The organism is Rhodococcus ruber (genome assembly GCF_027270735.1).
Taxonomy (GTDB): Bacteria; Actinomycetota; Actinomycetes; order Mycobacteriales; family Mycobacteriaceae; genus Rhodococcoides; species Rhodococcoides rubrum_A.
This window is the reverse complement of the sequence record NZ_JAPWIJ010000011.1, coordinates 1-52,314: the sequence shown is the minus strand read 5'-3', so window position 1 is coordinate 52,314 and position 52,314 is coordinate 1. Positions and strand designations below refer to the sequence as shown.

The following is a 52,314-nucleotide window of genomic DNA, read 5'->3' as shown; positions in this document are numbered from 1 at the left end:
TGCGGGAGTGGAGCCTGCGGAACGACCCTGGGGTGCGGGAGTGGAGCCTGCGGAACGACCCTGGGGTGCGGGAGTGGAGCCTGCGGAATGACCGGGTTGGGCGGGAGTGGAGTTGGCTGTCATGGGTGCAGCGTCGGCGATGGCGTGGGTGGTCTTCGATGCTCGACCTGGGGAAATCGAATGCCCTGTGGACAGGTGCCTGCCTGTGGATGAGTGCAACTGCTGCTCCACTCGGTGGCCTCGGTCGGGGGATCCCAGCGAAAGTGGTGTCGAGTGGAGCGACCCATGCCATGCTCACATCGTGGGATGAGGCTACTGTGATGTCGATCACATCAGACGGCAGTTCTGACTCGATTCAGACGCCGTCGCCAAACCGTACAAGCGTCCTGTATGAGTTTTTGTTCATTGCGTTCATCAACTGGGGATTCGTCGCTACCGGCGAGTAACACGGCCGTCCGATCGGCGAGGTTTGCGGCGGTCGAAAATTTGCAAACTTAGCAAGGGTGCCGGGAAAGCTAGCCAAGATTGGCACTAACAACTGGTAGACGCATGTTTTCGGTTGTGCCATTGTTTTGGAGTACACCAGAAGGGCCTGGCAACGATGTGAAGATTCGTCTCGAGGCAGGCCGAGAAGCAGAAGAGACTGGAGCTGAAGATGTCGACCACCGGCACCCCGAAGACCACCGCCGAGATCCAGCAGGATTGGGACACCAACCCCCGCTGGAAGGGCGTCACCCGTAACTTCACCGCACAGCAGGTCTCCGACCTCCAGGGCACCGTCGTGGAAGAAGCGACACTCGCTCGTCGCGGCAGCGAAATCCTGTGGGACCTCGTGAACAACGAGGACTACATCAACTCGCTCGGTGCCCTCACCGGCAACCAGGCCGTGCAGCAGATTCGCGCCGGCCTCCAGGCGATCTACCTCTCCGGCTGGCAGGTCGCCGGCGACGCGAACCTCTCGGGCCACACCTACCCGGACCAGAGCCTCTACCCGGCCAACTCGGTGCCGTCGGTCGTTCGTCGTATCAACAACGCGCTCCTGCGTGCCGACGAGATCGCCAAGATCGAGGGCGACACGTCCGTCAAGAACTGGCTCGCTCCCGTCGTGGCCGACGCCGAAGCCGGTTTCGGTGGCGCACTGAACGCCTACGAGCTGCAGAAGGCCATGATCGTGGCCGGCGCCGCAGGTGTCCACTGGGAAGACCAGCTCGCATCGGAGAAGAAGTGCGGCCACCTCGGTGGCAAGGTGCTCATCCCCACCCAGCAGCACATCCGCACCCTGACCTCCGCCCGTCTGGCCTCGGACGTCGCCGACGTCCCCTCGGTCATCATCGCCCGCACCGACGCCGAGGCAGCCACGCTGATCACCTCCGACGTCGACGAGCGTGACCGCGAGTTCCTCGACGGAACCCGCACCGCAGAAGGCTTCTTCGGCGTCAAGAACGGCATCGAGCCCTGCATCGCTCGCGCCAAGGCCTACGCGCCGTACGCAGACCTCATCTGGATGGAGACCGGCGTCCCGGACCTCGAGGTCGCCAAGAAGTTCTCCGAGTCGGTTCGCAGCGAGTTCCCGGACCAGCTCCTCGCCTACAACTGCTCGCCTTCGTTCAACTGGAAGGCGCACCTGGACGACGCGACCATCGCGAAGTTCCAGAAGGAACTCGGAGCAATGGGCTTCAAGTTCCAGTTCATCACCCTCGCAGGCTTCCACTCGCTCAACTACGGCATGTTCGACCTGGCACACGGCTACGCCCGCGAAGGCATGACCGCGTTCGTCGATTTGCAGGAGCGCGAGTTCAAGGCTGCCGAAGAGCGCGGCTTCACCGCCATCAAGCACCAGCGTGAGGTTGGCGCAGGCTACTTCGACCGCATCGCCACCACCGTCGATCCCAACACTTCGACGGCTGCACTGAAGGGCTCCACCGAAGAAGGCCAGTTCCATTAACCGCCTCTCCTGACCTTCAGCGCACCAGTCGGGCGGTCCCAGCGTTTCGTTGCGGGCCGCCTGACTCGTCTCTGGGCACGTTTGCTGGTACCCCAGCAGAGTTACCCTCATCTCGCCTTATGCTGTTGTGCCGCAATGCAAATGAACAGGAGTGCTGTATGACGGTCGAGAGGGTGGGGATCGTCGGAGCAGGGCAGATGGGCGCAGGAATCGCGGAGGTCTGCGCCCGCGCACACGTCGACGTGTTGGTATACGAGCAGACTCGCGAACTGGCAACGGCCGGTCGCAGCCGCATCCTGCAATCGCTGGACCGCGGTGTCAGCAGCGGCAAGATCACCGAACGTGAACGTGAGCAAGCAGCATGCAGCATGCGTTTCACCTCCGATCTCGCAGACTTCGCCGACCGGCAACTGGTCGTCGAAGCAGTGCTCGAGGACGAGAAGATCAAGGCCGACATTTTCGCCGAGCTCGACGCCGTCGTGATCGACCCCGGTGCCGTATTGGCCTCGAACACCTCCTCGATTCCCATCACGACGCTCGGATCCGCCACCACGGCCCCGGACCGAATCGTCGGACTGCATTTCTTCAACCCGGTTCCGGTACTGCCGCTCGTCGAGCTCGTCACCACCGACGCGACCTCCGAAGCCGTTGCCGACCGCGCCGAGAGTTTCGCGGGTGACATTCTCGGCAAGCAGGTGGTGCGCTCCGCAGACCGCTCGGGCTTCGTCGTCAACGCGCTGCTCGTGCCGTATCTGCTCTCGGCCATTCGGATGGTCGAATCCGGATTCGCCACCAAGGAAGACGTCGACAAGGCAACCGTGCTGGGACTCGCACACCCGATGGGGCCGCTTGCGCTCGCCGATTTGATCGGCCTCGACACTGTGAAAGCCATTGCAGATTCGATGCACTCCGAGTTCGCGGAGCCGTTGTTCGCCGCCCCACCGCTGCTGTTGCGCATGGTCGAGGCCGGGCAGGTGGGAAAGAAGACCGGAGTCGGGTTCTATCGCTACGAGAACGGCCGGGTCGCAAAGTAACCGCTGTCTCGTAGCGCTATTGTCGTTTTGCCAGTTCAACCACGTCGATCGCAGGGAGCGCGTCAGTGAGCAAGTCCAAGAAGTCGAACGGTCTGGTCACCAAGGCATTCGGAATCGGATTGGCCGCCACCGGTGCCGCCCACTTCGTGGTCCCCGAGGCCTTCGAGGGAATCACCAAGCTCCCGTTCCCCAAGGACACGCGAACCTGGATCAGCCGCAACGGTGCCACCGAATTGGCAGTCGGCGTGGCGATCGCGTACCCCAAGACACGCAAGATCGGACTGGTCGGTCTGGTGGCGTACGTTGGGTGGCTGGGCGTCAACATCGCCAAGAACGGCTGACGTTACTGTTGCGAACGACTCGTTTAGACCAGGAATAGCCTGGTCGAAGCGGTAGCTGTGTTGCGCTTACACAGATGCGTAGGTAGCAATGTAGTCATGACTTCAGCTACCGCTTACCAGGCCACCGCTCCGGACGCCCCGCTCGAGAAGGCGACGATCGAGCGACGCGCAGTCGGACCGAACGACATCCTCATCGACGTCAAGTTCGCGGGCATCTGTCACTCCGACATCCACACCGCTCGAAACGAATGGGGTGGCACCACTTATCCCGTCGTTCCCGGACACGAGATCGCCGGCATCGTGGCCGAGGTCGGCTCCGAGGTGACCACCCGCAAGGTGGGCGACCGCGTCGGCGTCGGCTGTTTCGTGGACTCCTGCGGCGAGTGCGAGGCGTGCAAGGACGGCGACGAGCAGTACTGCACCAAGGGCGTCGTTCAGACCTACAACTCGAAGACCTACGAGGGCGAGTTCACCAACGGTGGCTACTCCACCCAGATCGTCGTCACGGAGAAGTTCGTGCTCGGCATCCCCGAGGGCGTCGAACTCGATGTCGCCGCACCCCTGCTGTGCGCGGGCATCACGCTGTACTCGCCGCTCAAGCACTGGGGAGCGGGCCCGGACAAGAAGGTTGCCATCATCGGTATGGGCGGCCTGGGCCACGTCGGCGTCAAGATCGCTCACGCCATGGGCGCACACGTCACCGTGCTGAGCCAGACGGACGCCAAGGAAGCCGACGGCAAGGCCTACGGTGCCGACGAGTACTACGCCACCAAGGACACCACCGCGCTCAAGGATCTGCAGGGCAAATTCGACCTGATCCTCAACACCGTGTCCGCGAACCTGCCCATGGGCAAGTACCTGGGACTGCTGGCGCGCAACGGCACCCTCGTCGAGCTGGGCGTTCCCGAAAAGCCCCTCGAGGTGCCGGCCTTCAACCTGCTGGCCAACCGTCGCTCGTTCGCCGGTTCCATGGTCGGCGGCATCGCCGAGACCCAGGAAATGCTGGACTTCTGCGCCGAGCACCACATCGGCGCCGAGATCGAGCTCATTCCGGCCGAGAAGATCAACGAGGCCTACGACCGCGTCGTCAAGTCCGACGTGCGCTACCGCTTCGTGATCGACGCAGCGACGTTCTGATCTGCGTCACGCTCCACCCAGCATGAGAAGAAGGGCCCGCGACCATACGTCGCGGGCCCTTCTCTCGCTCAGCTCTCGGCGAGACGCTTCTTCTCGTACTCGACATCGAAATCGGGTGCGGGCCAGTCGAGATCGAGCTGCTCGAGTGCGTCGATCAAGATCTCGGTGACAGCCAAGCGGCTGTACCACTTACGGTCGGCCGGCACGACGTACCAGGGTGCGTGATCTGTATCCGTGCGATCGAGAACCCGCTGATATGCCGTCCGGTACTGCGGTAGGAAACCGCGCTCGGTGACGTCACCGGGGTTGTACTTCCAATGCTTGTCCGGCCGATCGAGCCGTTCTTGCAGCCGTTTCTTCTGCTCGTCCGCCGAGACGAACAACGCGACCTTGACCACGATGGTCCCCTCGTCGGTCAACTCCTTCTCGAAAGCATTGATCTCGTCGAACCGCTTCTCCCACACCTGTCGTGGCACCAGATCGTGGACCGCGACGACGAGTACGTCCTCGTAGTGGGAGCGATCGAACACCCCGATTCGGCCGGCCCGCGGGAGTGCCTTTCGGATGCGCCACAGGTAATGGTGTTGCTTCTCCTCCTGCGTCGGAACTCCGAACGACGCCAGGTCGACTCCTTGCGGATCGACCATTCCGATGACGTGCTTGACCATTCCGCCCTTGCCCGCGGTATCCATGCCCTGCAGCACCAGCAGAACCGATCGACTGTCGCCGGTGCGCCCGTGCGCGTAGAGCTTCTCCTGCAGCGCGGCCAGTACCGCGCCGCGTTCTTCGAGGACGTCGTTGCCGTGCGACTTCTTCCCGTCGAAGCCCGGTGTGGCCGTGAAATCGATGTCCTCCACGCGAGGAGAGGCACTGGCGCGCAGCACATCGACGGGAGATTGCGTCCACAATTTCGACTTGTCGGCCATGACCGATGAGACTACTTCTCTACGATGGAACGCATGGCCCCTACGATCGCAAAAGCCGAATCCGCAACGCGTGAGCAACTGCTCGAGTTCGTCTCTCCGCGGCATCACCACACGTTGATCACCCGCAAACGCGACGACGGTCTGCAGGTCTCACCGGTGTCCGCCGGAGTGGACTCCGAGGGCCGCATCGTGATCGCCACGTACCCCGAGCGTGCGAAAGTGCTGAACATTCGCCGCAATTCGGCCGTCACGGTGCTGGTGCACAGTGACGATTGGAACGGCGATTACGTGCAGGTCGACGGCACGGCCGAGATCATCGATCTCCCCGACGCCGTCGAGCCTCTGGTGGAGTACTTCCGCAGCATCGCCGGCGAGCACTCGGATTGGGACGAGTACCGCGCGGCGATGGTGAAGCAGGGAAAGTCGTTGATACGCATCGTGATCGACACCTGGGGCCCGATCGCCGCGGGTGGATTTCCCCCGGGAAGAGTGTGACAAGCCCGCCGGGGAGAGCGTGACAAGCCCCGGGGGCTTGTGATCTAGCCCTTCAGTGGTGCGGCGAACAGTGGCACTGCGTTCTCGAGTGCGTATCGGGTGCCCGCGACCGAGGCGGCCGAGAATGCGTTGGACAGGTTGGTGTCGCCGAGTACGACGAGGCGTCCATCTCGTGCCGACGGTAGGGCCTGGATCGACGGGTTGTCGGTGATCACCTCGGGCCCGGAGCCGATGGGGAACATGACCGTCAGGTCGGCGTCGAGGGCAGCGAGGTTCTCCTCGGACAGATCGATGCTGAACTTGCCGGGTTCTGCGCGATCCTGGACTGCCGGGGCGTTGGTCAGGCCCAGCGCTTCGAGGAAGTCGACGCGGGTGTCGCCGCGCACGTACGCACCGGCTTGTCCGCTGTAGAGCGTGCCGACGGCGACGGTCTTGTCGGCGAACTCCGGGTTGGCAGAGACGGTGTCGTCGAACATGGCCTCGGTGTCGTCGACGAGTTTCTTGCCCTCGTCGACTTTGCCGAGAGCCTGCGCGACGATGTCGGTTTGGCCGTCCCACGTGGTGCCGTAGGCGATGTCGGTTCCCGGTGGTGCCGCGACGGTGGGTGCGATGTCGGACAGCTGGTCGTACACGGTCCTGTCGTTGGTGCTGCGAGTCCACAGAATCAGGTCCGGGGCCAGAGCAGCGACCGATTCCATATCGACGTCGAAGGTGCCGACGATCGTGGGGTCGGTGTCGTACGTCTCGTCGACCCACGGGCCCAGTCCGTTTCCGCCGACGCCGAGCCAGTCACTGGCACCGACGGGCTGAACGCCCAGGGCCAGTGCTGTTTCGGCATCGGACCAACCGAGTGCCACCACGCGCTGGGGATTTGCCGGCACTTCCACGTCGCCGAACATGTCGGTGACGACGGTGCCACCTGCCTCGGGGGAATCGGCACCGTCACCAGCGTCGGAGCTGCATGCGGTCAGGGCTAGGGCGAAGGCGAGGGCTGCCGCAGGCAGAGCCGACGAACGAGAAATGCGCATAGGGCACGCTAACCTATCAAGCGGCGAAATGCTCCACGATCTTCGCGCAGAAGGCCGGCAGGTCGTCCGGGTTGCGGCTCGAGACCAGGTTGCCGTCCACGACCACTTCCTCGTCGACGACTGTGCCACCTGCGTTGCGGATGTCGGTGCGGATACTCGGGTAGGACGTCAACGTTCGCCCCTTCAGTACGTCGGCCTCGACGAGGGTCCAGGCACCGTGGCAGATCACGCCGACCGGTTTGCGTGCCTGCACGAACGCGCGGACGAACGCGACTGCCTCGGCGTCGACGCGGAGCTGATCGGGGTTGGTGGTTCCGCCGGGCAGGATCAGCGCATCGAAGTCGTCGGCCGAGACATCGGCGACGACGCGATCGACCGTGAAGGTGTCGGCGGCATGCACGTCGCTCTCCATCGCTTGGATGTCGCCGTGGTCCAGAGAAACCAATGTGACTGTGGCTCCGGCATTTTCGACGGCCTCACGAGGCTGCACCAGCTCGACTTGTTCGACGCCGTCGGTAGCGAGAATGGCGATGCGGCGTCCGGTCAAGGTATCGGTAGTCATACCTGTTCGAATGTCCGACCGGGCCGGATCTCAAACTGGCGAGCGTCAGGACTCGTTCGGCTCGTCGACCAGCGGGTGCGGTTGTGACTTGAATTTCGCGGGTGATCCGTCGGCCATCGCGACACCGTGGATTCCGCCCCACATCATCATGCAGAGGTAATCGATCAGGTCGTCTGCCGACATGGATTTGTTGGAAATCCACCAGTGCGTTGCCAACTGGACCGCGCCGACGATGGCAAAGGCCCAGGGCACCGATCCACCGGAGTCCATTTCGCGTTGACGTAGACGTTCACCGAGCACGGTCGAGAGCAACTCGGCAATCATGCGTTCGGACTCGGCGACGACATCGCGGTTGTTGCCGGCGTTGTTCGCCATGACGTAGAGGTACACCTCGGGATCGGTGGCCACCGTCTCTACGTACGCGGTCACCACAACGCGGGTGAGCTCGTACTCGTCGAGTTCGTGCGAGATGGCGGAGTAGATCCGCGGGGCGAGCGTCGTCTCGACGTACCGCGACATGGTGGCGCTGGTCAGGTCGTTCTTATCGGTGAAGTACCGGTAGAGCACCGTCTTCGAGATGCCGATCTCCGACGCGATCTCGTCCATTCCGATCTCTCGGCCGCGCAACCTGATCGCGGCCAACGTGCCGTCGACGAGTTCCTCGCGCCGAGCGATCTTGTGCTCGCGCCACCGACGTTTGCGTCCGTCCGGCTTCTCGGCTTTCGGCTTTTCCTCGCTCGGCCCGGACTCGTCCAGCTTTGCCTCCGTCGTATTTCTCGCCACAACTCCACCCTATGCGCCTTCTCCGACACCATTGCAGGCTGTGTCCGGTTGATCCGACACATTTCTGGGCACAATGTCGGTTGTGCAGCTCATGAACTTCGACGACGACACCAAGCGCCGCGACCTCCGCAAGATGAAAACGGTCGCGACGGGCTTCCTCGTCTTCGCATCGATCGTCTACCTGTTCTGCCGCTGGCAGGAGTCGACGGGTGCGGGCGCGTGGGTGGGGTACGTACGCGCGGCGTCGGAGGCGGGAATGGTGGGCGCGCTCGCGGACTGGTTCGCGGTGACCGCATTGTTCAAGCATCCGCTGGGCATCCCGATTCCCCACACGGCACTGATCAAGAAGAAGAAGGACCAGCTGGGCGCAAGCCTGAGCTCGTTCGTCGGCAGCAATTTCCTTGCGCCCGAGGTGGTGTCGGAGAAGGTTGCGTCGGCGCAGGTTCCGTTGCGGTTGGGTACCTGGCTCGCCCAGCCCGACAATGCCGAGCGCGTTGCGGCCGAGGCGGCGACCGTGCTGCACGGTGTGGTCGACGTGCTCAACGACGAGGACATCACCGCGGTGATCGACAGCACCATCGTGCGCCGACTCGCCGATCCGCAGTGGGGTCCGCCGATCGGCCGCATCCTCGACGAATTGCTCCGTGAGAACCGTCAGCTGCCGCTGATCGACATGCTTGCCGAGCGGGCTCATCAGTGGGCTCTGGGCAGCCAGGAAATGATCGATCGTGTCGTGGCCCGAGATTCCCCGAACTGGTCGCCGAAGTTCGTCGACACCTTGCTGGGCGAGAAGGTCTACAAGGAGCTCGTCGAGTTCACGTGGAAGATCAGGTCCAACCCCGAACACGATGTTCGGCTGGCGGCCAACAAGTTCTTGATCGACTACGCCAACGATCTGCAACACGATCCCACCACCATCGAGAAGGCCGAGAAGCTCAAGGCGCAGATCATGGGCCGCGAGGAGATCACCGGGCTCGCTGCGGCGACGTGGAAGGTCGCCAAGCGTCTGATCACCGAGTCGGTGGACGACCCGACCAGTACGTTGCGCACCAAGATCAAGGAGAACACCGTCAACTTCGGAATTCGTCTACGTGACGACGACGAATTGCGGGGGAAGGCCGACGGTTGGCTGCTCGGCGGAGCACGGTACATCGCTGCGAACTACGCGGACGAGATCACCACGATCATCGGCGACACCGTTGCGCGGTGGGATGCAGAGGAAGCGAGCAAGAAGATCGAACTGCAGGTCGGACGCGATCTCCAGTTCATTCGAATCAATGGAACCGTCGTCGGATCCATCGCCGGACTGGCCATCTACACGATCTCGGATCTGATCTTCGGGCACTAGTGCTAGCAGAGTGCTTGCAATAGTTAGCACCCTTCGGTACCGTCCAGTAGGACACCGAAACCAGGAGGCCGAGATGGCCGAGAACGAGGGGGATCTGGTCGCGAAGGCGACCGAGGCGACGCAGGTCGTCGCCGAGGCGGGGGATCTTGTGGCTGCAGTCGTGACGACTGCGGCGCAGGACATCGGGAGCTACATCCGGTCACAGCGGGAAGCCGCGCAGGTATCCATGCGGCAACTCGCCAGTCGGGCCGGAGTGAGCAACCCCTACCTGAGCCAGATCGAACGCGGACTGCGCAACCCGTCCGCAGAAGTACTAGCGCAGATAGCCAAGGGTCTGCGCGTCTCCTCGGAGGTGCTGTACGTCCGGGCCGGGATCTTGGAAGCGCGTCCCCACGGTCCGGTGCGCGAAGCTCTGCTCGGCGATGAGCACATCACCGAACGGCAGAAGCAAGTGCTGATCGAGATCTACGACTCGTTCTGTCGTGAGAACGAGTCGACGCAAGAGCCCGAACCCGACGAACAGGAGACACCCGATGTCTGATTCCAAGAACTTCGAGAACGTCAAGACCCCCATCTTCGCAGCCGTCGGTGCAGGCGACGCTGTCGTCCAGGCCGTAGCGGACGTCGTCGCCCAGGTGCGCTCGCGTGCCGAGAGCCGCACCAGCGAGGTGAACGCTCGCCTCGCCGACATCTCCGAAGAGGTCACCGAGGGCGTGGAGAACCTGCGCGAGCGCCTCGCTGCCCTGCCTGCGGAACTCCCCGACGAGATCGCCGAACTGCGAGAGCGCTTCACCCCGGAAGAGCTGCGCAAGGTCGCCGAGGCGTACCTCAAGGTTGCCTCCGACCTGTACACCTCTCTCGCCGAGCGCGGCGAAGAGGCCGTCGAGCGCATCCGCCGCACGCCCGCCGTCGAAGAGGGTCTCGAGCGTGCCAACTCTGCAGCCAACGACGTCGTGGACCTCACCGAGCAGGCTCTCGGAACCGTCGCTTCGCAGACTCGCGCAGTCGGCGAGCGCGCTGCAGCTCTGGCCGGCATCGCGTCGGACAAGGTTCGTGAGGGTGCAGAGGAGATCTCCGACGCAGCAGACGAGCTCGCCGAGAACATCGACGAAGCAGGCGACGAGGCCAAGGACAAGGCCGTCGAGGCATCCGACAAGGTGAGCGGCGTGGCGGGCACGGTCGAGGCCAAGACCCGCAGCAACGCGAACTCGCCCATCAAGAAGACCCCGGCACCGGCCAAGAAGACGGCACCGGCACCGGCTGCGAAGAAGGCCACCCCGGCTCCGGCCAAGAAGGCTCCGGCGAAGAAGACCACTCGCTAAAGCATTCGTAAAGAAAACGACCCCTGCGCCGCGCGGTGCAGGGGTCGTTTCTCGTACACTGGCGGGCGTGATTGCGAGCAGCTTCTCCCAGACGATCTTCCTGATCCTGCAAATCATTTCGATTGCCGGAGCGGCATACGCAATTTTCCACGTGCTGCGCCAACGGCCGGATGCCTTTCCCGCAGCCGGCAAACTTACCAAAAATGCCTGGTTGGGCATCCTGGCGGTGGGACTGCTGCTGACGCTGATCGGTCCGATGGTCATCATGTTCTGGATCATCGGCATCGTGGCGATCGCGGTGTACCTCGTCGACGTCCGACCCAAGATCGACAGCATTCAGCGCGGACCCCGCTGGTAGGCAGGCGCATCGACGCTCACGAGATCGTGGGCGTACCGTCTACCGCACCCGCCAGGGGGTCGAGGTAGAGGGGATTTTCTGTGGTTTCACGCAAGGTAGTCGAACGTGTGCTGTTCGGAATCGGCAGCGCGGCTGCGGCGGCATCGGTCGGTGCATTCGTCGTCCGGCGGCATCGCCTGCATTCGTTCACCAAGACGACGGACGTTCGGCCCGACGAGCTTCTGAAGCACCCCACGATCGAGCCGCACATCACCGAGGTGGTCACCGACGACGGAGCTCACCTGCACGTCCGTAGCTACGGTGATGCAGATGCAGAACCGATCGTCTTCAGCCATGGGTGGACGTGCTCGGCCGACTACTGGTTTCCGCAGATCAACGCCCTCGCCGGCCGCTACCGCGTCATCGCGTACGACCAGCGCGGCCACGGCCGCAGCGACGTCGGAACGCGGCCACTGAGCCCGGACGTGCTGGCCGACGACCTCGCTGCCGTGCTCGCCGCGACTGTCGTCGAAGACAACAAGGCCGTCCTGGTGGGGCACAGCATGGGCGGTATGTCGATCATGGCGTGGGCCGGAAACTACCCCGAACAGGTCGATCGACTCGTCAGTGCCGTGCTGCTCGCCAGCACCGCGACCGACTCTCTCGTCCGAGAGACCACCGTCATCCCGTTGCCCCAGCGTTTCCCGCGCGTTCCGGCACCGGTCGGTCGAGCCGTGCTGAGCTCGGCGCTGCCGTTGCGACCGTCGCCTGTGACGCGCCAAGCCATCAAGTACATCTCGATGGCTCCCGGAGCCACCGCAGCCGAGGTGGCGTTCTGCGAGAAGATCGTGCTCGAATGCGCCCCGCGCACTCGAGGCATCTGGGGCGCGGCCATCAGCGACCTCGACATCCGCGAGGCGCTGGCGAACATGTCCGTCCCCACCAGCGTCCTCGTCGGATCTGCCGACCGCCTGACCCCGCCGGTGCACGCCCGCAAACTCGCCCGCGCTCTGGACGATCACGACCATCTGAGCCGATTGATCGTGATCCCCGGCATCGGTCACATGAGCTCGGTGGAAGCAATCGACGAATTCAACACCGAGGTCGTTCGGCTCCGTTACTTGTGATCTAGCTGAACACCACGGTCTTGCGGCCGTGCACCAGCACGCGATCCTCCAGGTGCCATCGCAGACCACGGGAGAGCACCAGCTTCTCGATGTCGCGGCCCTGACGCACCATGTCGGTGACCTCGTCGGAATGGTCGACGCGGATGACGTCCTGCTCGATGATGGGACCCGCGTCGAGCTCGGCGGTGACGTAATGGCACGTCGCACCGATCAGTTTGACGCCCCGTGCGAAGGCCTGGTGGTAGGGCCGGGCACCGACGAACGACGGCAGGAAGCTGTGGTGAATGTTGATCGCCCGGCCCGCCCAGTGTGCGCACAGCGATTCCGGCAGCACCTGCATGAAGCGCGCCAGCACCACTGCGTGGGGGTCGTAGGAATCGACCAGTGAGCGCACTTTCTCGAAGGCAGGCCCGCGCTCGGCCGGATCCTTCGCGAACTCGACGTGATGGAAAGGTGTGCCGTGCGCGGCGGCGATCGGTTCGAGCGACTCGTGGTTGCCGATCACCGCGGAGATCTGTGCAGGCAGTTCGCCGCCCGCCGCCCGTCCGAGCAGATCGTGCAGGCAGTGTGCTTCCTTGCTGACGAGTAGTACGACACGCTTGGGTTGGCCCGAATCATGCAGTGCCCATTCGGTTTCCGGGCCCAGCTCGGCGGCCACCTCGGCGAATCGTGCACGCAGATCCTCGATGCTCATGTCGACCGACGACGCCCGCACGGCCTGCCGGGTGAAAAACCAACCGGTGTCGGGATCGGCGTGATATGCGGCCTCGACGATCCACCCACCGACGTCGGCGAGGAAGGTCGAGATGCGGGCGACGATGCCCGTCTTGTCGGGGCAACCGAGAGACAGAACGTAGCGGCGGTCCTCGGATACGGAAGAACTCATGCCGACGATTCTCTCAGGGCATGCGCACTCCGGTTGCCACCAGTGTCCCGAGATCGATCGAATCGATCCCGCGCTCGGTCAGTAGAGCCGAGAACTCGGCCCGGATCTGGGTGCGAGTTCCGTCGTCGAACGGAGTCAGTGCACCGCGCAGTGCACTGCCCAGCACGAAATCCCAGACGAACGACTGGGTCGCCGGTACATGATTGGACAGCTCGACGACCCGGACGTCGGACGTACCGGCGGCGGTGAGCCAGGCACCGAGTAGATCCGCTGTCTCCATCCTGCGGATCGGGTGATCGTCGACTTCGGCCGTCGGGTCGGGTGCAGGGCCCGCGCTCGCCGGCCAGTGTCTACCGATCACGTCGAAGAACGCGCCCGAGTACTCCCTGACCGAGCCCTTGCGCCACACCGTCACTCCGACGCGCCCGCCAGGGCGAACCAACGAGACGAGTCGCGCAAAATCCTGCTCTGGATCGGGAAGAAAGAAGATGCCGTACGAGCAGGCCAGGGCGTCGTATCCGGCGGCGGGAACGGTCGACGGCGGTTGCCACTCGGTGGCGTCGGCGACGACGAAGTCGATGTTGCGCAGTGCCCGATCGGTGGCCTTCACCCGGCCCACTTCCAAGAGATCGTCGGCGAGGTCGATGGCATGCACGATGCCGTCGGGTCCGACGGCGGCCGCCGCAGGAATTGCCGATGCTCCGGTGCCCGAGCACACGTCCAGAACGGCGTCGCCGGAGGCCAGCTCGAGTGCGAAGGCGAGCGACTGCCCGGCAGGTCCCCAGACCTGCGGCGTCACCGCGTCGAACTCCCTGCTGGTGGCATTGAAGGTGGCGGCGAGCGACTCTGCGGTCATGACCGAAAATCGTAGACCGACAGGGCTGCGATCGGCAGAGCTGTGAAAAGCTGGACCGTATGACACTCACCCGCGCCGCCCTCGCAGGAATGGTCGACCACACGCTGCTCAAGCCGGAAGCCACTGCCGCCGACGTGACCGCTCTGATCGAGGAGGGCCGTGAGCTCGGAGTGCTCGCGGTGTGCGTCTCGCCGTCGATGCTGCCGATCCGCGCCGAGGGAATGCTCACCGCCGTCGTCGCCGGATTCCCGTCGGGTAAGCATCATTCGTTGATCAAGGGATCCGAGGCGCGCCTCGCGGTGCAGCAGGGTGCCGACGAGGTCGACATGGTGATCGATGTCGGAGCCGCCATTGCGGGCGACTACAACGCCGTTCTGGCCGACATCGTCACCGTCCGTGAAGGCATCGGCAATGCCGTACTCAAGGTGATCATCGAATCGGCAGCGCTGTCCGACGAAGCGATCGTCGAAGTGTGCCGTGCAGCAGAGACTGCAGGTGCGAACTTCGTCAAGACATCCACCGGTTTCCATCCGGCCGGCGGCGCGAGCGTCGAGGCCGTGCGATTGATGGCGGAGACCGTCGGCGGTCGACTGGGCGTCAAGGCCAGCGGCGGCATCCGTACGACGGAGGCCGCCCTGGCGATGATCGACGCGGGCGCAACACGATTGGGGCTGTCGGGTACCCGTGCGGTGCTCGACGGGTTGAACTAGAGCGACCGCGCACGTGGGTCAAGCGACGAGGGAGCAACCCTCGGGGGTCTGCTGATTCTGGTTCTGCTGGGTCGCGGGAATCGTGTACTGCCCGCCCTCGAGACTGAGCTCGATGCCGGAGTCGGTGACGGTCAACGACGTCGGAGTCATGTCCAACGGGTAGGCCTGCAGGCTGTCGGTCAGCACTCCGACGACGGAGTCGACCAGGTCGGTGGGGATACCGAGACCGAGGATCGACGCGTCGACGGTCTGAAAGTCGACCCTGCCGTCGGCGACCTGCGGCTTGACGGTCAGCTTCGCGAGCGCGCCGACGGCGAATTCGAGGGTGCCGGCCGATGCATCCGAGGTGACGCCCGAGACGATCGCGCCGATGCCCTGACTCTGCAGGGTGCGGGTGATGCCGTCGGTTGACCACGAGATGTCGGCACTCGAGCTGCCGATGGTGCCGCCGGAATCGGCGGACTGGGTGAGGTTCAGATCCCGTGCCTCGGCGTGCACGACCATGCCCTCGGCCGGCCCGAATCGCGCGTCGTCGCTGTCGACGGTGACCGACGAGACCTTCTTGTCCACCAAGGAGAGCAGGACCGGCTTGAGGCCGAGACCGACCTCCACCTGGCTGCCGAGCTCGGATTCGAGCTGGCCGGCGAGGCACGACTTGATCTGCTGACGCACGAACAACTCGCCACCGATGACGGCGACGAGGAGGACTACAACGACGGAGACTGCGATCAACGGCACGCTGCTGCGCTTGGCTGTGGAGGACATTCCCGGCAGTCTTCCCGATGTTTCTGAGCAAGCTCTGTGAAACTCGCCGAACAGATGTCTCCGGTACCAAAGTTTGTGATCTGTAACACATTTTGACGTACGCTTGCGGCATGGGTACGACAGGACCGAGTGTGCAGGAGCTGCACTCGCTCGCCACTCGTCAGGACGGCTACTTCACCGCCGAGCAGGCCGGGGAGCTCGGCTTCGATTCGGCGATGGTGCGCGTCAACCTGGCCACGAACACGTGGACTCGCGTCGAGCGCAACCTGTTCCGACTGGGCCAATGGCCGCACAGCGAGCTCGAGGTGTTCGCGATGTGGTGCGCCTGGTTCGGCGGCGAGGCAGTGATCTCGCACCAGAGCGCCGCCGAGTTGCACGGATTCGGTCACCTGCACCCGCAGTTCGTGCACCTGTGCGCGTTCGGGGACTTACGCCTGAGCGATACCCGACTTGCGGTTCATCGTCTGCGGCTCGAGCCTCGTGACGTCGAATCGGCCGGCACGTTCAACATCACCACGCCCGTACGGACGGTGCTCGATCTCGCTGCCGGCGGAATCTCGCAACTGACCCTCGACGAGGTGGTGTGCGACGCCGTGGCGATCGGTCGTGTCGACCCCCAGGCGTTGTACTCCGAGGCCGGCAACAGCACCGATCGAGTAGCCGAGCGGGTCGAACTGGCATTGTCTGCCGGCACGTGATCGCTAGCCCGCGTGCACGATCCGAGTGCGAGTGACGACAAAACCTGCGCGCTCGAAGGCAGAACGCATGGGGGCATTCACCGCATCGGTGGTTCCGACGATGCGGTATTGCCCGTCGTCGTGGTGCATCCGAACCATCTGTGACAGCAGATCGTCGACGTAGCCCTGACCGCGATGCTCGGGCAGCACTCCGAGATAGCTGATGGCCGCGTCGTAGGCATTTCTCGTCGGCACCACGAAGCCCACTGTCGGGCCGTCCGGTCGGCTCGCGATCTGCCAGGCCTCGCGCCGCCCCGGTAAGGAACCGTAGAAGGCGAGATCGTCTGCCGCGAGTGCGGCTACTCCGTGTTCGGCAACCATGGCGCGGGTATGGGAATCGAGACTCCCGGCTGCGACGGCCTGGAACACCGCGAGGAACTGCGCATCGGTGCCCGCCGTGAAGTGCAGACGTGTCGAGGCCGTGGGCACCGGATCGTCAGCGGTTCGGGCGAAGGAAACACGTTCGGTCGTGCGGGTGAAACCACCCCGGTGCGCGGCCGATTCGCGCCACTCCAATGCCGACGGCAACGAAGCGTCTCGCGAATTGCTCACCGCCACATCGACATTGAATTCGAGAGCGGCGGCCTGCTCGAAGGCAGCACGAGAGGTGCGGATCAGGGCGGCACCCACGTCGGCCGGTCGCTTCTCGGCAGGCAGGACCGACAAGCAGTCGAGGGTGACGGGGCTGCTTGCGCCCGGACGGCCCCACCACACAGCTCGCCCGACCGGACGACCCGCGCGTTCGGCAAGCCAGGTCCACTCGTATCGGTAATTGCCCGACGCCATTTCCTCGCGGAGACGAGCTCGATCGACCCAGTCGACCGGATCCGTGCTCGACCATTGCTCGAGCTTCGAAAGATCGTCGGGCACGCACGGTCGAATCGTAAGGGGTGGATCGATCATTGCGGCTGCGTTCCTGCTCGTGTCGAGTCGGCGTCTGGGCTCCCGGTTGAGCTACCCCTCTGCTGCCGACAGGGGGTCTGCTTCGTTTGCACCAGATCGGTTGGGCTGCTGCCCGTTTCATTCGAGTTAAGCCCAGCACTCGACGATCGCGTCATCCGGCGGCCCGTTCGAGAGCCTCGAGTTGCTGCTGTAGCTCGGTGTCGTCGATCTCGGTCTCGACCAACGGCAGCAGCGGTGCGCCCGGATTCGGATCGTCGAGATAGCGCGGCACGACGTAGGTGTGGATGTGGGGAACGCTGTTGCCGAAGGTGAGGTAGTTGATCTGGCACGGCTCGAACACGGCGGCGAGCAGCCGTGCGGACATGCGCAGGTCGCTCATGTACCCCGCCGCTTCTTCCTCGCTGAGATCTATCAGGTCGGATGCATGCCGACCTCGCCAGATGACCATCGATTGCCCCGGAAGGTGGGCACGTTTTCGCAGGTAGGCGTCGGCGAACTCACCGGAATAGAACCGAACCCCGCCCGCAGTTTCGGCCGGGCGGCCCTGTGTGCAAATGTGGCACCCGACGCCCGCTTTGCGTTCGAACCAGTCCGCCGGCCATGTTTGCGTCATTGTCCTTTGGTACCGCATACCTCGGCAACGAGCAATCGATCACCTCGGTGCAACTGTCGCCCAGGGCACGGTGAGCACGTTGTCTCGCATGCGGCGGCGGGGGAGAGTGATCGGAAGCCCCTGTTCGGCAAGTATTTTCAGAGCCGCGCGCCAGCGCAGGCGGGGGCCGAAAGGGGCCAGTGGTGCCGAGACCGACCACGCTCGATCGGCGCGCTGCAGCAGATCGTGGATCGGCTCGCCCTCGATGTTGCGGTGTATCAACACCTTCGGGAGTCGCTCCGCGATGTCCGATGGCATCTCGACATCGAACGGATCCCAGGCCAGAGTCAGAGACCGCGGGCCGTCGGCGTCGAGCAATACCCATGCGCAGCGTCGACCCAACTCGTCGCAGGTACCGTCCACCAGCAGGCCGCCGGGTGCCAGGCCCGACAGAATGCGTTGCCAGGCAGCCGGTACCGCGTCCTCGGGATATTGCCGCAGTACGTTGAACGCCCGCACCAGGTTCGGGCGCAGACCGGCCAACTCGAAACCGCCACGAGCGAACTCCACGCCGTCACTCCCCGGAACGACGCGGGCGGGGTCGATTTCCAGACCGGTGACTCGGAGATCGGGCCTGACGGTGCGCAGTCGACCGGCCAGCTCGAGCGTCGTGTTCGGCATCGCCCCATACCCCAGGTCGACGACGAGGGGATTCGGCGAGTCGAGCAGAACGCGTCGAACATCGAGGTTGTGCATCAGCCACCGGTCGCTACGACGCAACCGATTGATGCCGGTGGTGCCGCGAGTTATGACGCCTTCGGGGGCAGGAGTGGAGCCTGCGGAACGACCCTTATGACCTGGGCTCAGGGCTAGGCGTTCTTTTCGAGCCAGTCGGCGGTCACTTCGCCCTCACCGCGCCACAGGTCGATGAGGTTGACCAGCATGAGCTGCTCGAGCTTGCCGCCGATGAACGGCAGGAACACCTTGGCCTCGGAGGAGGTGCGCAGCGTCGAACCGCCGTTGGTGGGGAACAGCGACGTGGTGCCCTTGAGCGAGCCGGGTCCGGCCGGAATCGACGCGTCGTAGTGCCCCGCCGTGGTTTCCCCGTACGCGTCGAAATGCACGTTGCGGGTGATGACCATGTCTTTCTTCATCACCGTCTGCGCGATGTCGGGCAGTTCGGTGCGCGGGATGACGTGGTGCATCACGATGTCGATTCCGGCGTCGGACACCTCGAACGTCTTCAGCTCGTTCTCCGAGTACTTACGCATCTCCTCGATGCGCGCGTCCCAGTGATCGCGACTGGACAGCGCTGCATAGACCTGCTGCGTCGAGTGGGTGAACCGGGCGGAGTAGTTCATTCGGCGAGCCATAGTGCGCCAGGCTAGCTGTTCGCCTGTGCAGCGATCCAGTTACCGGTGAAGTCCTGCTCGTTGTCGATGAGCGAGAGCACCTGCTCGCTGATCATCGATTCGATCTTCCCGCCGAAGATGGGGACCTTGACCTCGGTGGTGCCGGCCAGTGCGACCGTTGTCGTCTCGCCCTTGGCATCGAGCGTGGTGGTGCCGGTGATGCGAGCCGGTGCCCCTTCGACAGTGGCTCCGAACGTGCCCGCGGCGTGGGTGCCGTCGAACGGTCCCCAGCTCTCGGTGCGTTCGATGATGAGGTCGCCCTTCTTGAAGGCGGTGACCGCGGACGGCAGCTCTTCTTCGGGGACCGACTGGGTCAGGACGACATCGATGGTGCCGTCGCCGACGGTGATGCTCTTGACACTGGCACCGGGTCCGCCGATCTGTTCGATGCGGTCCTTCCAGTACTGCTCGGATGTCAGTGCAGCGTGGACCTTGTCGGCGGAGGCGGGCACAGTCGAGCTGTGCTCAATGGGGCGAGGCATCCCCGGAGATTACCGGGTGACCCTCCACACACGTGCACGACCGGTAGCGTCAGAGTCCGTGCCTACTGCAATTTCGGAGCTCACCACCATTCGAGTGGGGGGCCCGGCCCGTGAATTCTGTGTCGCGACGACGGGTGACGAGTTGGTGTCCCTGGTGCGCGACGCGGATCGGGCCGGAACGGACGTGTTGGTCGTCGGCGGTGGATCCAACCTGGTCGTCGGTGACGACGGGTTCGACGGCCGGGTGATTCAGGTGACCGGCTCGCGGCTGGACATCGACGGCGAGACCGTGACCGTGGACGCGGGCGTCGAGTGGGATGCCGTCGTACAGGCGACGATCGATGCAGGTCTGTCCGGAATGGAAGCGCTGTCGGGCATTCCCGGAACTACCGGCGCGACGCCGATCCAGAACGTCGGGGCATACGGTGCGTCCACGTCGGAGTTGCTGCACAGTCTCACCGTCTACGACCGGCAGACCCAGGAGACGGCGGTGTGGACGCCGGAGCAGTGCGGTTTCGGTACACACCGGTCGTCGGTGTTCAAACGATCCTCGCGGTACGTGATTCTGGACGTGACGTTCGCGCTGAAGAAGACGACCGAGTCGCTACCGGTGCGCTACGCGGCGTTGTCGGAGCGTCTCGATGTCCAGATCGGCGACGTCGTACCGGTGCCGGACGTACGCAGCGCCGTACTGGCTCTGCGCGGCGAGCGGGGGATGGTGCTCGACGCGACCGATCACGACACGTGGAGTGTCGGATCGTTCTTTCTCAACCCGGTACTGCCGGAGCTGCCCGAGGCCGCTGCACACGCGCCGAGCTATCCCGACCCGGCAGGGACAAAGATCCCGGCTGCGTGGCTGATCCAGAATGCAGGCTTCCCGCGCGGCTACGGCACCGAATTCGGCCGCGGGACTGCGGCCCTGTCGTCCAAACACGTGCTCGCCATCACCAACAGGGGTGGTGCCACCGCGTCGGACATCATGGCGCTCGCCGCGCACGTCCGAGACGGTGTGCAGGAAAAGTTCGGTGTCACGCTGACGCCCGAATGTGACCTCGTCAACTGCGCGCTCGGTTAGAGCCGCCCGAAACGGCGCATACGATGGAGCTTTGAAAAGCCCGGCTCGTAGGAGGTAAATCAGTGCAGGTCACCAGCGTGGGACATGCGGGATTCCATATTCGGACCGACGCCGGGAGCATTCTGTGCGATCCGTGGGTGAACCCGTCGTTCTACGCATCGTGGTTCCCGTTCCCCGACAACTCGGGCCTGGACTGGGACGAGTTGGGTGATTGCGATTACCTGTACGTCTCGCACCTGCACAAGGACCACTTCGATCCACGCAACCTGGCCGAGCACGTCAACAAGGACGCGACGGTGCTGTTGCCGGACTATCCGGTGCTCGACCTCAAGCACGAGCTCGAGAAGCTTGGCTTCTACAAGTTCTACGAGACGACCGACTCGGTCAAGCACACGATCTCCGGCCCCAAGGGCGATCTGGACATCATGATCATCGCGCTGCGTGCACCCGCAGACGGTCCGATCGGCGACTCGGGCTTGGTCGTCTCCGACGGTAAGACCGTCGCGTTCAACATGAACGACGCGCGGCCGGTGGACCTGGACGTGATGACCGAGAACTTCGGCCCCGTGGACGTGCACATGCTGCAGTACTCGGGCGCTATCTGGTACCCGATGGTCTACGACATGGTCTCGCGGGCCAAGAAGAACTTCGGCATCCAGAAGCGTCAGCGGCAGATGGATCGAGCGCGCCAGTACATCGAGCAGGTGGGCTCCACCTGGGTGATTCCGTCGGCCGGCCCGCCGTGTTTCCTCGACGACGAGCTGCGTTTCCTCAACGACGTCTACGGCGACCCGGCCAACGTGTTCCCGGACCAGATGGTGTTTCTCGAGCAGATGCGCCTGCACGGGCACGACAAGGGCCTGCTGATGATGCCGGGCACCGCCGCAACGTTCGACGGTTCCGAGCTGCTCTCGCACGAGCACCCCATTCCCACCGCCGAGGCCGAAGCCATCTTCACCACGGGCAAGGCCGAGTACATCGAGGCCTACGCCAAGCGTCAGGCATCGGTCATCGCGGCCGAGAAAGCCGGCTGGGCTCCGGCCGAGGGCGAGCCGCTGCTCGAGCCGCTCCGGGGCCTGTTCGAGCCGATCATGGCGCAGACGGACCTGATCTGCGACGGCATCGGCTACCCCGTCGGGATCACGATGGGTGACGAGACCGTCGTGCTCGATTTTCCGAAAAGGATTGTGCGCGAACCGATCTCGAACGAGAAGTTTCGCTACAGCTTCACCATCCCGCCGGAGCTGGTACGCACCGCAGTGCGTGATCAGGAGCCCGATTGGGTGAACTCGATCTTCCTGTCCACCCGTTTCCGGGCCCGACGCGTCGGCGGTTACAACGAATTTCTGTACACGTTCTTCAAATGCCTCACCGACGAACGCATCGCCTACGCAGACGGCTGGTTCTCCGAGGCACACGACGACACCGCCACGATCACGATGGGCGGCTACGAAATTCAACGCCGCTGCCCACACCTGAAAGCGGACCTGACGAAATTCGGCATCGTCGAGGGCAAGAAGCTCACCTGCAACCTGCACGGGTGGGACTGGAACCTCGAAACCGGCCGCTGTATGACGTCGAAGGGTCACGAGCTGCGTACGCAGAAGCTGTGACTCGATTCGGGCCGATACCTGTGAGACTGACCCCAAAAATCGGGGTACCTCCACGACGCAGGTACGTTGGATAACGTGCATGAGCAGGTAGAACAGACAAAACGGACGCGAGCGGTGTGGTTGATCGCCGTGCTCGTCGCCTTGGTGGCGTTGGTGGCAGGTTGCACCGTCGGATCCGGCGATGGAGGTTCGGGAGCCGCAGCCCCCACCACCGAGGCCGCGCCCGTTGCGAAGGTCACCGCGAACCCGGCCGCCGGCGCCGTCGACATCAGCCCCGTCGCGCCCATCTCGGTCTCCGTGGCCGACGGAACGCTCGTCGAGGTTGCGCTGACGAACCCCGAGGGCAAGGTCGTCCAGGGTGCACTCTCACCCGACAAGACCTCGTACGCCGTCACCGAACCCCTGGGTTACGGCGTCGAGTACACGTGGTCCGGCTCGGCCGTCGGCAGCGACAACAAGACCGTGCCCGTCGACGGTGCCTTCACCACCGTCGAACCGGACAGCCGAACCTCGGTGAGCACCAACATCGGCGACGGCCAGGAAGTCGGCATCGCCGCGCCGATCATCCTGCAGTTCGACTCGGCGATCGAGGACAAGGCGGCCGTCGAGAAAGCGTTGACGGTGACCACCGACCCGCCGACTCCCGGCGCATGGGCCTGGTTCCCCGACGACAACGGCTCACGCGTCCACTGGCGTCCCACCAACTACTGGACGCCCGGTACGACGGTGTCCGTGGTCGCGAAGCTCTACGGCGTCGACTACGGCGACGGCGCATACGGAGCCGACGACGTCACCTTGAATTTCAGTATCGGACGCAGCCAGGTGGTTGTCGCCGACGCCACCAGCCACCGCATGCAGGTGGTCCGCGACGGCGCGACGATCATGGACATCCCCGTCAGCTACGGCGAGGGCAACGAGGACCGCAACGTCACCCGCAGCGGCATCCACGTCGTCACCGAGAAGCACGAGGATTTTCTGATGTCCAACCCGCCGTTCTACGAGAACGTGCGCGAACGCTGGGCCGTGCGCATCTCCAACAACGGTGAGTTCATCCACGCCAACCCGCTGACCACCGGCGTGCAGGGCGCGTCCAACGTCACCAACGGGTGTATCAACCTCTCCACCGAGGACGCGCAGCAGTATTTCGGTACAGCGATGTACGGCGATCCGGTAGAGGTCACCGGCACCCGCATCGACTTGTCCGCAGCAGACGGTGACCTGTACGACTGGGCGATCGACTGGCCGACCTGGGAGTCGATGTCGGCGCTACCTGCCGGCGGAGCGACCGCAACCACGACCCCTGCGAGCACGGCACCTGCGACGACGACGGCACCCGCACCCGCTGGGTAGAGCGCTCACATGCGGCGAAGCCGCTACTTACGGGAGAAGCGCCCCGGACCGGCCTGATCGCGCGGCTTGATGATGATCTGGTCGAGGTTGACGTGCGACGGGCGCGAGGCCACGAAGCCGATCACCTCGGCGATGTCGCTCGCCACCAGTGGCGTGATGCCCTGATAGACGGCGTCGGCCTTGGCGGCGTCACCGTCGAAGCGGACGAGCGAGAACTCGGTCTCGACGGCACCGGGTGCGACCTCGGTCAACCGCACCGGCTTACCCAGTAGTTCGCCGCGTAGCGTCCGATGCAGCACGGCCTGAGCGTGTTTGGCGGAGGTGTACCCCGAGCCGTTGTCGTACGCCTCGAACGCAGCAACCGAGGTGATCGTCACGATGAGGCCGTCGCCGGAGTCGATCAGCTTGGGCAGCAACGACTTCGTGACCCGCAGCGTGCCGAGGACGTTGGTCTCCCACATCCAGCGCCAGTCGTCGAGGTCGGCGTCGATCACCGGAGCCAGTCCCTTTGCGCCGCCTGCGTTGTTGACCAGAACGTCGACGCGGGGGATCACCGCGGCGAAGGCCGCTACCGAATCCTCGTCCGTGACATCGAGTTCGAGGGCCGTGCCGCCGATGTCCGACGCCAACTCCTCGAGCCGGTCGAGTCTGCGGGCACCGATGACCACGTGGAATCCGTCGGCGGCGAGTTGGCGGGCGGTGGCCGCGCCGATGCCGGAACTCGCTCCGGTGACGACGGCGATTCGGGTATCGGGTGCGATGTGTTCGGGCGAGGTCATGGGGAAATTCTAGTTCGGGAGAAACAGCGCTTCTGGACGGGCCCGATTGGACAATCGGGCGTCGAGTGCTAATTTTGGACTCATGTCCGCCAGTGAGACCACCGCGATGCGGGTCACCTATGTGACCGCGTCCCTCGGTTCTCGCTTGCCGCTTCCTCGGGAACTGTGTTGTCTCGGCCAAGGAACCTGTCTCTAGCCTTTTCGCGCTACGGGCAGTCGATTCGCGTGTCGTGGTCTTTCGTGACCACCGTGCTCGCCCCTTGACCTGCATCACTTCGCACCGTCGTCGCTGTTGATTCGCGACGAAGGTCTCCACTGCTGAGGATCCACGACGGATGTCCGTAACCACGCTGCACCACCACCATGCTCGCCCCGCTCTGCGCTCGCCCGGACGGATCGCCGCTCCCGCGTCGCGCGTCCAACTCGTCGCACCCGATCTGCGGATCGTCGACAGCCCCGTGGCGTCGGTGCTGCGAGTGGCCTGCGTCGAAGGCCCGATCTCGCGCGACAGCGCAGCTCGCACAACAGGATTGAGCATCGCCACTGTCAATCGTCAGGTATCGGCCCTGCTCGGTGTCGGGCTGTTGCGCGAGCGCGCAGACCTGACGGCATCGGGCGCAATCGGACGGCCCCGGGTGCCGTTCGAGGTCAACCACGAACCATTCTCGACGATCGGCATTCACATCGGTGCCGTCGTCACCGGCATCACCGTCAGCGACTTGCGGGGGCGCATCCTCGGGGCCGTCGAAATCCCCACGCCGGGTGGATCCTCCGAGGCGGCGCTGGCTTCCGTCACTCGCAGTGCGGGTGCTTTCGCCGGACGCTGGCATCGCCGCACGCCGCTGTGGGTCGGCGTGGCCATCGGCGGCCGTGTCGACACCGCGACCGGCACCGTCGACCACCCGCGACTGGGGTGGGAGAACGGCCGCGTCGCCGGCATCATCGGCGGCGGACTCGGCCTTCCCATCTCGGTCTCCGGGCACGTCGAGGCGATGGCAGCCTCGGAATTGTTGCTCGCACCTCGACTGTCGGACACTGCGGCTGCGCAGAGCTCGAGCGGAACCTCCCTCTACTTCTACGCTCGCGAGACCGCAGGCATGGCTCTGACGATCGACGGCCGTGTCCACACCCCGGCGAGCGGCCCAGGGTCCATCGCGCACCTGCCCACCGGATCATCGGCTCTGTGCGGATGCGGTAATCGAGGCTGCCTCGAGGCCTCCGTCAGTGACCGAGCGGTGGTCGCTGCTGCCGTCGACCGCAAAATCCTTGCGCCGCAACCGCGTCCGAGTATCGCCGCGGTGTACCAGGCGGCGCAGGGCGGTTCGGAGGCGGCCCGCGAACTGCTGGTCGAGCGCGCTCGGATATTGGGCCGAACGGTGGCGTTGCTGCGCGACATGTTCAATCCGGATCGCGTCGTACTCGGGGGCCAAGCGTTCACCGCGTACCCGGCCGGAATCCCGCACGTGGGCGAGGCTTTCACCGCGCATTCGACGCTGGCACGCCGGGATATTCGCGTCACCGGATTCGGTGACCGGGTGCAGGAATACGCCGCGACGGTGGTCTCTCTCAGCGCTCTGTACTCCGATCCGCTCGCCTCGATGCGCAGAGCTGCCGCGTAGGTTCACCTACTATGAGCACCCCTGCAGCAGGACCGGTTCGCCAGGCCGTCGGGATCGACGGAGCCAATATCGTCTACCGCGTCAGCGGTGACCCCGAGGCGAGGCCACTGGTTCTGCTGCACGGGTGGGCGCAGAGTTCGGCGTGCTGGGGCGAGGGACTGTCGGCGAACTTGGCCGAGCGTTACCGCGTTGTCGCCGTCGACCTGCGGGGTCACGGCTACTCCGACGCCCCTGCGACGGGGTACGACGACTCGAAGATCTGGGCGGGGGACGTCGAGGCGGTGCTCGCTGCAGAGGGCATCATCGCCGACGCGGTGCTCCTGGGCTGGTCCTACGGCGGTCTGGTCATCTGTGACTACCTCGCCGAACACGGATCCGGCGCGGTGGCGGGCATCGTGCTCGTCGGCGCGATCACCAGCATCGGTAGGGGAGAAGCGGGCGGACGCGTGGGGACCGCCATGCGGGCGGCGATCCCCGGTGCGATGGCCGAGGAGCCCCGCGTTGCCATCAGGGCGCTCGGTAGCTTCGGGCACGCGCTGACCGGGCCGACAGAAGGCAAGGGCACGGAGGCGCAGGCGTTGTTCGGGTTGACGCTGTCCACGAGGCCACGGGTTCGCGCCGCCCTGTTCGATCGAGCGGTCGGCCACGACGACCTGCTGCGCAGCCTCGACATCCCGGCCCTCGTGCTGCACGGAACCGAGGACACCGTCGTCGACGTCTCCGCCGGACGGCACGCAGCAGAACTGATTCCCACGGCCGTGGCCTCGTACTGGGAGGGCGTCGACCACGGCCCGTTCGTCGCCGACCCCGAGAGGTTCTTCGTCGAGGTCAGCGAGTTCGTCGACAGCCTGGGTCGTTCCGCAGGCTGCACTCCCGGACGGTCTGAGTCTGCCCGGTCGTCAGAAGGGGTAGTTATCGAGACGTAATGTGGAGGCGTGCACACTGAGCGAGTGACTGGACACCAGCTGAGCAGGGTCGCTGTGTTGTCCTTGCATACGTCCCCACTGGCGCAGCCCGGAACGGGTGACGCGGGTGGCATGAACGTCTACGTGTTGCAGAGTGCCAAAGAGCTGGCCAAACGGGGTGTGGAGGTCGAGATCTTCACCCGGGCGACGGCGTCGACCGACGCTCCCGTCGTCGAGGCAGCACCCGGAGTGCTGGTCCGCAACATCGTTGCGGGCCCGTTCGAGGGCTTGGACAAACACGACCTTCCCACCCAGCTGTGCGCGTTCGCGGCCGGGGTGTTGCGTGAGGAAGCCCGGCACGAGCCCGGTTACTACGACCTGGTGCACTCGCACTACTGGCTCTCGGGTCAGGTGGGCTGGCTCGCTCGCGATCGCTGGGGAGTGCCGCTGGTACACACCGCGCACACCCTTGCCGCCGTCAAGAACGCGTCGTTGGCGCATGGTGACTCACCGGAGCCTGCGGCGCGCCAGATCGGCGAGCAGCAAGTGGTGGCCGAAGCAGACCGGCTGATCGCCAACACGACCGAGGAAGCGAAGTCCCTTGTGGAGATCTACGGGGCCTCGCAGGACTCGATCGACGTGGTTGCGCCGGGAGCCGATCTGGCGCAATACAATCCGGGGGACAAGCTCGCGGCCCGCACCGAGCTGGGTCTGAACCCCGACGAGTCGATCGTCGCATTCGTCGGACGCATCCAACCGCTCAAGGCTCCGGATGTGCTCATCTCCGCGGCCGCCGAAGTGCTGCAGCGAGATCCGTCGTCGCCGCTACGGGTCCTCATCGTCGGCGGGCCGTCGGGCAGCGGATTGGATCGGCCCGACAGCCTCATAGACCTGGCCGAGAGTCTCGGGATCACCCCGCGGGTGACGTTCCTGCCGCCGCAACCATCGTCGCGTCTGGCACAGATCTACCGCGCCGCGGATGTCGTTGCGGTGCCGAGCTACAACGAATCGTTCGGCCTGGTCGCGATCGAAGCCCAGGCGTGCGGAACGCCGGTGTTGGCAGCCGATGTAGGCGGTCTCGGTGTGGCCGTGCGATCGGGCGAGACCGGTCGGCTGGTGCAGGGGCACCGCACCGAGGATTGGGCCGATGCGCTCGCGTCCATGCTCTCGGATCGAGCGGCATTGGCGGACATGGCAAGTGCGGCACCTCGGCACGCCCGAAACTTCTCGTGGGAGCACACCGCAGACGGTCTCATCGAGAGTTACCGGCAGGCCAAATTCCATTTCGACCGCGGCGAGGCACCGAGCGAGTTCTCGCCGCGACGCGTCCGAGGATTGTCGAAACTACGCAGATCGGGAGCTGTGACTGCATGAGCGAGACCGCCGAACTGATCGACCGGGTCCTGAAGGATCGCGAACTGGACTACACGCGGCGCGGCGAAGTGTTCACCGTCGAACTGCCCGGGGAACGCAAACTGAAGACGACGACGATGTTGACCGTCGGACATCACGGGGTGCGCATCGAGGCGTTCGTCTGCCGCAAGCCCGACGAAAATTTCGAGGGCGTCTACAAATACCTGCTGCGTCGTAACCGCCGGCTGTACGGGGTGCATTACACCATCGACAAGGTCGGCGATATCTATCTCGTGGGTCGAATGTCGTTGCGGGCCGTCGACGGTGACGAACTCGATCGCATCTTCGGCCAGACCCTAGAGGCCGCCGACGGTGACTTCAACGTGCTGCTCGAACTGGGATTCGCGGAGTCCATCAAACGTGAATGGGCATGGCGAGTCTCGCGCGGCGAATCGTTGGCGAACCTGAAGGCGTTCGAGCATCTGGTGGGAGCAGACAAGGCCGAGCAAGCGTAACTCGCTCGAAATGGGTCGGTGTCGCTGCCCGTAACGTCCGGTTCATAGCCTGACACTCATGACCAGGCCCGAGGACGCCCGCCCGCCGGTGCTGCAGATGTTCGGTTACGGTCTGCAACACATTCTCTCGATGTTCGGTGGCGTCATCGCCGTACCGATCATCGTCGGTGGGGCGGCCGGGCTGTCCGGTGCCGACCAAGCCCTGCTGATTTCGTGCGCGCTGTTCGTCAGCGGCGTGGCCACCGTGCTGCAGACCGTCGGTATTCCGTTCTTCGGCTCGCAACTGCCGCTGGTGCAGGGCATTTCGTTTGCTTCGGTTTCGACGGTCCTGACGATCATCGGCAGTGCGGAAGACGGCCGAACCGGATTGCGCACGGTGCTCGGTGCCGTTCTGGTGGCCGCGCTGATCGGTTTGGCCATCGCGCCGTTCTTCTCGAAGATCATTCGCTTCTTTCCGCCGTTGGTGACCGGCAGCATCATCACCGTCATCGGTCTGTCCCTGATGCCGGTCGCAGCGCGGTGGATCACCGGGCAGGAAATGGTGGGCGGTGCCCCGAACCCGAACTACCTCGACCCCGCCAATATCGGGCTGGCGATGTTCACCCTCCTCGCCGTGCTGGTGATGACCAAGATTCCAGGGCTGTCGAGGCTGTCGATTCTGCTCGGACTCGTCGTCGGCACCATCGCAGCACTGATCGTCGGCAAGACCGACTTCGGCGGTGTCGGTGACGCGTCCGTGGTGGCCGTACCGACCCCCTTCGCCTTCGGCTCACCGATCTTCGCAATCGGCGCGATCGTCTCGATGACCATCGTGATCCTGGTGATCATGGTCGAGACCACGGCCGACATCCTCGCCGTCGGTGAGGTCGTCGGCACCGACGTCGACTCCAAGCGCGTCGGTGACGGACTGCGCGCCGACATGGTGTCCTCGGCCGTCGCCCCGATCTTCAACACCTTCCCGGCGACTGCCTTCGCGCAGAACGTGGGTCTGGTGGCGATGACCGGCATCAAGAGCCGCTTCGTCGTCGCGGTGGGTGGCGGCGTGCTTGCGCTACTGGGCCTTTCGCCGGTACTTGCCGCAGTCGTCGGAGTCGTCCCGCTGCCGGTACTCGGAGGGGCAGGCATCGCTCTGTTCGGAACCGTCGCGGCCAGCGGCATCCGCACCCTCGGCAAGGTGAACTACGACAACAATTCCAATGTTGTCATCGTGGCGGTGACCTTGGCGTTCGGCCTCATTCCCGTTGTCGCGAGCGACTTCTGGGACGAATTTCCGGACTGGTTCGTCACCATCTTCCATTCCGGAATCAGTGCCGCCAGCATCGTGGCGGTGGTCCTCAACGTATTCTTCAACGTATTCAGACCCGGTACGCCGCCGAACCCATCGGTGGTGGCAGCGGGACCGGCAGTGATGGTGCGTGAGGACGAAGCACGAATACTCCGTGAAGGCGGCAGCTTGCCCGAGAAGGCCGAGCCCAACAAGGACTCCTGAGTGAAATCCTGCGCACCCTCGCCCGCGCGAGTAGCGTCCCGAACCAGACGAAGCACATCTAAATTGGAGGACATCTTGTCATTCGTTACCCGCACGAGTACGCGGAAGGCAGCACTCGGCGGCGTCGCGTCGCTCGGTGCCATCGCCCTGATCGCAGGCTGTGGATCTGCTCCCGAGAACGAAGGATCGGGTGGAGGCGGATCCAGTGACTTCCTACCCTGCATGGTCTCCGACAGTGGCGGATTCGACGACAAGTCGTTCAACCAGCTCGGGTTCGAGGGTTTGACCGAAGCCTCCCAGGAGCTCGGCGTCGAGCCGCGCACCGTCGAGTCCGCGTCGCCCACCGACTACGCGCCCAACATCAACAACCTCGTCGATCAGGGCTGCAACCTCATCGTCACCGTCGGATTCGACCTGGCCGACGCGACCAAGGTCGCGGCCGAAGCGAACACCGACATCGATTTCGCGATCATCGACGACTCCACCATCGATCTGCCGAACGTCAAGCCGCTGACGTACGACGCGTCGCAGTCGGCATTTCTCGCCGGCTACGCTGCCGCCAGCTACAGCAAGACCGGAGTGGTCGGTACTTTCGGCGGCTCGCAACTGCCGACCGTCACCATCTTCATGGACGGTTTCGCCGACGGTGTGAACTACTTCAACGAGCAGAAGGGCAAGGCAGTCCGCGTCATCGGCTGGGACGTGCCCTCGCAGAACGGCTCGTTCACCGGTGGATTCACCGCCAACGAAGTTGCCAAGAACACCGCCCAGGGCTTGATCGACCAGAACGCGGACGTCATCTTCCCGGTCGGTGGACCCATCTATCAGAGTGCGGCGCAGGCCATTCGGGACTCCTCGCGTCCGGTCGCCCTGATCGGTGCGGACGCCGACGTCTTCGAGTCCGACCCCTCGGTCGGCGACCTGCTGCTCACTTCTGTGACCAAGGGCCTCAAGACCAGTGTCGACGAGGTCGTGGCCAACTCCGGTGCTGACAAGTTCGACAACGCTCCGTACGTGGGCACCCTGGAGAACGACGGCGTCGGCATCGCACCGTTCCACGACTTCGAGTCCCAGGTCGACCCCGCACTGCAGGGCGAGCTGGATACGATCAAGGCCGGCATCGTCGACGGGTCCATCACCGTCGAGTCGCCGTCGGCACCCAAGTAGCACCAAGCGGTCGTAAAGGGATATGAAGCTCGAACTTCGCGGTATCACCAAACGATTCGGCTCGTTGATCGCCAACGACCATATCGATCTGAGCGTCGAATCCGGCGAGATCCACTGTCTCCTCGGCGAGAACGGTGCAGGCAAGTCCACGTTGATGAACGTGCTCAGTGGCCTGTATCGCGCCGAGGAGGGCCAGATTCTGCTCGACGACGTCGAGCAGAATTTCGCCGGTCCGGGCGAGGCGATGACCGCCGGCATCGGCATGGTGCATCAGCACTTCATGCTGATTCCGGTGTTCACCGTTGCCGAGAACATCGTGCTCGGCAACGAAACCACCTCGCTCGGTGGACGACTCGATCTCGTGGCAGCACGAAAGCTGGTACGAGAGATCTCCGCGAGGTTCGGCTTCGATCTCGATCCCGATGCTCTCGTCGACGACTTACCCGTCGGCGTCCAGCAACGGGTCGAGATCGTCAAAGCACTTTCTCGTGAGGCCAAGGTGCTCGTGTTCGACGAGCCGACGGCCGTCCTGACGCCACAGGAAACCGACGATCTGATGCGGATCATGCGCGAGCTCGCGGCGTCGGGCACCACCATCGTGTTCATCACCCACAAGCTGCGCGAAGTACGCGAAGTGGCAGACAAGATCACCGTCATCCGGCTCGGCAAGGTGGTCGGCGAAGCGAAACCGACCGCCAGCAACACCGAACTCGCGGCCATGATGGTGGGACGCGACGTGCAGCTGACCGTCTCGAAGGATCCCGCGTCCCCGGGAGAGGCGGCGTTGGTCATCGAGAATCTGTCGGTGTTCGACGCCCAGGGCAACAAGACCGTCGACGACGTCAGCCTCGAGGTCGCGGCAGGGGAGATCCTCGCCGTCGCCGGAGTGCAGGGCAACGGACAGACCGAATTCGTCGAGGCTCTACTCGGGTTGCAGGACAACGTGTCCGGAAAGATCAGCCTCGACGGTCGCTCGCTCGTCGGATCGACGGTGCAGGACGTACTCGACGCCGGTGTCGGCTTCGTGCCGGAGGACCGTACCGTCGACGGTTTGGTGGGCGAATTCTCGATCGCGGAGAACCTGATGCTCGATCGCTCGAACAGCATGCCGTTCGTGCGACGCGGAGCGGTGCAGCGCGATTATCTGGAGAAGTTCGCATCGGAGAAGTTGAGCGAATTCGATGTGCGGGCACCGGGAATCGGGACCGCTGTCGGACGCCTGTCCGGTGGTAACCAGCAGAAGGTTGTGCTCGCACGTGAACTGAGCCGCGACCTGCGGCTGTTCGTCGCGGCCCAGCCTACTCGCGGAATCGACGTGGGGTCCATCGAATTCGTGCACAAGCGCATCGTCGCCACTCGGGATTCGGGGATCCCGGTCATCGTGGTGTCGAGCGAACTGGATGAGGTCGCCGCACTGGCCGACCGCATCGCCGTCATGTATCGAGGAGCAATCGTGGGAATCGTCCCCGGGGATACGTCCCGCGAAACACTCGGATTGATGATGGGCGGTGAGCGCGGTGAGTGACGCCCAGCAGCCCCCGACAGCCCAGCAGCCCCCGACAGCCCAGCAGCCCCCGACAGCCCCGCAGCCCCCGACACCTCCGCAGCCGTCCGCGTCGCACGTAGTGCTCCGGCAGATCTTCACCGGCAGTGCGATCATCTCGGTTCTTGCAGTACTGCTCGCGCTGATCGTCGGTGCTGTGCTCATCGCCGCCACCAATACCGGCGTACAGGAGTCGGCAGGCTACTTCTTCTCTCGTCCCTCGGACATGCTGAAGGCCATCTGGGATTCCGTTGCCGGGGCGTACTCGTCGTTGTTCCAGGGCTCGGTGTACAACTTCCGTCGGCCCGGATTCGAGAACGGCATCCGGCCGCTGACCGAGACTCTGACGTTCGCCACTCCCTTGATCGTCGCGGGACTCGGTGTGGCCCTTGCCTTCCGCGTCGGCATGTTCAACATCGGCGGCCGAGGCCAGATGCTGATCGCCGCCGCGTGCGCCGGCTGGGTCGGCTTCGGGGTGAGCCTGCCGGCCGGACTGCACCTGCTGGTCGCCGTCGTCGCCGGTGTACTCGGCGGTGCGGTGTGGGGCGGAATCGCCGGATTCCTCAAGGCGCGCACCGGCGCTCACGAGGTGATCGTGACCATCATGCTCAACTACATCGCGTTCTACCTCGTCGCGTATCTGCTTCGTACCCCCGGTGCTCTGCAGGCTCCAGGATCCAACAATCCCAAGACCGCGCCTATCGCGTCGACCGCTGTGTTCCCCAAGCTGTTCGGCGACCGGTACAGCCTGCACCTCGGTTTCGTGCTGGTGATCCTCGTGACCGTCGCGGTGTGGTGGCTGCTCGAGCGATCCAGCCTCGGATTCCGCTTCCGGGCAGTGGGCGAGAACCCCCACGCCTCACGGGTGGCCGGTATGAACGTCAACCGGATCTATCTCTACGCCATGATCATGTCCGGTGCGCTCGTCGGTCTTGCCGGAGTTGCCCAGGTATTGGGCACCGTCACCACCGGCTTCAGCGCCGACATCGATGCCGGAATCGGATTCGACGCCATCACCGTCGCACTGCTCGGCCGATCGAAACCGTGGGGCGTGTTCTTCGCGGGAATACTGTTCGGCGCGTTCAAGGCCGGCGGGTTCGCCATGCAGGCAGCCGAGGGCGTACCCATCGACATCGTGCTCGTCGTGCAATCGGTGATCGTGCTGTTCATCGCTGCGCCGCCGCTGGTGCGAGCGGTGTTCCGATTGCCAAAACCGGGTGAAGAGAAGCTAGCCAAAGCCGAGACCGCGAAGGTGGGTGCACTGTGACCGCCCCCGTCGTCGCCCCCGCCGAGGCAGTACTCGGCCGCAGCTGGAAGGTGCCGTCGATCCTCGGGGTCGTGACGTTGCTTGCGCTGGTGCTGTTCGTGGTCAAGAAGGGTTCGGGCACAAGTACATTCGCATTGGCATCGGAGGACGACTTCTTCGCGCTGCCGGCAGTGGGTGTGCCGTCGTACGGTACCGGTCTCGTCGTGGTCGTACTGCTGGCCTTCATCACCGGTTATGCGGCGCTGCTGGCCTCGCGCTACCGACCGACGCCGCTGTGGTTGCTCGCCGTGTTCGCGGTCTTGTTCGTGTTCGGCTTTCTCGCGTGGGCAGCCGACGGTGAGACCATCCCGGTGCCCGGATTGCTCATCGGCGCAGTCGCTCTGAGCACACCGCTGATCTTCGGCGCGATGGGCGGGGTGATCTCCGAGCGGGTCGGTGTCATCAACATCGCCATCGAAGGTCAGTTGCTCGCAGGCGCTTTCGTCAGCGCCGTCGTCGCGTCGATCACCGGGTCGACCTACGTGGCGCTGCTCGCGGCTCTGGTGGCCGGTGCGCTGACCGCGTCTTTGTTGGCGGTGTTCTCCATCCGCTACTTCGTCAATCAGGTCATCGTGGGTGTGGTGCTCAACGTCCTGGTCGTCGGACTGACCAGCTTTCTGTACTCGGTGGTGCTCACCAAGAACGCCGAGACGCTCAATTCGCCACCGCGCTTCGCGCGCATCGACATTCCGGTGCTCTCGCAAATTCCGATCGTCGGGCCGGTGCTGTTTCGGCAGACGCTGATCGTGTACCTGATGTATGTGGCGGTAGCCCTCGTGTTCTTCGGCCTGTTCCACACCAAGTGGGGTCTGCGACTGCGTGCCGTCGGTGAGCATCCGCAAGCCGCCGACACCGTCGGAATCAACGTGGCTCGAACGCGATTCTGGAACGTCTGCCTCGCCGGTGCCATCGCCGGACTCGGCGGTGCGTACTTCACGCTCGGTTCCGTCGGAGCCTTCGGCAAGGAAATGACGGCCGGTGCCGGCTACATCGCACTCGCCGCGGTCATCTTCGGGCGGTGGGATCCGGTGCGCGCGACGTTGGCCGCACTGCTGTTCGGATTCGCGTCGAACCTGCAGAACGTGTTGGGCATCATCGGGTCTCCGGTGCCGAGCGAATTCATGTTGATGCTGCCCTACGTGGTGACCATCTTCGCCGTCGCCGGGCTGGTGGGCCACGTGCGAGGACCGGCAGCAGCGGGCAAACCGTACGCGTCGCGAAGTTAGCGCCCGCCCTACCTGACTCAGCGGTAGGGTCGCTGTCCGATGTGACCGCTTTCACGGTAAGGTTCGATCATTGTTGCCGCAGTTCTTCGAAGGAGAGCCATGAGCTTCCGCAGTCCCTTTCCCGACGTCGAGATCCCGAATCTGAGCGTCTACGACTTCTTGTTCGGGTCCATCGCCGAGTCCGATCTGGACAAGCCAGCTCTCATCGACGGCACTTCGGGTGACGTCACCACCTACAAAAGCCTGATCGGCCAGGTCGACGCGATCGCCGGGGCACTTGCGGCTCGCGGGCTCGAGGTCGGCGATGTCGTCGGACTGCACTCGCCCAACGTGCCCGCGTTCGCATCGGTGCTGCACGGCATTCTGCGCGCAGGCGGAACTGCGACGACGATCAACGCGCTGTACACCGCAGAGGACATCGCGAAGCAGCTCACCGGTTCCGGCGCGAAGTTCCTGTTCACCGTCTCCCCGCTGTACCCGCAGGCGAAGGCGGCCGCGGACAAGGTGGGCATCGACGCCGATCACGTGATCGTGCTCGACGGTGCCGAGGGGCACCCGAATCTGCGCGATCTACTCACCCAGGGCGCGCCTGCTCCCGAGGTCTCGTTCGATCCGGCCACGCACGTCGCGGTGCTGCCGTATTCCTCGGGCACGACGGGTGTCCCGAAGGGCGTCATCCTCACCCACCGCAACCTCGTCGCGAACGTCGCCCAGATGGAACCGCGGGTGGGCATCGACAGCGACGACGCGATCCTGGCGCTGCTGCCGTTCTTCCACATCTACGGCCTGACTGTGCTGCTCAACATCGCTCTCAAGCTGCGCGCGCATCTGGTGACGATGCCGAAGTTCGACCTCGTCGAATTCCTGCGCATCATTCAGGATCAGAAGCTGACGTACCTGTTCATCGCACCGCCGGTGGCCGTCGCGCTCGCGAAGCACCCGATGATCGATCAGTACGACCTCTCCAGCGTGCACACCATCTTCTCCGGCGCGGCACCGCTGGACGAGGAGCTCGGCAAGGCCGTCGCGAAGCGCTTGAACACGCGGGTGCGCCAGGGCTACGGCATGAGTGAGCTCAGCCCGGTCAGCCACGCCATCCCGTTCGACCGCGACGACATGCCGCTCAGCTCGGTGGGTCAGCCGCTGGCCAACACCGAGAACAAGCTCGTCGACCCGGCCACCGGCGACGAAATCGAGCTTCCCGCAGAGGGATTGAGCAAGCCGGGCGAGCTGTGGGTCAAGGGACCGAACGTGATGGTCGGATACCTGAACAACCCCTCCGCCACCGCCGAGACGCTCGACTCCGACGGTTACCTGCACACCGGTGACATCGCTGTCGCGGACCACGAAGGCGTCGTCTACATCGTCGACCGCCTCAAGGAACTGATCAAGTACAAGGGCTACCAGGTGCCGCCGGCCGAGCTCGAGGCCCTGCTGCTCACTCACGAGGAGATCGCCGACGCCGCCGTGATCGGTGTTCTCGACGACGAGGGCGAGGAAATCCCCAAGGCATTCGTCGTCCGGCAGCAGGGTGCCACGATCGACGAGGATGGCATCATCGCTTTCGTCGCCGAGCGTGTTTCCCCACATAAGAAGGTTCGGCGCGTCGAGTTCATCGACACAGTGCCGAAGTCCGCGGCAGGCAAGATTCTCCGCAAGGATCTTCGGGCGTCCGAAGCTGCAGGCAAGTAGTTCGTTCTTCTGCACGACTCAGCGCACCCTTCACCGTGCTCGACGGTGGAGGGTGCGTCTGTATTCGGGTCAGACCGGCGCGGTCATCGAGTGCCGGCGATGGGCACGTAGGTAGTCGTCGACGGTGATCAGCGGGGGACGGTCGACCAAGGACAGCGGTGCCACACTCATCGAGAGCTGAGGCCCCGTGGTCGAGAAGGTGGTGAACCCGGCACCGGAATCGCCGAGACCGAGCCGCGCGAACATGGTGGCGACGATCTGTCGACTCATGACGGCCAACTCGGAGGTCGGCCGATTTCGATGGCGGCGCGTACCGAGTCCGACCTGCCCGATCGTGCCCGCACCCGAGCGGTGATACGTGTCGAGGAGCAGTCCGATCTCGACACCGTAGCCGGGGGCGAAGGGCACAGTTTCGAGCAACTGACGAGTGGCGGCGTACTCGCCGCCCAGCGGCTGAAAGACGCCGGCCAGTTCGGGACGGAGTGCGGTCAACAGGGGCCGTACCGTCAACTGAGTGACGCGTCCGCCACCATCCTCGTCGGTGCTGTCACCGATCGTCAGCGGCCGACGGTAGAAGCCTTTGACCAGTTCGACGCCCTCGTGCATGAGCAGTGGGCCGACGAGCGACGGCACGAAATGCGTCCCCGGATCGACCAGATCCGAGTCGACGAACACCACGATGTCGCCCGAGGTGGCTGCTACACCTCGCCACAGGACCTCGCCCTTTCCGCCGACGACGGGCAGGCCTGGTAGTACCTCTTCCCTGTAGACGACGGTGGCCCCGGCGGCGCGCGCCCGGACAGCCGTGCGGTCGGTCGATCCCGAATCGAGCACGATCAGTTCGTCGACGAGACTTCCCAGATGGGGAGTCATGGAGGCAATGACGTCCGCGACGGTGTCTTCCTCGTCGAGGGCGGGGAGGACGACCGAGATGGTTCGGCCGTGTTTGGCCGCGATGAGGTCTGCGAGCGTCCAGGGTGAACGGGCCCAGGTGGCGGCAAGAGCGGGAGTGCCCACGGTGTCGGTTCGGCTCATCGAGTTTCCTTCGTCATCGCTGGAAGTCACGGCTCAGGAGGTGGTCGGCAGTCCCATCGACGGCGCGATCACCGACCACGAGTCGTGTAGGTCTTGTTGCCAGTAGGCCCACGAATGGGTTCCGTTGGGTCGGAAGTTGTAGGTGGCGGGGATGTTCAGCTCCTGCAAGCGCTGCTGCATCTGGTGCGAGCACGAGTCGGTGGTCGCCTCGATGACGGCACCGACGGCGAGCTGTTGGGCGAGCTTGCCGTAGTCACTACCGATGCCGGGTCCGCCGGGTACATCGAACGCGCCGGGCGCTCCGGTTCCGCTCGAGATGTACACCGCGACACCGCGCAGTCCTTCGGCGTTGACGTACGGGTCGTTGGCAATCCAGTCGGCACTGCCTGCAGGTCCCCACATGTTCGCGGTGGATCCACCGCCGCGTGCTTCGACCACGGACCTGACGTACATCGCGCCCACCGGGTCGCTGGTACGGGCACATCCGCTGTACGAGGCCACGGATCGGTAGACGGAGGGATGAGCGATGGCCAGCTGCAGAACCGACGTCCCGGCCATCGAGATACCGGCGACGGAATTGATGCCGTTGCTGTCGAGAAGTGCGTTCATCAACGGCGGCAGTTCGAGACCGAGAAAGGTGGACCACTTGTTTCGGCCCAGCACCGGGTCGTCGCGCAACCAGTCGGTGTAGTAACTCGCAGCGCCACCCCGTGGCACTACCACGTTGACGTTCTTGTCACCGAAGAAGCCGGCGATGTCGGTCTGATCGAACCAGCTGCTGCCGCCGTCTCCACCGGCCGCGCCGTTGAGCAGGTAGAGAGTGGGCGCACCGGGCGCCTCTGCCCGAAAGATGTCGACGCTGATGTCGCGGTCCATCGACGCCGAATGCACGCGCACGATGTCGCGACGCTCGCCGATGCCCTCTATTCCGACGACCGACGACGCTGTCTCGGCAGTCGCCACTGCTGCTGTGCCCGACGCGAGAACAACGACGGTCGCGAGCACACTCAGGGCCGAAACGGTCGCATCACGCAGGCGGTATCGGTCGATCATCTACCGTTCCTGACATCGAGGGGGCAGCGCCGAGCCTGCTTTCGGTCAGCGCGTTGAGATTCCGACGTTAGAGCGATTCTCTGGCCGCCACCACAATCTTGACGATCCTTCAGTTCTGACACAGATATCCCGCGCATGTTTGTCGATTTTCCAAAATGCCGGGCCGTGGGGTGTTCTCGGTCTCGCTCGAATGATGCACTGGCCCCTCCGACGCACCTCACTGTGTCGCGTCGTATCTCTCCCCTTCGAAAGGTTGTGTCGTGGTCGCATTCGGACTCATCGACGAGTGGAAGCCCGCTCCAGGACCACTCACCACGTGGTCGCCTACCGACGCTTCACGGGGCGCTGCCGCAGCGGCACCCGTCCATCCGGCACGTCCGTCCCACATACAGCAGGCGTACCTCGAGGCCGCGTTCCGCAACCGAGGATCGTCCTTCCGCTTCTCCAGACTGTGCCTCGTCACGTTCCGCATCGAAGGAAAGTTGGACAGCGCAGCAATGGGACAAGCGTTCAATACGTTTGTCAAACGCCATGATTCGTTCTCGAGCTGGTTCGAGACCACGTCGGCCGGATCGGTGCGCCACGTCGTCGACGTCGACGACATCGTGCTCGAGCCAACTGCTTTCGGTGTGCCCTCGAGCGCGGCCGACATCCGTAGGCACGTGCAGGACACCACTCCGGGGCCGGAGAGTTGGGACTGCTTCTCCTTCGGGACGATCGAGCACGACGACCATTTTGTGGTGTACGCGGCGGTCGACCACCTCGACACCGACGGCATTTCGCAGGCATTGACGTACTACGAACTGAGACAGCTCTATCGCAACGCGGTGACGGGGGAGTCCGATGGACTGTTCACCCCGGGCAGCTACATCGAGTACTGCCGGCGTGAGCGCACCGAGAGCGACGCCACGACCCTGGAGTCCGCGGCCGTCCATACCTGGATCGACCTGGTGACGGACAACGGTGGCGACCTTCCGACATTCCCGCTTCCGCTGGGGCGCAACAGTGTCGACTACACCAGGACGTCGCACAGCTCGTTCCCGCTGTTCGACGGCGCGAAGGCCCGGGCCGTCGACGAGGCATGTGCGGGAGTGGGAGCAAAATTCATCGGAGGCATCTTCGCCGCGGCGGCCTTGGCGGAATACGAGTTGGCCGGCCGAAACAGCTACTTGGGCCTGACGCCCAAGAGCACTCGAACTCTGCCGGGCGAATTCGCCTCGATCGGTTGGTTCTCGAGTCTCGTTCCCGTGCAGTTCGAACTGGGTTCCCAGCCGACCTTTCTCACTCTGGCAGTCCTTGCTCAGCAGGCATTCGATTCCGGGAAGCTGCTGGCGAACACGTCCTACCACCGAGTTCTCGAATTGGTCGGTCCAGAACACGGAATCACCACCCAACCGGGTTGGACCGCCCCGATGATCTCCTACGTCGACGTCCGAAAGCTGCCCGGTGAAGCCGAACTCGACGCGGCCGGAGCCGGGTTGTACGGAAACCGCGGAAGCTCGGAAGAAGTCTTCATGTGGATCAATCGATTCGAAGATCACACCGGTGTGGAATTTCTGTACCCGGGGACGGACGAGGCCGATCGCTCGATCGATCTCTACTTCGCCAAGATCTTCGAGATCTTCACCTCCGTGGTCGAATCGGGTGACTACGTACCGCAGCTTCCCGACGCGAGCACGTTCACGCACGAGCTTCCGGACGTCAGCAGGGTATGACACACCGACGCAGCGGCTCGTGGATGACGCTGTGCGCCTGTTTGCTGGCCGTCACGATGCAGATGATCGACGTCACCGCGGTCACCGTTGCGCTACCCACGATCGCCCGCGACCTCGACGGGACGGGCGCACAGCAAGTCTGGGTGCCAGCGGCGTATCTACTGGCATTCGCGTGCGCTCTCCTCACGATGGCGAGAACAGGTGAGGTATTCGGGCGCAGAAACACGTTCGTCGTCGGCACCGCGATGTTCGCGTCGACGTCGGTCCTGTGCGCGTACGCCCCCACCATCGAGTTGCTGATCGTCGGTCGCGTCGTGCAAGGGGTTGCGGGAGCGGCCATGTCGGCCCAGACCGTGGCCATCGTGACCGCAACCTACTCCGGGTCACGGCGTACCACTGCGTTCGCCTTGTACGGCGGCACAGCAGGGCTCGCCGGTCTGGCCGGGCCGTCCGTCGGTGCGGTGCTGCTACACCTCGACATCCTCGGAACAGGTTGGCGGGCAATATTTCTGATCAACGTTCCGATTTCGGTGGCTGCGATCGTCCTCGCCCGACGGTATGTCTGCGCCGGTTCGAGGCACGTGCTGTCGGGTGGCCTGTTCGATCCGATCGGGGTTGTTCTGTGGTCGATCGGTGCTGTGTCGATCGTGTACCCGATCATGACGAGCGCGAGCCTGATGGCCGCGGTACCCGTACTCGGCATCGGCCTGGTTCTGTTGGCCCTGTTCGCGGTGTGGGAACGGCGCAGGAGCGAAGCGGGTGCACACGTGATGGTCGACACCCGCATCTTCGCCGAGCGGGGGTTCACTTACGGGTGTGTCGTCTCGGCTCTGGTGTACGGCACCTTCACTGCATTCGTTCTGACGATGTCGGTGACGCTGCAGACCGGACTGGGCGACAGCGCGTCGACGGTAGGAGTGATCACGATCCCCTTCGCGCTCGGGGCTGTCGTCGCGTCCTTGGGCGCGCCGATAGCGTTCCACCGCTGGGACTCTCGCGTGGTAGCGGCAGGCGCGGCCACGATGGGCGCGGCTCTGTTGGTCCTCGGTGCCGCCGTCGACTACTTCGATCGGCCAGGTTTTCCATGGCCGATGACCATCCCGCTGGTTCTGGTCGGGGCGGGCTTGGGAGCGGTGATCGCTCCGCTGCAGAGCACCATCGTCGCCGGTGTGAGACCCGACGCCATCGGTTCCGCGTCGGGGATCATGCCGACGGTCCAACAGGTCGGATCGGCCGTGGGTACAGCGGTCACCGGTGCCGTGTATTTCGCGTTGCTCCCCGTGCAGGCCGTGGCACGGGATCATCTCGTCGCGCAGCAGAGAGTGCTGTTCGGACTGGCAGCGACGATGGCCGTGGCCACCGCTGTCGCGATGGCACTGCCGCGCAGCGATCGAGTCGCCACCGAGGGCGTGCGAGAGCCCGTGAACGTGCCCCAGAGGTCACCTTGACCAGCGGGCCCCCGAACGACAAGTACCGATCCGAACATCGACGTGAGACTTCCCGGTCCGACGAATGGCCCGGGCCCAATGGAAATCGAGAAGAGCTTTCATCATGCGCCGCACCCTCTTGACCCTGACGACCGCCGTCGGGCTGATGTCGATGCTGTTCGTCACTGCACCACACGCATCGGCGGCGCCCAACGATCCGACACCGGTGCCCGGCACGCTCTACGCGGCTCCGGCTGACCTGACCGGCAAGACCAACGGCGATGTCGTGGCGAACAGACGTTTTACGAGTCCCTTGTATCCGGGTGCCGACATCTGGCAGATCCAGTACCGATCATCCGACTCCAGAGGAGACGCGATCGCCGCTGTGACAACCGTTCTCGCGCCGGCGAACCGCGCACCTGGTGGGCCTCTGCTGTCGTATCAGCCGTTCGTCAACGCGCTCGGGTTGCAGTGCGCACCGTCGGAATCGCTGTTCGGGGCCGATCCGACGACCGGTGTTCAGGAGCGTGAATTTCTCAACCTGGCCCTGATGCGTGGCTGGTCGGTCGCAGTCCCGGACCACCTCGGTCCCAAAAGTGCTTATGGCGCAGCCAAGCTCGGCGGCCAGATCACACTCGACGGGATTCGCGCCGCGCAGCGGGTTCCCGAGCTGGGACTGTCGGCCAGTCCGGTCGGAATGGCCGGGTATTCGGGTGGTGGAATGGCGACGGCCTGGGCTGCAGCGCTCGCTCCGAGCTATGCGCCCGAGCTGAACATCGTCGGTGCCGCAGCCGGAGGGGTGCCCGCCGATCTGGACAACATCGCTCGTGCGTTGGGTTTCCAGCCGCATCAGGCATTCGGGCTCGCGTTTGCCGCCGCTCTCGGTCTCGAACGCGAATACCCCGATCGCTTGCCGATCACCGCGCAGCTCAATCCCACCGGTCTGGCTTTGAAGGATCAGGTCTCGAATGCGTGCACACCGGTGATTCTTGCTACCGGAGCCTTCAAGAGCGCCCTGGCGGTCTCCACCAATACTTCGCTGGTGGACAGCCCGGAGGCGCAGCAGATCATCGACGAAAACAGTTTGGTGAAGTATCCGGGTGTCCCCACCGCACCCACATTGCTGTGGGGAAGCGACAACGACCCGCTCATTCCCATCGCTGCGTTGCGTGACACCGCTGCTCGGTACTGCGCGAGTGGAGCGACGTTGCAGTTCGACGTCGTTCACGCCCCGCAGCACATTCAGGCGGCATTCGAGGGTCTTCCCGCCGCGCTCACATTCCTGGACAACAGGTTTCGGGGTGTCGCACCGCCGACGAACTGCATCCGATGAAATGGCTCTCGACCGTCGTCGGTGCCACCGCGACCGCTCTGGTCGTGGCCACCGCGCCCGCTCATGCCGCGGACCTTCCGGTGCTGGCCCCACAATCGTTCGGTGACTTCTCGGTGCAGACCAGATATTTCGACGTCGCGGTGGGTCCTGATCGGGATCAGCACTGCACTGTAGTGGGCGACATCTACGTCCCCGAAGGTCTTGGACCGGACAACCGGGCTCCGGCCATCCTGACCAGCAACGGTTTCGGCGGGTCCAAGGACGACCAAGCGGGTGCCGCGGCGAGATTCGCGACCCACGGCTACGTGGTTCTTTCGTACTCCGCCTTGGGTTTCGGTGGCTCGACGTGCAAGATATATTTCGCCGATCCCGATTACGACGGCATAGCGGCGTCGGACCTCATCGGCTACCTAGCCGGTGACAGCGAAGGCGTATTCACCGACGCTGCTCGATCTGTCCAAGCCCCCGTTCTGGATGTAGTTCGTCTCGATGCTCCGCAGGATCCCCGCGTCGGCTATCTCGGTGGGTCCTATGCCGGTGCAACGGGATTGGCGGCAGCATCGGTGGATTCGCGGCTGGATACCGTCGCGTCGATGATCACGTGGAACGATCTGGCTCGCTCGCTGGCACCGGATGGAGCCGGGCGCAGGTCGGTCGGCCCCGTCAAAAGCGTGTTCGGTTCCGCTTTTCTGGCGGCCGGTGCCGTCCTGACCGGTCCCGGAGGGTACGCAGCCGATCCGGCGCGGGCCCAGGGGTGCCCGAACTATGCCCAGTGGGTGTGTGACGCCGCGTCCGCCTTCGCTGCCAATCGCGAACCGGACCCGGGAACTCTGGCGGCGATGCGTCACGTCTCACCCGTGGACTATCTCGATCGAGTCGATGTTCCGGTTCTGCTCACGCAGGGCCAGAAGGATTCACTGTTCAGCCTCGACGAGGCAGCAGCGACGTTCGAGACTCTGCGGGCGCGCGGAGTGGAAACCTCCATGGTCTGGCACTCGTGGGGACACAACGACAGGAAGGGGTATCCGGGGGAGTTCGACATCAAGGCCCCCGACCCGTTCAATCAGCACGAAGCGGCACTGGTGGGCAATTGGCTCGACCGACACCTCAAGGATCGTGACGTCGACCCAGGGCCGGTATTCACCTACTTCCGGGATTGGGTGCCTTACAACGGCGTCGCGTCGCCGGCCTACGAAGAATCGGACACATTTCCTGTCGGCACCAGGCGCACATTCGACGTGTCGAACGGCACGTTGTCCGAGGGCATTGCCTCGAACAATGCATGGGCACAGACGATTCGGGATGCAGGATCGCCGATGCACACCACATTGGGGCTTCCGAACATCGCCGCGGAGGTTCCTGTGCCTCGGGTCTCGCTACCCGGTTCGGCCGCGACCTGGACAACCGCGCCGCTGGCCGAACCGGTCGACGTCGTCGGCGCACCGGAGCTGTCCATCAGTCCCACGGTGTCCGGGCCTGCGACGGTCTTCGTCACCGTGCTCGACGTCGCACCGAACGGTGCGCGGAGTCCGATTCACGGGCTCGTCGCACCCGCCGTCCTCACAGGATCCTCGGACCCGGCGACGATCTCACTGCCCAGCATCGTCCATCGATTCGATCGTGGACACCGCATCGGCGTCGACATCACCGCTTCCGATCCGTCCTTCGCCGGTGGGCCCGGCCCGGCGGACGTCACCTTCTCCTCGACGGATCCGATCAACCAGTTCTCCCTGCCCGTAGCGCCGTGACGCTGTGCCGTGATGCTCGATCAGAAAACACCGAAAGGCTCGCCTTGAGAAAGAAATCGATTGCCCTGGGGTCCATCCTCGTGGCACTGTGCGCATCCCTGTTTGCCACGGGTACAACAGCTTCGGCTGCCCCCGCGCCGACGATCCCCGATCCGGACGTCTTCTACGCTGCACCGGCCGACATAGCCGATCATGCGCCGGGTGACATCCTCGCCAGCCGTCGGGCCGACGCATGGATGTACCCCAACACCGACATCTGGCAACTCAAGTACCGGTCGACCAACTCCGCAGGTGCTCCCGTTGCCGCGGTGACCACTGTGCTGATGCCCCGAGGTAGAGGTGCGGGAACGCCACTGGTGTCGTATCAGGCAGTGATCAATGCTCTGGGAGTCAAATGTGCTCCGTCGCATGGTCTTTTCACGTACGAGATCGGTGAAGCTCCCAGTCTGTACCTCGGGATGGTCGCCCGCGGTTGGGCGGTTGCGGTGCCGGATTACCTCGGACCGAACGGTGCCTACGGCGCTGCCGAATACGAAGGTCGTTTGACGCTGGACGGGGTTCGCGCCGTGCAGAACTTCGAGCAGCTGCCGCTGAAGGAGAGTCCGGTCGCTCTGCTGGGTTACTCGGGCGGTGCGCTGGCGACATCGTGGGCCGGTGCGATGGCTCCCACCTACGCGCCCGAACTGAACATCGTGGCCAGTGTGCACGGCGGAACTCCTGCCGACCTGGAATTGATCGCAAAGAACTTGGGCTACAGCGCAATTCCGCACCCCGCCTTCGGAATGGCACTCGCGGCATCTCTGGGGCTCGAGCGCGAATACCCGACCGAGTTCCCCGTCTCGGAGAACCTGAACGCGGCGGGCCTGGCACTGCGTGATCAGGTGAGCAACCAATGCAGGCGTCCCATCATCATTGGCGGAGCGTTCAAGAGCGCGAGAGATCTGTCGAACGTCGACATCGCATCGCTGCCCTCCGCGCAGGCGGTGTTGAAGAAGAACAGTCTCGTCGACTACGAGGGTGTCCCCACGGCCCCGGTGTACATCTGGCACGGAATCAACGACTTCATCACCCCGTTCGCGCCGGTGAAGGAGACGGTCGATCGCTACTGCGCAGCCGGTGCCACCGTTCAGTTCCGGGCGTACCCGTTGGCGGAACACTTCAGCGGATCGCTCGTCGGACTGCCCGAGGCCTACGCCTACGTGGACGCACGATTCCGAGGGGAGCCGGCTCCGTCGAACTGCGGCTGATCTTCTCTAGGTGGTGACCTCACACCTCTTTTGACGACTGCGCGCCCTTGCTCTGAAGTGAGCGGGGGCGCGCAGTCGTCAGTAGGGGTGTGAGGTCGTTGTGGAACCGAGTCGACGTTCGCCGCGTCCAAGGGGTGGGTGGGTTCTACGAGGGGAGCGGTGGCGTGACGCGGTGGTGGGTGACAGGCGTGGTCGGAGCGATGGTTCTGGTCGGCGGATGTGGCGATTCGACGTCGGATGCGCCGGTGGCGGATGCGCCGACCTCGACGGCGGCAGCACCGACTGCAGCCGAGCCGTGGGATCCGTGCACCATCCCGAACAGTGCCATCGAGATTGCGGGATTGGATGTGGAGAGCAAGAGCACGAACCTGTTCGGGGGTGCGCCGCTGTCCAACGATTGGAAGACATGTATCTGGACGGACCCTGACCCTGGGTCGTGGTACTTCCTGGGATTGTTCTCCTCGGCTCACGACCTCGGGTATGTGAAAGCGAACGACCAGTTCGACAGCTTCACTGCCGCTGACGAAGACGGTTTCGTGCAATTTCGACGTACCGCGAAGTACGACGAGGTCAGTTGCGGCATTGCTTACGAAGTGACCGGGGGAATCGTGTACTTCATTCTCGACGGAAGGGCTGGGCGCAAGCCTCTGGGTGATCCGTGTTCGGAAATCGGTCGGGTGACGAAATCGTTGCAAGCCAGCCTGCCCGCGCGTGCACGGTAGACAGAAAGGCTGCGGTTCGATGGCTTCTGGAAACGGCGATCTGTTCGAGTCGATGCAGTATTGGCAAGACCTCTCCGAGCGCGCTGAAGCAGGACTGATGGAAATTCCTGCGGACGTGGCTTCTCGGTGCGACCAGGTCTGCGCCGAATACATCGACCACTTGGCAGAAATGTTGGGGAAGACGAAATTCCTCGTCGATCTCGACGCATTCGGCACCCTTCCGTCTGCTCGGATGTTGGGTGCGAAGTTCAAGCGACTGGCGGATGGCGAACAAGGGTCGGCGGCTGCTGTGATCAGGCAGCACATCGAGGTCATCGACTTGATGCGATCGGTGTTTCGTCGCTATTTCGTCGACACCGAAGAGGTCGATCAGAGTATGGGCGCTCGGATCGGCGAGATCGGGGCGGCGCTGGGGGAGTAGATCCGCAACCTCACACCCTTTCTCTCGACCTCGCACCCCCGCTATGCCCTGAACCCCGGCGCGCGGTCGGCAAAAAGGGTGTGAGGTCCCGAAAATCATCGCGCTATACCGTCGAACATGCCCGAAATGTCCGTAAAGGCAACCGCAGCAACACAATCGAGACAACGTACGCGAATCGGATGACTTAGTCTGCACGCGTGAATATCTCCACAGCACGCCTGGTGCCGATGCGACCGCGTGATCCCAAGGAACCGCACCGGGCCGCGAGTCCCCTCGAACTGTTCTTCGACCTCGTGTTCGTGGTGGCCGTGAGTATCGCAGCGGTACAGCTCCATCATGCGCTCACCGAGAACCACCTTGCCGATGGTCTGCTCAGCTATGCGCTCGTGTTCTTCGCGATCTGGTGGGCGTGGATGAACTTCACCTGGTTCGCCACGTCGTTCGACACCGACGACTGGCTGTATCGCGCGTTGACCGTTGTGCAGATGGCCGGAGTCCTGGTACTCGCCGCTGGAGTCGAATCGGCTTTCGTGGACAAGGATTTCGCCATCGTGGTACTCGGCTACGTGGTGATGCGCGTGGCCATGGTGACGCAGTGGGTTCGGGCGTCTCGGTCGAGTGAGTACAAGAAGACCGCACTGTCGTACGCGATAGGTATTGCCGGCGTACAGGTCCTGTGGATTCTCTGGCTGGTGCTGCTCGACGGCACGGCCGCCGTCGTCATGTTCTTCGTGCTGGCGGCTGCCGAGATGGCGGTTCCGGTGATCGCCGAACGCAACGGCTCGACGCCGTGGCATCCGCATCACATCACCGAGCGATACGGGCTGTTCACGCTGATTTTGCTCGGCGAAAGTCTGCTCGCATCGGCCAACGCCATCATCGAAGCGCTGCACGACGAGACGGCTCTGGCACCGTTGATCTCGATTTCCGTCCTCACACTCGTCGTCACCGCGAGCCTGTGGTGGATCTACTTCTGGCCGCCGCATCACCGAGCAATCGGACAGTTCGGCAACTCGCTGATCTACGGCTACGCGCACTACTTCATCTTCGCGGCCGCCGGCGCGTTCTCGGCCGGCATCGAGGTCGAGATCGACGTGCTCACCGAACACAGCAAGCTCGGCGACGTCGCCGCGTCGTTCACCGTCACTGTTCCGATCGCGGTATTCGTCCTCGGAGTGTGGCTGATCGCCATCCGAGCCCACGCGGACCGCATCGTCAACATCGCAGTTCCGGTCGGTGCGGTGCTCGTGTTGCTCGACCCGATCATTCCTATCCCGATCACCCTCACCGCAGTCGTCATGGTCGTGGTCGTCGGTGTGCTCGTCGCACGCGGGCCAACACGAGTGGAACATGAGAAACTGACCACATGAGTATCGGAACCCTGATTCTGCTTCGTCACGGCGAGAGCGAATGGAACGCGTCCAACCAGTTCACCGGCTGGGTGGATGTGCGACTGACCGAGAAGGGTGAGGGCGAGGGCAAGCGCGCCGGTCAGCTTCTCGCCGAGGCCGGAGTGCTGCCCGACCTGCTGTACACCTCGCTCCTGCGTCGCGCGATCAGCACCGCCAACCTCGCACTCGACGCCGCCGACCGGCACTGGATTCCCGTCGTTCGCGACTGGCGTCTGAACGAGCGGCACTACGGCGCGCTGCAGGGCTTGAACAAGGCCGAGACCAAGGACAAGTACGGCAACGAGCAGTTCATGCTGTGGCGTCGTAGCTACGACACCCCGCCGCCCGCCATCGAGGTCGGCAGCGAATTCAGCCAGGATGCCGATCCCCGTTACGCCGATCTGGACAGCGTTCCGCTGACCGAATGCCTCGCAGACGTCGTCGAGCGGCTGATCCCGTACTTCGAGGAGACGATCGTCGCCGACCTGAAGGCCGGCAAGAACGTGCTCGTCGCCGCACACGGCAACTCGCTGCGTGCGCTCGTGAAGTACCTCGACGAGATCTCCGACGCGGACATCGCCGAACTGAACATTCCCACCGGCATCCCACTGCAGTACGACCTCACAGAGGTCGACGGGAAGCTGAAGCCCACCAATCCGGGCGGCACCTACCTCGATCCGGAAGCAGCGGCGGCGGGAGCTGCTGCCGTGGCAAATCAGGGCGGTAAGTAACTCCAACGCGTAGAAACCGGCAGTTTGTCGAAACTGCAGGTGAACGAACGAAGAACACTGCCGACGAGGACTATGACGACCAGGGGAATGCCTGCACCCTGCGTATGTGAGCCGTCCATCGAACGTACGATTCCGGTGTGAGTGTTGCATCGGCCGTACTACTGGCAATTGCCGCGGCCTTCGTGGGATACCTCGTCGGCGGTGTTCTCATTCCGTATCTCAACACTCGACACTCGGAGCGTCGCCGCGCCACGTCCGGCCTGACGATGTCGCAGGTACTGGACCTGATCGTCCTCGCTTCGGAGAGCGGCATCGCCGTCGTCGATCAATTTCACGACGTCGTGCTGTCGAATCCACGGGCCGAGGAGCTCGGGCTGGTGCGTAACCGTTCCATCGACGAGCGCGCCTGGGCTGCTGCGACGAAAGTGCTGTCCGACGGCCATCCCGTCGAAGTCGATCTCAGCTCCAAGGCCCCCCGGCCCGGCCGCGACAAGATCGCCGTCCGGTGCGTCGCGCGGCTGCTCAGTAAAGAAGATCGACGGTTCGTCGTTCTCTTCGCCGACGACGATTCCGAGCAGGTGCGGATGGAAGCGACGCGTCGCGACTTCGTGGCCAACGTCAGTCATGAACTCAAGACACCCGTCGGTGCGATGAGCCTGCTGGCCGAGGCGCTGCTCGAGTCCGCCGACGATCCCGACTCCGTCCGGCACTTCGGCGGCAAGGTCGTCGCCGAATCCAAACGCCTGGGTAACATGGTGACCGAGCTGATCGCACTCTCGCGCTTGCAAGGGGCGGAGAAATTACCCGACCTCGAGGTCGTCGATGTCGACACCGTCGTCAACGAAGCAATGGACCGCTCCAAGCTCGCCGCCGAGAACGCCGGCATTTCCGTCACCACCGATCACCCGAGCGGACTCGAAGTACTCGGCGACCAAGCACTACTGGTGACGGCGCTCGCCAACCTCATCCAGAACGCGATCGCATACTCCTCCAACGGATCGCCCGTCTCGGTCAGCCGGGCACTGCGCGGCTCGCACGTTGCATTCGCTGTCACCGACCGCGGCATCGGCATCGCCAAGGCGGACCAGGAACGCGTCTTCGAGAGATTCTTCCGCGTCGACAAAGCTCGGTCGCGGGCCACCGGCGGCACAGGCCTCGGCCTGGCCATCGCCAAACACGTCGCAGCCAACCACAACGGCAGCATCTCGTTGTGGAGCAAGCTGGGCACCGGATCCACCTTCACCCTCCAGATCCCCGCGTACTTCGAAGAAGAAGACGACGCTGCGGTTACAGAAAGAGAGAATCAGTGACCAACGTTCTGATCGTGGAAGACGAAGAGTCGTTGGCCGATCCGCTGGCCTTCCTGCTCCGCAAAGAGGGGTTCGAGGCCACCGTCGTCGGCGACGGACCGTCGGCTCTGGCGGAGTTCGATCGCGCCGGAGCAGACATCGTGTTGCTCGATCTCATGCTCCCCGGGATGAGCGGCACCGACGTGTGCAAGCAATTGCGCTCGCGCTCCGGCGTTCCGGTCATCATGGTGACCGCACGCGACAGCGAGATCGACAAGGTGGTCGGCCTCGAACTGGGAGCCGACGACTACGTCACCAAGCCCTATTCGGCACGCGAGCTCATCGCCCGCATCCGCGCGGTACTGCGTCGGGGCTCCGACGCCGAGGTCGACGGCGGAGTCGACACCGGAGTGCTCGAGGCCGGCCCGGTGCGAATGGATGTCGAACGCCATGTGGTGATGGTGGGATCCGAGCAGATCACGTTGCCGCTCAAGGAATTCGACCTGCTCGAGTACCTGCTGCGCAACTCCGGTCGAGTGCTCACGCGCGGACAGTTGATCGACCGGGTGTGGGGAGCGGACTACGTGGGCGACACCAAGACACTGGACGTGCACGTGAAGCGATTGCGCTCCAAGATCGAGGCGGACCCGGCCAAGCCGGAACATCTCGTCACCGTGCGCGGGCTGGGCTACAAGCTCGAGGGGTAGAGCCTGCGGCATGTGAGCGCTGAGCCCGCGGTCGTTCCGCGGGCTCCACTCCGGTCTTCGTAGTGGGCTACGAGGTTCCACTCAGTGATACTGGAGTTGTTCGTCGAGGTGGAAGGTGTGACTCGTTTCCGCTCT

51 protein-coding genes are annotated in these 52,314 nt (G+C 64.2%); 36 read left to right on the top strand and 15 right to left on the bottom strand.

The annotated features are described in order from the left end of the window. Positions 1-655: 655 nt before the first annotated feature. The 4 genes from aceA (at position 656) to O4220_RS22750 (ending at position 4,457) form a co-directional block, all read left to right on the top strand. Positions 656-1,945, top strand: coding sequence for an isocitrate lyase (aceA, locus tag O4220_RS22765; RefSeq protein WP_032386173.1), 1,290 nt, complete (start codon positions 656-658; stop codon positions 1,943-1,945). A 158-nt stretch (positions 1,946-2,103) separates the two neighbouring features. Then, positions 2,104-2,979 (top strand): 3-hydroxybutyryl-CoA dehydrogenase, encoded by an 876-nt coding sequence (locus O4220_RS22760; RefSeq protein ID WP_269607783.1) that lies wholly within the window; start codon positions 2,104-2,106, stop codon positions 2,977-2,979. Between the two features lie 65 nt (positions 2,980-3,044). Further along, the gene (locus O4220_RS22755; RefSeq protein WP_269607782.1) at positions 3,045-3,320 is read left to right on the top strand and encodes a hypothetical protein; all 276 of its coding nucleotides are present in this window, start codon (positions 3,045-3,047) and stop codon (positions 3,318-3,320) included. Positions 3,321-3,416: 96 nt separating this feature from the next. Then, positions 3,417-4,457 carry an NAD(P)-dependent alcohol dehydrogenase gene (locus O4220_RS22750; protein ID WP_269607781.1) on the top strand — a complete coding sequence of 347 codons (1,041 nt, stop codon included), beginning with the start codon at positions 3,417-3,419 and terminating at the stop codon, positions 4,455-4,457. Between the two features lie 68 nt (positions 4,458-4,525). Here O4220_RS22750 and O4220_RS22745 read toward each other — a convergent pair whose 3' ends face one another. Continuing rightward, the gene (locus O4220_RS22745) at positions 4,526-5,383 is read right to left on the bottom strand and encodes a polyphosphate kinase 2 family protein (RefSeq protein ID WP_269607780.1); all 858 of its coding nucleotides are present in this window, start codon (positions 5,381-5,383) and stop codon (positions 4,526-4,528) included. A gap of 33 nt (positions 5,384-5,416) precedes the next feature. On the opposite strand from O4220_RS22745, the gene O4220_RS22740 reads away from it, so the two are divergent. After that, a complete protein-coding gene (locus tag O4220_RS22740; protein WP_032380785.1) occupies positions 5,417-5,878 on the top strand; it encodes a PPOX class F420-dependent oxidoreductase in 462 nt (153 codons plus the stop codon). A 44-nt stretch (positions 5,879-5,922) separates the two neighbouring features. Here O4220_RS22740 and O4220_RS22735 read toward each other — a convergent pair whose 3' ends face one another. From O4220_RS22735 to O4220_RS22725, 3 genes are read right to left on the bottom strand one after another with little or no spacing between them, the layout of a single operon-like run. Beyond that, on the bottom strand, positions 5,923-6,906 hold the full coding sequence (locus O4220_RS22735) for an iron-siderophore ABC transporter substrate-binding protein (RefSeq protein ID WP_269607779.1): 984 nt from the start codon (positions 6,904-6,906) through the stop codon (positions 5,923-5,925). 16 nt (positions 6,907-6,922) lie between these two features. Next, positions 6,923-7,468: a type 1 glutamine amidotransferase domain-containing protein gene (locus O4220_RS22730; RefSeq protein ID WP_269607778.1), complete on the bottom strand. Its 546-nt coding sequence runs from the start codon at positions 7,466-7,468 to the stop codon at positions 6,923-6,925. Positions 7,469-7,513: 45 nt separating this feature from the next. Then, complete coding sequence (locus tag O4220_RS22725) at positions 7,514-8,251, bottom strand: TetR/AcrR family transcriptional regulator (protein ID WP_420030449.1); 738 nt, start codon at positions 8,249-8,251, stop codon at positions 7,514-7,516. 73 nt (positions 8,252-8,324) lie between these two features. Here O4220_RS22725 and O4220_RS22720 point away from each other — a divergent pair, with 73 nt between their 5' ends. The 5 genes from O4220_RS22720 (at position 8,325) to O4220_RS22700 (ending at position 12,385) form a co-directional block, all read left to right on the top strand. Then, on the top strand, positions 8,325-9,599 hold the full coding sequence (locus O4220_RS22720) for a DUF445 domain-containing protein (RefSeq protein ID WP_032380340.1): 1,275 nt from the start codon (positions 8,325-8,327) through the stop codon (positions 9,597-9,599). Positions 9,600-9,672: 73 nt separating this feature from the next. Beyond that, the gene (locus O4220_RS22715) at positions 9,673-10,140 is read left to right on the top strand and encodes a helix-turn-helix domain-containing protein (RefSeq protein ID WP_045198858.1); all 468 of its coding nucleotides are present in this window, start codon (positions 9,673-9,675) and stop codon (positions 10,138-10,140) included. Continuing rightward, positions 10,133-10,921 carry a heparin-binding hemagglutinin gene (locus tag O4220_RS22710; RefSeq protein WP_269607774.1) on the top strand — a complete coding sequence of 263 codons (789 nt, stop codon included), beginning with the start codon at positions 10,133-10,135 and terminating at the stop codon, positions 10,919-10,921. The genes O4220_RS22715 and O4220_RS22710 overlap by 8 nt, the downstream gene beginning before the upstream one ends. 67 nt (positions 10,922-10,988) lie before the next feature. Further along, entirely contained in the window at positions 10,989-11,279 is a 291-nt protein-coding gene (locus O4220_RS22705) for a DUF2516 family protein (protein WP_269607772.1), read from the top strand. An 80-nt stretch (positions 11,280-11,359) separates the two neighbouring features. After that, positions 11,360-12,385: an alpha/beta fold hydrolase gene (locus O4220_RS22700; protein WP_269607771.1), complete on the top strand. Its 1,026-nt coding sequence runs from the start codon at positions 11,360-11,362 to the stop codon at positions 12,383-12,385. 1 nt (position 12,386) lies between these two features. On the opposite strand, the gene purU is transcribed toward O4220_RS22700, so the two are convergent. Continuing rightward, the gene (purU, locus tag O4220_RS22695) at positions 12,387-13,271 is read right to left on the bottom strand and encodes a formyltetrahydrofolate deformylase (RefSeq protein WP_269607769.1); all 885 of its coding nucleotides are present in this window, start codon (positions 13,269-13,271) and stop codon (positions 12,387-12,389) included. Between the two features lie 13 nt (positions 13,272-13,284). Continuing rightward, positions 13,285-14,127: a class I SAM-dependent methyltransferase gene (locus O4220_RS22690; protein WP_269607768.1), complete on the bottom strand. Its 843-nt coding sequence runs from the start codon at positions 14,125-14,127 to the stop codon at positions 13,285-13,287. A 59-nt stretch (positions 14,128-14,186) separates the two neighbouring features. Between O4220_RS22690 and deoC the strand changes: the two genes are divergently transcribed. After that, on the top strand, positions 14,187-14,837 hold the full coding sequence (deoC, locus tag O4220_RS22685; protein WP_371833957.1) for a deoxyribose-phosphate aldolase: 651 nt from the start codon (positions 14,187-14,189) through the stop codon (positions 14,835-14,837). A gap of 18 nt (positions 14,838-14,855) precedes the next feature. Here the strand turns inward: deoC and O4220_RS22680 are convergent, their stop codons facing one another. Then, positions 14,856-15,602, bottom strand: coding sequence for a DUF2993 domain-containing protein (locus tag O4220_RS22680; protein WP_269607767.1), 747 nt, complete (start codon positions 15,600-15,602; stop codon positions 14,856-14,858). A 110-nt stretch (positions 15,603-15,712) separates the two neighbouring features. Between O4220_RS22680 and O4220_RS22675 the strand changes: the two genes are divergently transcribed. Further along, entirely contained in the window at positions 15,713-16,300 is a 588-nt protein-coding gene (locus O4220_RS22675; protein ID WP_269607766.1) for a type IV toxin-antitoxin system AbiEi family antitoxin domain-containing protein, read from the top strand. Positions 16,301-16,303: 3 nt separating this feature from the next. Here the strand turns inward: O4220_RS22675 and O4220_RS22670 are convergent, their stop codons facing one another. The 5 genes from O4220_RS22670 to O4220_RS22650 form a co-directional block, all read right to left on the bottom strand. Continuing rightward, positions 16,304-17,209, bottom strand: coding sequence for a GNAT family N-acetyltransferase (locus O4220_RS22670; protein WP_269607765.1), 906 nt, complete (start codon positions 17,207-17,209; stop codon positions 16,304-16,306). 184 nt (positions 17,210-17,393) lie between these two features. Then, a complete protein-coding gene (locus tag O4220_RS22665) occupies positions 17,394-17,855 on the bottom strand; it encodes an HIT family protein (RefSeq protein ID WP_269607764.1) in 462 nt (153 codons plus the stop codon). 39 nt (positions 17,856-17,894) lie between these two features. Beyond that, positions 17,895-18,590, bottom strand: a complete 696-nt coding sequence (locus O4220_RS22660) for a class I SAM-dependent methyltransferase (protein WP_269607762.1) — start codon at positions 18,588-18,590, stop codon at positions 17,895-17,897. 113 nt (positions 18,591-18,703) lie between these two features. Next, positions 18,704-19,207: a DUF2505 domain-containing protein gene (locus tag O4220_RS22655; protein WP_269607761.1), complete on the bottom strand. Its 504-nt coding sequence runs from the start codon at positions 19,205-19,207 to the stop codon at positions 18,704-18,706. A gap of 11 nt (positions 19,208-19,218) precedes the next feature. Then, entirely contained in the window at positions 19,219-19,728 is a 510-nt protein-coding gene (locus O4220_RS22650; RefSeq protein ID WP_269607758.1) for a DUF2505 domain-containing protein, read from the bottom strand. A gap of 58 nt (positions 19,729-19,786) precedes the next feature. Between O4220_RS22650 and O4220_RS22645 the strand changes: the two genes are divergently transcribed. The 3 genes from O4220_RS22645 to O4220_RS22635 all read left to right on the top strand — a co-directional run bounded on the left by O4220_RS22645 (position 19,787) and on the right by O4220_RS22635 (position 23,766). Further along, positions 19,787-20,803: a UDP-N-acetylmuramate dehydrogenase gene (locus O4220_RS22645; RefSeq protein WP_269607757.1), complete on the top strand. Its 1,017-nt coding sequence runs from the start codon at positions 19,787-19,789 to the stop codon at positions 20,801-20,803. A gap of 62 nt (positions 20,804-20,865) precedes the next feature. Then, a complete protein-coding gene (locus tag O4220_RS22640; protein WP_269607756.1) occupies positions 20,866-22,416 on the top strand; it encodes an MBL fold metallo-hydrolase in 1,551 nt (516 codons plus the stop codon). A 75-nt stretch (positions 22,417-22,491) separates the two neighbouring features. Further along, positions 22,492-23,766, top strand: coding sequence for a L,D-transpeptidase (locus tag O4220_RS22635; RefSeq protein WP_269607754.1), 1,275 nt, complete (start codon positions 22,492-22,494; stop codon positions 23,764-23,766). 23 nt (positions 23,767-23,789) lie between these two features. Here the strand turns inward: O4220_RS22635 and O4220_RS22630 are convergent, their stop codons facing one another. Next, positions 23,790-24,545, bottom strand: a complete 756-nt coding sequence (locus O4220_RS22630) for an SDR family NAD(P)-dependent oxidoreductase (RefSeq protein WP_032380354.1) — start codon at positions 24,543-24,545, stop codon at positions 23,790-23,792. Positions 24,546-24,880: 335 nt separating this feature from the next. Here O4220_RS22630 and O4220_RS22625 point away from each other — a divergent pair, with 335 nt between their 5' ends. The 10 genes from O4220_RS22625 to O4220_RS22580 all read left to right on the top strand — a co-directional run bounded on the left by O4220_RS22625 (position 24,881) and on the right by O4220_RS22580 (position 37,360). Continuing rightward, positions 24,881-26,164: an ROK family protein gene (locus O4220_RS22625; RefSeq protein ID WP_269607752.1), complete on the top strand. Its 1,284-nt coding sequence runs from the start codon at positions 24,881-24,883 to the stop codon at positions 26,162-26,164. A gap of 11 nt (positions 26,165-26,175) precedes the next feature. Next, complete coding sequence (locus O4220_RS22620) at positions 26,176-27,090, top strand: alpha/beta fold hydrolase (RefSeq protein ID WP_269607750.1); 915 nt, start codon at positions 26,176-26,178, stop codon at positions 27,088-27,090. A 24-nt stretch (positions 27,091-27,114) separates the two neighbouring features. Then, entirely contained in the window at positions 27,115-28,443 is a 1,329-nt protein-coding gene (gene mshA, locus O4220_RS22615) for a D-inositol-3-phosphate glycosyltransferase (RefSeq protein ID WP_269607749.1), read from the top strand. Next, a complete protein-coding gene (locus O4220_RS22610) occupies positions 28,440-28,937 on the top strand; it encodes a YbjN domain-containing protein (RefSeq protein ID WP_032380356.1) in 498 nt (165 codons plus the stop codon). The genes mshA and O4220_RS22610 overlap by 4 nt, the downstream gene beginning before the upstream one ends. A 58-nt stretch (positions 28,938-28,995) precedes the next feature. After that, positions 28,996-30,426: a nucleobase:cation symporter-2 family protein gene (locus O4220_RS22605; RefSeq protein WP_269607748.1), complete on the top strand. Its 1,431-nt coding sequence runs from the start codon at positions 28,996-28,998 to the stop codon at positions 30,424-30,426. A gap of 75 nt (positions 30,427-30,501) precedes the next feature. Then, positions 30,502-31,593 (top strand): BMP family lipoprotein, encoded by a 1,092-nt coding sequence (locus tag O4220_RS22600; protein WP_269607747.1) that lies wholly within the window; start codon positions 30,502-30,504, stop codon positions 31,591-31,593. Positions 31,594-31,615: 22 nt separating this feature from the next. After that, entirely contained in the window at positions 31,616-33,118 is a 1,503-nt protein-coding gene (locus O4220_RS22595) for an ABC transporter ATP-binding protein (protein ID WP_269607744.1), read from the top strand. Beyond that, positions 33,111-34,403 carry an ABC transporter permease gene (locus O4220_RS22590; RefSeq protein WP_269607743.1) on the top strand — a complete coding sequence of 431 codons (1,293 nt, stop codon included), beginning with the start codon at positions 33,111-33,113 and terminating at the stop codon, positions 34,401-34,403. Before O4220_RS22595 ends, O4220_RS22590 begins: the two co-directional genes overlap by 8 nt. Then, positions 34,400-35,668 (top strand): ABC transporter permease, encoded by a 1,269-nt coding sequence (locus tag O4220_RS22585; protein ID WP_269607742.1) that lies wholly within the window; start codon positions 34,400-34,402, stop codon positions 35,666-35,668. Before O4220_RS22590 ends, O4220_RS22585 begins: the two co-directional genes overlap by 4 nt. Positions 35,669-35,767: 99 nt before the next feature. Beyond that, positions 35,768-37,360, top strand: a complete 1,593-nt coding sequence (locus tag O4220_RS22580) for a 4-coumarate--CoA ligase family protein (RefSeq protein ID WP_037171871.1) — start codon at positions 35,768-35,770, stop codon at positions 37,358-37,360. A 69-nt stretch (positions 37,361-37,429) separates the two neighbouring features. Here O4220_RS22580 and O4220_RS22575 read toward each other — a convergent pair whose 3' ends face one another. Further along, on the bottom strand, positions 37,430-38,395 hold the full coding sequence (locus O4220_RS22575) for a glucosyl-3-phosphoglycerate synthase (RefSeq protein ID WP_269607741.1): 966 nt from the start codon (positions 38,393-38,395) through the stop codon (positions 37,430-37,432). A gap of 33 nt (positions 38,396-38,428) precedes the next feature. Continuing rightward, positions 38,429-39,448, bottom strand: a complete 1,020-nt coding sequence (locus tag O4220_RS22570; RefSeq protein WP_269607740.1) for an alpha/beta hydrolase — start codon at positions 39,446-39,448, stop codon at positions 38,429-38,431. Between the two features lie 260 nt (positions 39,449-39,708). Here O4220_RS22570 and O4220_RS22565 point away from each other — a divergent pair, with 260 nt between their 5' ends. The 11 genes from O4220_RS22565 to O4220_RS22515 all read left to right on the top strand — a co-directional run bounded on the left by O4220_RS22565 (position 39,709) and on the right by O4220_RS22515 (position 52,179). Beyond that, positions 39,709-41,163, top strand: coding sequence for a condensation domain-containing protein (locus O4220_RS22565; RefSeq protein ID WP_269607739.1), 1,455 nt, complete (start codon positions 39,709-39,711; stop codon positions 41,161-41,163). Then, entirely contained in the window at positions 41,160-42,611 is a 1,452-nt protein-coding gene (locus tag O4220_RS22560; protein ID WP_269607738.1) for an MFS transporter, read from the top strand. The genes O4220_RS22565 and O4220_RS22560 overlap by 4 nt, the downstream gene beginning before the upstream one ends. Positions 42,612-42,714: 103 nt before the next feature. Continuing rightward, positions 42,715-43,923: a lipase family protein gene (locus O4220_RS22555; protein WP_269607737.1), complete on the top strand. Its 1,209-nt coding sequence runs from the start codon at positions 42,715-42,717 to the stop codon at positions 43,921-43,923. Beyond that, entirely contained in the window at positions 43,920-45,671 is a 1,752-nt protein-coding gene (locus O4220_RS22550) for a CocE/NonD family hydrolase (protein WP_269607736.1), read from the top strand. Before O4220_RS22555 ends, O4220_RS22550 begins: the two co-directional genes overlap by 4 nt. A gap of 44 nt (positions 45,672-45,715) precedes the next feature. Next, positions 45,716-46,918 carry a lipase family protein gene (locus O4220_RS22545; protein WP_269607735.1) on the top strand — a complete coding sequence of 401 codons (1,203 nt, stop codon included), beginning with the start codon at positions 45,716-45,718 and terminating at the stop codon, positions 46,916-46,918. A gap of 89 nt (positions 46,919-47,007) precedes the next feature. Then, positions 47,008-47,640 carry a DUF3558 family protein gene (locus O4220_RS22540; RefSeq protein ID WP_269607734.1) on the top strand — a complete coding sequence of 211 codons (633 nt, stop codon included), beginning with the start codon at positions 47,008-47,010 and terminating at the stop codon, positions 47,638-47,640. 19 nt (positions 47,641-47,659) lie between these two features. After that, positions 47,660-48,061, top strand: coding sequence for a hypothetical protein (locus tag O4220_RS22535; protein ID WP_269607733.1), 402 nt, complete (start codon positions 47,660-47,662; stop codon positions 48,059-48,061). Between the two features lie 227 nt (positions 48,062-48,288). Continuing rightward, a complete protein-coding gene (locus O4220_RS22530; RefSeq protein ID WP_269607901.1) occupies positions 48,289-49,431 on the top strand; it encodes a low temperature requirement protein A in 1,143 nt (380 codons plus the stop codon). Then, complete coding sequence (locus O4220_RS22525; RefSeq protein ID WP_269607731.1) at positions 49,428-50,183, top strand: phosphoglyceromutase; 756 nt, start codon at positions 49,428-49,430, stop codon at positions 50,181-50,183. Before O4220_RS22530 ends, O4220_RS22525 begins: the two co-directional genes overlap by 4 nt. A 137-nt stretch (positions 50,184-50,320) precedes the next feature. Next, positions 50,321-51,493 (top strand): sensor histidine kinase, encoded by a 1,173-nt coding sequence (locus O4220_RS22520; protein ID WP_269607730.1) that lies wholly within the window; start codon positions 50,321-50,323, stop codon positions 51,491-51,493. After that, positions 51,490-52,179 (top strand): response regulator transcription factor, encoded by a 690-nt coding sequence (locus O4220_RS22515; protein ID WP_032380369.1) that lies wholly within the window; start codon positions 51,490-51,492, stop codon positions 52,177-52,179. Before O4220_RS22520 ends, O4220_RS22515 begins: the two co-directional genes overlap by 4 nt. Positions 52,180-52,314 lie beyond the last annotated feature (135 nt).

Bases quoted from the DNA above. Each gene is read 5' to 3' on its own strand.
- aceA (WP_032386173.1), top strand. From the start codon at position 656: ATGTCGACCACCGGCACCCCGAAGACCACCGCCGAGATCCAGCAGGAT.
- O4220_RS22760 (WP_269607783.1), top strand. From the start codon at position 2,104: ATGACGGTCGAGAGGGTGGGGATCGTCGGAGCAGGGCAGATGGGCGCA.
- O4220_RS22750 (WP_269607781.1), top strand. From the start codon at position 3,417: ATGACTTCAGCTACCGCTTACCAGGCCACCGCTCCGGACGCCCCGCTC.
- O4220_RS22745 (WP_269607780.1), bottom strand. From the start codon at position 5,383: ATGGCCGACAAGTCGAAATTGTGGACGCAATCTCCCGTCGATGTGCTG.
- O4220_RS22740 (WP_032380785.1), top strand. From the start codon at position 5,417: ATGGCCCCTACGATCGCAAAAGCCGAATCCGCAACGCGTGAGCAACTG.
- O4220_RS22735 (WP_269607779.1), bottom strand. From the start codon at position 6,906: ATGCGCATTTCTCGTTCGTCGGCTCTGCCTGCGGCAGCCCTCGCCTTC.
- O4220_RS22730 (WP_269607778.1), bottom strand. From the start codon at position 7,468: ATGACTACCGATACCTTGACCGGACGCCGCATCGCCATTCTCGCTACC.
- O4220_RS22720 (WP_032380340.1), top strand. From the start codon at position 8,325: ATGTCGGTTGTGCAGCTCATGAACTTCGACGACGACACCAAGCGCCGC.
- O4220_RS22715 (WP_045198858.1), top strand. From the start codon at position 9,673: ATGGCCGAGAACGAGGGGGATCTGGTCGCGAAGGCGACCGAGGCGACG.
- O4220_RS22710 (WP_269607774.1), top strand. From the start codon at position 10,133: ATGTCTGATTCCAAGAACTTCGAGAACGTCAAGACCCCCATCTTCGCA.
- purU (WP_269607769.1), bottom strand. From the start codon at position 13,271: ATGAGTTCTTCCGTATCCGAGGACCGCCGCTACGTTCTGTCTCTCGGT.
- O4220_RS22690 (WP_269607768.1), bottom strand. From the start codon at position 14,127: ATGACCGCAGAGTCGCTCGCCGCCACCTTCAATGCCACCAGCAGGGAG.
- deoC (WP_371833957.1), top strand. From the start codon at position 14,187: ATGACACTCACCCGCGCCGCCCTCGCAGGAATGGTCGACCACACGCTG.
- O4220_RS22680 (WP_269607767.1), bottom strand. From the start codon at position 15,602: ATGTCCTCCACAGCCAAGCGCAGCAGCGTGCCGTTGATCGCAGTCTCC.
- O4220_RS22675 (WP_269607766.1), top strand. From the start codon at position 15,713: ATGGGTACGACAGGACCGAGTGTGCAGGAGCTGCACTCGCTCGCCACT.
- O4220_RS22665 (WP_269607764.1), bottom strand. From the start codon at position 17,855: ATGACGCAAACATGGCCGGCGGACTGGTTCGAACGCAAAGCGGGCGTC.
- O4220_RS22660 (WP_269607762.1), bottom strand. From the start codon at position 18,590: ATGCACAACCTCGATGTTCGACGCGTTCTGCTCGACTCGCCGAATCCC.
- O4220_RS22655 (WP_269607761.1), bottom strand. From the start codon at position 19,207: ATGGCTCGCCGAATGAACTACTCCGCCCGGTTCACCCACTCGACGCAG.
- O4220_RS22650 (WP_269607758.1), bottom strand. From the start codon at position 19,728: ATGCCTCGCCCCATTGAGCACAGCTCGACTGTGCCCGCCTCCGCCGAC.
- O4220_RS22630 (WP_032380354.1), bottom strand. From the start codon at position 24,545: ATGACCTCGCCCGAACACATCGCACCCGATACCCGAATCGCCGTCGTC.
- O4220_RS22625 (WP_269607752.1), top strand. From the start codon at position 24,881: ATGTCCGTAACCACGCTGCACCACCACCATGCTCGCCCCGCTCTGCGC.
- O4220_RS22620 (WP_269607750.1), top strand. From the start codon at position 26,176: ATGAGCACCCCTGCAGCAGGACCGGTTCGCCAGGCCGTCGGGATCGAC.
- O4220_RS22610 (WP_032380356.1), top strand. From the start codon at position 28,440: ATGAGCGAGACCGCCGAACTGATCGACCGGGTCCTGAAGGATCGCGAA.
- O4220_RS22605 (WP_269607748.1), top strand. From the start codon at position 28,996: ATGACCAGGCCCGAGGACGCCCGCCCGCCGGTGCTGCAGATGTTCGGT.
- O4220_RS22595 (WP_269607744.1), top strand. From the start codon at position 31,616: ATGAAGCTCGAACTTCGCGGTATCACCAAACGATTCGGCTCGTTGATC.
- O4220_RS22580 (WP_037171871.1), top strand. From the start codon at position 35,768: ATGAGCTTCCGCAGTCCCTTTCCCGACGTCGAGATCCCGAATCTGAGC.
- O4220_RS22575 (WP_269607741.1), bottom strand. From the start codon at position 38,395: ATGAGCCGAACCGACACCGTGGGCACTCCCGCTCTTGCCGCCACCTGG.
- O4220_RS22570 (WP_269607740.1), bottom strand. From the start codon at position 39,448: ATGATCGACCGATACCGCCTGCGTGATGCGACCGTTTCGGCCCTGAGT.
- O4220_RS22560 (WP_269607738.1), top strand. From the start codon at position 41,160: ATGACACACCGACGCAGCGGCTCGTGGATGACGCTGTGCGCCTGTTTG.
- O4220_RS22555 (WP_269607737.1), top strand. From the start codon at position 42,715: ATGCGCCGCACCCTCTTGACCCTGACGACCGCCGTCGGGCTGATGTCG.
- O4220_RS22550 (WP_269607736.1), top strand. From the start codon at position 43,920: ATGAAATGGCTCTCGACCGTCGTCGGTGCCACCGCGACCGCTCTGGTC.
- O4220_RS22535 (WP_269607733.1), top strand. From the start codon at position 47,660: ATGGCTTCTGGAAACGGCGATCTGTTCGAGTCGATGCAGTATTGGCAA.
- O4220_RS22530 (WP_269607901.1), top strand. From the start codon at position 48,289: ATGCGACCGCGTGATCCCAAGGAACCGCACCGGGCCGCGAGTCCCCTC.
- O4220_RS22525 (WP_269607731.1), top strand. From the start codon at position 49,428: ATGAGTATCGGAACCCTGATTCTGCTTCGTCACGGCGAGAGCGAATGG.